The sequence below is a fragment of the Porphyromonas uenonis 60-3 genome, assembly GCF_000174775.1.
Classification (GTDB): Bacteria; Bacteroidota; Bacteroidia; order Bacteroidales; family Porphyromonadaceae; genus Porphyromonas; species Porphyromonas uenonis_A.
The window spans coordinates 1-57513 of the sequence record NZ_ACLR01000034.1; the positions used below are offsets into that span (position 1 = coordinate 1).

At 55.4% G+C, this 57513-nt stretch carries 49 protein-coding genes and 1 pseudogene; 34 read left to right on the forward strand and 16 right to left on the reverse strand.

The genetic code is table 11. The annotated features are described in order from the left end of the window. A partial coding sequence (locus tag PORUE0001_RS09755; RefSeq protein ID WP_007364622.1) for an integrase core domain-containing protein occupies positions 1-399 on the forward strand: 399 nt, incomplete at its 5' end. Between the two features lie 330 nt (positions 400-729). Here the strand turns inward: PORUE0001_RS09755 and rodA are convergent. The 6 genes from rodA to purH are packed head-to-tail and all read right to left on the reverse strand — an operon-like array spanning position 730 to position 8069. Next, on the reverse strand, positions 730-2187 hold the full coding sequence (gene rodA / locus PORUE0001_RS00995; RefSeq protein ID WP_007364638.1) for a rod shape-determining protein RodA: 1458 nt from the start codon (positions 2185-2187) through the stop codon (positions 730-732). A 16-nt stretch (positions 2188-2203) separates the two neighbouring features. After that, positions 2204-4060 carry a penicillin-binding transpeptidase domain-containing protein gene (locus tag PORUE0001_RS01000; RefSeq protein ID WP_007364599.1) on the reverse strand — a complete coding sequence of 619 codons (1857 nt, stop codon included), beginning with the start codon at positions 4058-4060 and terminating at the stop codon, positions 2204-2206. Between the two features lie 11 nt (positions 4061-4071). Continuing rightward, complete coding sequence (gene mreD, locus PORUE0001_RS01005; protein WP_100067356.1) at positions 4072-4590, reverse strand: rod shape-determining protein MreD; 519 nt, start codon at positions 4588-4590, stop codon at positions 4072-4074. Continuing rightward, a complete protein-coding gene (gene mreC / locus PORUE0001_RS01010; RefSeq protein ID WP_007364591.1) occupies positions 4587-5462 on the reverse strand; it encodes a rod shape-determining protein MreC in 876 nt (291 codons plus the stop codon). The genes mreD and mreC overlap by 4 nt, the downstream gene beginning before the upstream one ends. A 42-nt stretch (positions 5463-5504) precedes the next feature. Then, the gene (locus PORUE0001_RS01015) at positions 5505-6527 is read right to left on the reverse strand and encodes a rod shape-determining protein (RefSeq protein ID WP_007364613.1); all 1023 of its coding nucleotides are present in this window, start codon (positions 6525-6527) and stop codon (positions 5505-5507) included. 24 nt (positions 6528-6551) lie between these two features. Then, a complete protein-coding gene (gene purH, locus PORUE0001_RS01020) occupies positions 6552-8069 on the reverse strand; it encodes a bifunctional phosphoribosylaminoimidazolecarboxamide formyltransferase/IMP cyclohydrolase (RefSeq protein ID WP_007364643.1) in 1518 nt (505 codons plus the stop codon). A 790-nt stretch (positions 8070-8859) separates the two neighbouring features. Between purH and PORUE0001_RS01025 the strand changes: the two genes are divergently transcribed. Next, positions 8860-9132, forward strand: coding sequence for an HU family DNA-binding protein (locus tag PORUE0001_RS01025; RefSeq protein WP_007364625.1), 273 nt, complete (start codon positions 8860-8862; stop codon positions 9130-9132). 127 nt (positions 9133-9259) lie between these two features. On the opposite strand, the gene PORUE0001_RS01030 is transcribed toward PORUE0001_RS01025, so the two are convergent. The 4 genes from PORUE0001_RS01030 to PORUE0001_RS01045 all read right to left on the reverse strand — a co-directional run bounded on the left by PORUE0001_RS01030 (position 9260) and on the right by PORUE0001_RS01045 (position 14812). Beyond that, positions 9260-10618: an MATE family efflux transporter gene (locus tag PORUE0001_RS01030; protein ID WP_007364602.1), complete on the reverse strand. Its 1359-nt coding sequence runs from the start codon at positions 10616-10618 to the stop codon at positions 9260-9262. A gap of 22 nt (positions 10619-10640) precedes the next feature. Beyond that, complete coding sequence (gene ligA / locus PORUE0001_RS01035) at positions 10641-12680, reverse strand: NAD-dependent DNA ligase LigA (protein ID WP_007364639.1); 2040 nt, start codon at positions 12678-12680, stop codon at positions 10641-10643. Between the two features lie 7 nt (positions 12681-12687). Beyond that, positions 12688-13305, reverse strand: coding sequence for a recombination mediator RecR (gene recR / locus PORUE0001_RS01040; protein WP_007364610.1), 618 nt, complete (start codon positions 13303-13305; stop codon positions 12688-12690). Between the two features lie 127 nt (positions 13306-13432). Further along, a complete protein-coding gene (locus PORUE0001_RS01045; RefSeq protein WP_007364617.1) occupies positions 13433-14812 on the reverse strand; it encodes a tryptophanase in 1380 nt (459 codons plus the stop codon). Positions 14813-15490: 678 nt separating this feature from the next. Here PORUE0001_RS01045 and PORUE0001_RS01055 point away from each other — a divergent pair. The 8 genes from PORUE0001_RS01055 (at position 15491) to PORUE0001_RS01090 (ending at position 23393) form a co-directional block, all read left to right on the forward strand. After that, on the forward strand, positions 15491-16120 hold the full coding sequence (locus tag PORUE0001_RS01055) for a 50S ribosomal protein L25/general stress protein Ctc (protein WP_039865196.1): 630 nt from the start codon (positions 15491-15493) through the stop codon (positions 16118-16120). 221 nt (positions 16121-16341) lie between these two features. Continuing rightward, positions 16342-17175 carry an orotidine-5'-phosphate decarboxylase gene (gene pyrF / locus PORUE0001_RS01060; protein ID WP_007364619.1) on the forward strand — a complete coding sequence of 278 codons (834 nt, stop codon included), beginning with the start codon at positions 16342-16344 and terminating at the stop codon, positions 17173-17175. Between the two features lie 16 nt (positions 17176-17191). Further along, a complete protein-coding gene (gene lpxD, locus PORUE0001_RS01065; RefSeq protein ID WP_007364611.1) occupies positions 17192-18220 on the forward strand; it encodes a UDP-3-O-(3-hydroxymyristoyl)glucosamine N-acyltransferase in 1029 nt (342 codons plus the stop codon). A gap of 31 nt (positions 18221-18251) precedes the next feature. Beyond that, on the forward strand, positions 18252-19634 hold the full coding sequence (locus tag PORUE0001_RS01070; protein WP_007364640.1) for a bifunctional UDP-3-O-[3-hydroxymyristoyl] N-acetylglucosamine deacetylase/3-hydroxyacyl-ACP dehydratase: 1383 nt from the start codon (positions 18252-18254) through the stop codon (positions 19632-19634). Positions 19635-19651: 17 nt separating this feature from the next. Continuing rightward, positions 19652-20443, forward strand: a complete 792-nt coding sequence (gene lpxA / locus PORUE0001_RS01075; RefSeq protein WP_007364609.1) for an acyl-ACP--UDP-N-acetylglucosamine O-acyltransferase — start codon at positions 19652-19654, stop codon at positions 20441-20443. Between the two features lie 48 nt (positions 20444-20491). After that, a complete protein-coding gene (locus tag PORUE0001_RS01080) occupies positions 20492-22024 on the forward strand; it encodes an NAD(P)H-hydrate dehydratase (protein WP_007364629.1) in 1533 nt (510 codons plus the stop codon). Positions 22025-22058: 34 nt separating this feature from the next. Continuing rightward, the gene (locus PORUE0001_RS01085) at positions 22059-22754 is read left to right on the forward strand and encodes a DUF4230 domain-containing protein (protein ID WP_050771546.1); all 696 of its coding nucleotides are present in this window, start codon (positions 22059-22061) and stop codon (positions 22752-22754) included. A 12-nt stretch (positions 22755-22766) separates the two neighbouring features. Continuing rightward, on the forward strand, positions 22767-23393 hold the full coding sequence (locus PORUE0001_RS01090; protein ID WP_007364645.1) for a DUF4230 domain-containing protein: 627 nt from the start codon (positions 22767-22769) through the stop codon (positions 23391-23393). 313 nt (positions 23394-23706) lie between these two features. Here the strand turns inward: PORUE0001_RS01090 and ribD are convergent, their stop codons facing one another. Next, positions 23707-24723 carry a bifunctional diaminohydroxyphosphoribosylaminopyrimidine deaminase/5-amino-6-(5-phosphoribosylamino)uracil reductase RibD gene (gene ribD, locus PORUE0001_RS01095; RefSeq protein WP_007364628.1) on the reverse strand — a complete coding sequence of 339 codons (1017 nt, stop codon included), beginning with the start codon at positions 24721-24723 and terminating at the stop codon, positions 23707-23709. Between the two features lie 20 nt (positions 24724-24743). Between ribD and PORUE0001_RS01100 the strand changes: the two genes are divergently transcribed. From PORUE0001_RS01100 to PORUE0001_RS01150, 11 genes are all read left to right on the forward strand, one after another. Then, positions 24744-25652: a N5-glutamine methyltransferase family protein gene (locus PORUE0001_RS01100; RefSeq protein WP_007364642.1), complete on the forward strand. Its 909-nt coding sequence runs from the start codon at positions 24744-24746 to the stop codon at positions 25650-25652. A 13-nt stretch (positions 25653-25665) separates the two neighbouring features. Continuing rightward, positions 25666-26163, forward strand: coding sequence for a regulatory protein RecX (locus PORUE0001_RS01105; protein WP_007364586.1), 498 nt, complete (start codon positions 25666-25668; stop codon positions 26161-26163). Between the two features lie 23 nt (positions 26164-26186). Continuing rightward, positions 26187-26939, forward strand: a complete 753-nt coding sequence (locus tag PORUE0001_RS01110) for a ComF family protein (protein ID WP_007364588.1) — start codon at positions 26187-26189, stop codon at positions 26937-26939. A gap of 110 nt (positions 26940-27049) precedes the next feature. Beyond that, a complete protein-coding gene (locus tag PORUE0001_RS01115; protein ID WP_100067357.1) occupies positions 27050-28027 on the forward strand; it encodes a transglycosylase SLT domain-containing protein in 978 nt (325 codons plus the stop codon). Beyond that, positions 28011-29912, forward strand: a complete 1902-nt coding sequence (abc-f, locus tag PORUE0001_RS01120) for a ribosomal protection-like ABC-F family protein (RefSeq protein WP_007364608.1) — start codon at positions 28011-28013, stop codon at positions 29910-29912. Before PORUE0001_RS01115 ends, abc-f begins: the two co-directional genes overlap by 17 nt. Continuing rightward, positions 29909-31156, forward strand: coding sequence for an ABC transporter permease (locus PORUE0001_RS01125; protein ID WP_007364583.1), 1248 nt, complete (start codon positions 29909-29911; stop codon positions 31154-31156). The genes abc-f and PORUE0001_RS01125 overlap by 4 nt, the downstream gene beginning before the upstream one ends. Before the next feature lie 9 nt (positions 31157-31165). Next, positions 31166-32080 carry an urea transporter gene (locus tag PORUE0001_RS01130; protein WP_007364626.1) on the forward strand — a complete coding sequence of 305 codons (915 nt, stop codon included), beginning with the start codon at positions 31166-31168 and terminating at the stop codon, positions 32078-32080. 452 nt (positions 32081-32532) lie between these two features. Further along, a complete protein-coding gene (gap, locus tag PORUE0001_RS01135; RefSeq protein WP_007364614.1) occupies positions 32533-33537 on the forward strand; it encodes a type I glyceraldehyde-3-phosphate dehydrogenase in 1005 nt (334 codons plus the stop codon). A gap of 194 nt (positions 33538-33731) precedes the next feature. Then, a complete protein-coding gene (locus PORUE0001_RS01140; protein ID WP_007364593.1) occupies positions 33732-35042 on the forward strand; it encodes a DEAD/DEAH box helicase in 1311 nt (436 codons plus the stop codon). Positions 35043-35049: 7 nt separating this feature from the next. Continuing rightward, entirely contained in the window at positions 35050-35559 is a 510-nt protein-coding gene (locus PORUE0001_RS01145; protein ID WP_007364641.1) for a metallophosphoesterase family protein, read from the forward strand. A gap of 201 nt (positions 35560-35760) precedes the next feature. Continuing rightward, positions 35761-37941 carry a heavy metal translocating P-type ATPase gene (locus tag PORUE0001_RS01150; RefSeq protein WP_007364592.1) on the forward strand — a complete coding sequence of 727 codons (2181 nt, stop codon included), beginning with the start codon at positions 35761-35763 and terminating at the stop codon, positions 37939-37941. A 411-nt stretch (positions 37942-38352) separates the two neighbouring features. Here PORUE0001_RS01150 and PORUE0001_RS01155 read toward each other — a convergent pair whose 3' ends face one another. From PORUE0001_RS01155 to PORUE0001_RS01175, 5 genes are all read right to left on the reverse strand, one after another. Then, positions 38353-40116, reverse strand: coding sequence for a T9SS type A sorting domain-containing protein (locus PORUE0001_RS01155; RefSeq protein ID WP_007364615.1), 1764 nt, complete (start codon positions 40114-40116; stop codon positions 38353-38355). A gap of 32 nt (positions 40117-40148) precedes the next feature. Then, positions 40149-40997, reverse strand: coding sequence for an Omp28 family outer membrane lipoprotein (locus PORUE0001_RS01160; RefSeq protein ID WP_007364606.1), 849 nt, complete (start codon positions 40995-40997; stop codon positions 40149-40151). A 41-nt stretch (positions 40998-41038) separates the two neighbouring features. Next, entirely contained in the window at positions 41039-42760 is a 1722-nt protein-coding gene (locus PORUE0001_RS01165; RefSeq protein ID WP_007364637.1) for a DUF6029 family protein, read from the reverse strand. A gap of 66 nt (positions 42761-42826) precedes the next feature. Beyond that, the gene (locus tag PORUE0001_RS01170) at positions 42827-43318 is read right to left on the reverse strand and encodes a TlpA family protein disulfide reductase (protein ID WP_007364612.1); all 492 of its coding nucleotides are present in this window, start codon (positions 43316-43318) and stop codon (positions 42827-42829) included. 28 nt (positions 43319-43346) lie between these two features. Beyond that, positions 43347-44120 carry an Ig-like domain-containing protein gene (locus PORUE0001_RS01175; RefSeq protein WP_007364623.1) on the reverse strand — a complete coding sequence of 258 codons (774 nt, stop codon included), beginning with the start codon at positions 44118-44120 and terminating at the stop codon, positions 43347-43349. A gap of 818 nt (positions 44121-44938) precedes the next feature. On the opposite strand from PORUE0001_RS01175, the pseudogene PORUE0001_RS10790 reads away from it, so the two are divergent. The 13 genes and pseudogenes from PORUE0001_RS10790 to PORUE0001_RS01235 form a co-directional block, all read left to right on the forward strand. After that, positions 44939-45424: pseudogene (locus PORUE0001_RS10790) on the forward strand (histidine phosphatase family protein); the annotation flags it as partial. A 60-nt stretch (positions 45425-45484) separates the two neighbouring features. After that, on the forward strand, positions 45485-46024 hold the full coding sequence (locus PORUE0001_RS10795) for a bifunctional adenosylcobinamide kinase/adenosylcobinamide-phosphate guanylyltransferase (protein ID WP_232501381.1): 540 nt from the start codon (positions 45485-45487) through the stop codon (positions 46022-46024). Beyond that, complete coding sequence (gene cobT / locus PORUE0001_RS01185; RefSeq protein ID WP_007364584.1) at positions 46021-47025, forward strand: nicotinate-nucleotide--dimethylbenzimidazole phosphoribosyltransferase; 1005 nt, start codon at positions 46021-46023, stop codon at positions 47023-47025. The genes PORUE0001_RS10795 and cobT overlap by 4 nt, the downstream gene beginning before the upstream one ends. Positions 47026-47047: 22 nt before the next feature. Next, positions 47048-47833: an adenosylcobinamide-GDP ribazoletransferase gene (cobS, locus tag PORUE0001_RS01190; protein ID WP_007364604.1), complete on the forward strand. Its 786-nt coding sequence runs from the start codon at positions 47048-47050 to the stop codon at positions 47831-47833. Positions 47834-47840: 7 nt separating this feature from the next. After that, positions 47841-48371 carry a histidine phosphatase family protein gene (locus PORUE0001_RS01195; protein ID WP_007364587.1) on the forward strand — a complete coding sequence of 177 codons (531 nt, stop codon included), beginning with the start codon at positions 47841-47843 and terminating at the stop codon, positions 48369-48371. Next, positions 48364-49845: a cobyric acid synthase gene (locus tag PORUE0001_RS01200; protein ID WP_039865206.1), complete on the forward strand. Its 1482-nt coding sequence runs from the start codon at positions 48364-48366 to the stop codon at positions 49843-49845. The genes PORUE0001_RS01195 and PORUE0001_RS01200 overlap by 8 nt, the downstream gene beginning before the upstream one ends. Then, complete coding sequence (locus PORUE0001_RS01205; RefSeq protein WP_007364633.1) at positions 49842-50861, forward strand: pyridoxal phosphate-dependent aminotransferase; 1020 nt, start codon at positions 49842-49844, stop codon at positions 50859-50861. Before PORUE0001_RS01200 ends, PORUE0001_RS01205 begins: the two co-directional genes overlap by 4 nt. Position 50862: 1 nt before the next feature. Continuing rightward, positions 50863-51789 carry an adenosylcobinamide-phosphate synthase CbiB gene (cbiB, locus tag PORUE0001_RS01210; RefSeq protein WP_007364595.1) on the forward strand — a complete coding sequence of 309 codons (927 nt, stop codon included), beginning with the start codon at positions 50863-50865 and terminating at the stop codon, positions 51787-51789. A gap of 368 nt (positions 51790-52157) precedes the next feature. After that, positions 52158-53240 (forward strand): DHH family phosphoesterase, encoded by a 1083-nt coding sequence (locus PORUE0001_RS01215; RefSeq protein WP_007364636.1) that lies wholly within the window; start codon positions 52158-52160, stop codon positions 53238-53240. A 32-nt stretch (positions 53241-53272) separates the two neighbouring features. Continuing rightward, entirely contained in the window at positions 53273-53902 is a 630-nt protein-coding gene (locus PORUE0001_RS01220; protein WP_007364620.1) for a DUF4827 domain-containing protein, read from the forward strand. A 73-nt stretch (positions 53903-53975) separates the two neighbouring features. Then, positions 53976-55373: a phosphoglucosamine mutase gene (glmM, locus tag PORUE0001_RS01225; RefSeq protein WP_007364590.1), complete on the forward strand. Its 1398-nt coding sequence runs from the start codon at positions 53976-53978 to the stop codon at positions 55371-55373. 3 nt (positions 55374-55376) lie between these two features. Continuing rightward, complete coding sequence (rlmD, locus tag PORUE0001_RS01230; RefSeq protein ID WP_007364605.1) at positions 55377-56858, forward strand: 23S rRNA (uracil(1939)-C(5))-methyltransferase RlmD; 1482 nt, start codon at positions 55377-55379, stop codon at positions 56856-56858. Further along, positions 56848-57327 (forward strand): Csac_0668 family 2Fe-2S cluster-binding (seleno)protein, encoded by a 480-nt coding sequence (locus tag PORUE0001_RS01235; RefSeq protein WP_000700631.1) that lies wholly within the window; start codon positions 56848-56850, stop codon positions 57325-57327. Before rlmD ends, PORUE0001_RS01235 begins: the two co-directional genes overlap by 11 nt. Positions 57328-57513 lie beyond the last annotated feature (186 nt).

The following is a 57513-nucleotide window of genomic DNA, read 5'->3' on the forward strand; positions in this document are numbered from 1 at the left end:
GGCATCGTAACCAGCGTCACCCAGACAGGCAACCCTCTCCACAACGCTATGGCAGAGCGACTTAACGGGATCATCAAGAACGACTGGCTCTACAACTTTGAGGACAAACCCATAGAAGAAGTTCGAGAGATCCTCTCGCAAACGATTGCTCTCTATAACACAGCGCGTCCTCATCGAGCCCTCAACAAGAAGACTCCGATGCAGATGCTCATACCAGATTACCCCAACCCTCTAACCACACAACCATCTAAGAAACAGATTTCTAAGAACAATTCACCAAAAGCTCCGAGCCTCAAAGCTCCGAGCCCATGCCGCTTAACTCCCAACAAAGAGCTATCTTTGTGTACCTCCGCAGTAAAAACGACCACAAGTCGTGTACCCCAGCAGGAGCAAAACTAACAGATGAGTACACTCACAGGACTAACAAAAATAACCCGTGTACCATCTCAGTAACACCTTCCCAACTGTGTACTTTTTTCAGGAAGAGGACAGTTCCTCCGTTGGAACTGAAAAGTTCCTGCCTTGGAACCGAAAAGTTCCACCCTTGGAACTAAAAAGTTCCAAGAGGAGAACTGATTTTGGAACTCGTATCTATTAGGAGTTCAGGGTATTAGGAGGAGCGGTTACTGGCTGCCTTTGGGAAGATAGTGGAGCTTTGCGGTGCAAAAACGAGAAAGCTCAACCGCTTTTGGTCAGCGATTGAGCTTTCTCACGAAGCTTTCTAGTGGATTAGCGCTTGCCCGAGGCGTCGATCTTGAGGAAGAGGGCGAGCATCAGCGAGAAGCCCCAGAGCGAGGAGCCGCCATAGCTAAAGAAGGGGAGCGGGATGCCGATGACGGGCACTAGTCCTAGCACCATCCCCACATTGACCATCAGGTGAAAGATGAAGACGCACGCCAGACAGTAGCCGTAGACCCGACCGAAGGTGGAGGGGTGCTGCTCCGCTCGCCACATGATGCGTAGGATCATCGTGAGGAAGAGGAGGAGCAGACCGACGGACCCCGCAAAGCCTTGCTCCTCACCGATGGTGCAGAAGATGAAATCGGTGTCTTGCTCGGGAACATACTTGAGCTTCGTCTGGGTGCCCTGGAGGAACCCTTTGCCTAGGAGACCACCTGAGCCGATAGCTATCTTAGCTTGATCCACATTGTAGCCAGCGCCTCGTGGATCCTGCTCGATGCCGAGCGAGACGGCGATACGCATCTGCTGGTGCGGTGCGAGGATGTCGTTGTAGACGTACTCGACAGAGAGCGAGAAGGCGAGCAAGCCTAAGCTGGCTATGCCGACTAAGAGGTAGGAGCGTGAGTAGTGCAGCAAGGCGCGAATGAAGCAGAAGAGGATGATGCAGCTCATCAGTGCCAGTGCGACGTAGCTGTAGTCGATCAGCAACCAGCGCAGAGAGACATACATGCCGACGAAGTATGCGATGCTGACGATCCACAAGATGCGTCGCTCACGGGGCTTCCACCGTACGATGCTGCTGAGGTAGAGGATGGTGGCGACGGAGATGATGCTACAGATGAGCAGACGGCTAGCGTCGGTAGCACCCCAGCTAACGTCGGCTAGCATGAGCGCCACGACGAAGAGGGTGACCGCTAGCGAGGCGAGTAGGAGGAAAGCGCCAGAGAGTCCCTCACGATAGAGTGCTAGGAAGAAGGCGCAGAAGACGAGTGCTGACCCAGTCTCGCTTTGCAAGATGATGATTGCCATCGGTAGGAGTATGATGGCAAAGACCTCTAGATAGCCTCGCAGGGTGGTGAGCTTGAACTCGGGGCGGTTGAGCCAGTAGGCGAGCATGAGTGCGGTCCCGAGCTTGGCAAACTCGGCGGGCTGCACTCGGATGGGACCCATGACGAGCCAGGAGCGGGAGCCTTTGATATCGGGCGCTACGACGGCTGTCACGATAAGAAGCAGGATGAAGCCTATATAGAGGTAGGGCGCCCCCGACTCAAAGAGATCTTCGTCTATGAGGAGTACCACACCGCCTAGTACGAGCGCTAGGGAGATCCATATGAGCTGCTGCATGGGTCGCCCTCCCATCTCTAAGAGATGACTAGGTGTGAAGTCGTACGTAGCTCCGCATATGGCGAGCCAACCACCCGCTACCATCAGGAGGTAGAGGATGATGAGTGGCCAGTCGAGGCGCATCAGGAGGTTGCTACGTCGTTGCTTGCTAAGGTATGGCATGCTGCTCGTTGGGTCTTTATAGGTCGTGTGAGTAGAATATCTTCTGTCGGCTGATCTGCTCGGCAATGGCTTGGGAAGCTCCCGATAGCTGTCCATCACGCAGGTAGTACTCCATCATGACGCGTCCGATGGGTACGCCGAAGATAGCTCCGAAGCCACCGTTTTCGACATAGACGCTGATGGCCACTTTGGGCTCTTCAAGGGGTGCAAATCCGATGAAGGCGGAGTGGTCTTTGCCAAAGCGGTTTTCGGCGGTACCTGTCTTACCACATACGTTGATTTCGCCAGGTGCGAAGTTGGCCCGACGACAGGTGCCCGCTAGGACAGCGCCGTGCATCCCCTGGGCTATCTCCTCCCAGTAGTCTGGCGAGACCATCGTGTGGTGTGGTGTGGTGAAGAGGGTGTCTAGCGGGGTATGCTCGATCTTGCGGACGACGTGGGGCGTGTAGTAGTAACCTCTATTGGCGATGATGGAGGCGAGGTTTGCCATCTGTAGCGGCGTGAGTAGTACCTCGCCCTGACCGATGGAGAGGGAGATGATGGTGGAGGAGTTCCAGCGACTGTATACGCGGTCGTAGACGGAGCTATTGGGTATGAAGCCACGGTTTTCGCCAGCTAGGTCGATGCCGAGCTTGTATCCGAAGCCAAAGTTTACCATATAGTCGCGCCACTTATTGAGTGCGTCCTGCACGCTCGGGTAGCGGGAGCGGTCGTCGAGGAGGAAGTGCAAGCCCCAGCAGAAGTAAGCGTTGCAGGAGGTGGTCAAGGCACTGCGCAGATTGAGTGGAGAGGCGTGACCGTGGCAGGCGGGTCGTCCACGCATACGAGGATAACCACGAGCGCAGGAGAGGAGTGTGGAGGTGGTGACGAGATGCTCCTGAAGCATCACGGCTCCCATGGCGGGCTTGAAGGTAGAGCCTGGGGGATAGGTACCCATGATGGCACGGTTGAAGAGTGGCTTGCCCTCCTGTAGGATGAGTTGCTGATGCGCCTTGCCTAAGCTCTTGCCTTGTAGCATGCGTACGTCGTAAGTGGGCGAGGAGACGAGGCAGAGTACTTCGCCACTCTTGGGTTCGATCATGACGATGGCGCCTCTTTTGCCCTGCATGAGCTTTTCGCCTAGGCTCTGCAGTCCTATATCGATGCTGAGGGTTAGGTCTTCGCCTGGGATCGCCTCAATGTCGTCGGCGCCTTCGTTGTAGCTGCCTTGTATCCTACCACGGGCATCACGGAGCAGAAGATTGACTCCGTTGCGCCCTCGCAAGAGTTTGTCGTAGGTGCGCTCTACGCCACTCTTGCCGACGTACTGTCCGAGTGCGAGGGTGCTGTCGGCTTTGAGTTCCTCAGGACTGGACTCGCCAAGGTAGCCGAGTAGGAGAGCGGCATTAGGCTGGTCGGAGCGACGCACAGCGCGTGGTCGGAGCGTGAAGCCTGGTAGCCGAAAGAGTTGCTCCTGTATGAATCCTGCCTCTTCGCTAGTGAGCTGTGACCAGAAGAGTTGTGGCGTAAAGGGCGAGTAACCAGGATTGATGGAGCGGTCTCTTAGGGCAGTCATGCGCTCGTCGAGCTCCTGCTCGGAGGTGTGGAGGAGGCTCGCCAGTAGGGGCGTGTCGAGGGTGTCGGCGAGCTCTTTTGTAGTGACGAGGAGGTCGTAAGCTGGCTCGTTGTAGACGAGGAGGGTCCCTTTGCGGTCATAGATGACACCACGGTCGGGGAAGATAACTTCCTCGTAAAGGGCATTGTGCATGGCGCGCTCCTTGTACTCTGTGCTGACGAGCTGCAGGTAGCCGAGCCGTGTGATGTATAGTGCGACGATGCCTATAGCGATCAACGGGAGTACGGCGATGCGTAGTCGACGGTGTGGGCGCTCCATAAGCTGATCCGCTAGCTCTGATGCCGTGGTAGGTGCTCTAGGAAGAGCATCTGCAGGATCATCACGATGAGATAGGTCAGGAGCATACTACTACCCAGCCGTAGGGCGTAGTACTCCCAGTCGAAGCCACCTAGCGAGTCGAGCGTGAAGAGGATAAACTGGTGGATCGCTACCATCTCTAGGATGACTAGCCAGATGCCCCAGCCATGTATCCGCATGGAGGGCGCACGTCGTAGGTTGCTCTCGATATCGACGGCGGGAGCTAGGAGGTAGTTGCGCAGGAAGCCGACGAGTGTCAGGGCTGCCATGTGCAATCCGGGCGTGCCACTGAGCAGGTCGACGGAGAGTCCGACGAGTGCTCCGACGAGAGTGAGCCACTCTTTCGGAGTATCTACGCTAAAGAGTAGCAGCGCAAAGAGATAGACCGAAGGGGTCGCATAGCGAAAGAGCTGTATGTAGTTAAAGACCTCTACCTGCAGCAGTACCAGCAGTACGATGCCTAGGGTCGTCCATATCATCTGTAGTCTCATAGCTCCTCTCTGCTCGCTTGCTCTTCTAGATTGATCGTATTGCCCCCCGTTATCACGTAGACGTGGTGTAGCTGTCCGAAGTCTGTCGCCAGGAGGACAGGGAGTTCCTTACGATAAGTGATACGAGTGCCCTGGGCGCCGTTGCCTTCTAGCCGACCGATCATCATACCTGGGGGGAAGATGGCGGAGTAGCCACTCGTTACGAGCGTATCCCCGACAGCTAGGTGCGCATGCTTCGGCAAGCCCCGCACGATGCCCTCCTCAGGCGAGAGCTTTTGTCGCCAAGAGAGGTCTCCCACATGCCCCTCGCGGAGGGTCATACAGCTGAGGGTTAGGCTCTCGTTGATGAGCGGTACGACCGTTGCGTAGCGAGGTCCCACCTGAGCTACGATGCCTACGACACCGCTCTGGGAGACTACGCCCATATTGGGCTTGATGCCGTCACGTGCGCCACGGTCTATGGTCATCATATTGTTTGCCTTAAGGTAGGTCAAGCTTACTACCCGTGCTGTCACAAAGGTAAAGTTGGGTTCCTCCCGTACGATGGTGTCTAAGGAGTCTAAAGGTGTCAGCACCTGCGGTACAACGGTGTCTGCGAGGAGATACTCGAACTGTCTCTGCAAAGCCAGGTAGCGCCCCTCGAGCGAGGCTAGCTGAGCCGTGAGCTGCTGGTTCTCTTGCTGTAGCGAGAGGTAAGAGCGCCAGCGTGCGCCCTCGCTGTGAATCCTCCCCACGACAGACGAACTGGCAGCCGCTCCCACGAATGAGTGGTAGAGACTGCCATGAAAGAGTAGGAGCAAGGCAATCGCCTCACACACCACTAGGAGCACCCAGTGCAGGTTCGCACGAAGGAGTTCGAGGAGACGACGCATTGCTATCTTTTGTTGCTACTATAGCGCCACGTGACGACCCTTTTAGTGAATGAGAAAGTTGTAACTATCTACATTCTTGAGCGCCTTGTCGGTGCCCATAGCCACAGCGCGCAGTGGATCCTCGGGGACGTTGAACTGTATAGCGAAGCGACGTGTCAGTCTCTCGGCTAGACCACGTAGGAGTGCGCCACCGCCTGTCAGGGAGATACCGTTTTGCGTCACATCGGTGTAGAGCTCGGGAGGCGTACTCTCGAGCGTCCTGAGGATAGCGCTCTCGATCTTGACAATAGACTTGTCGAGACACTGAGCTATCTCTTGATAGGAGACGCTGATCTGTCGTGGCAGAGAGTCCATCAGGTCGGCACTGGTGACGACGAAGTCCTCGGGAGCGTTGTCTAGCTCAGCTAGAGCGCTACCCACCTCGATCTTGATCTGCTCTGCGGTGCGCTCACCGACACGTACATTGTGCTTCTGGCGCATGTACTCCATAATGTCGTGGGTAAACTCATCACCAGCCACACGTATCGACTGCTTCGAGGAGATACCTCCGAGCGAGATGACAGCTATCTCAGTCGTTCCACCGCCTATGTCCACGACCATGTTGCCCTCAGGTGCGAGGACGTCAATGCCGATACCGATCGCAGCAGCCATTGACTCGTAGAGCATGTAGACATCACGACCGCCAGCGTGCTCGCTTGAGTCCTTCACCGCACGTATCTCCACCTCCGTACTGCCCGAAGGCACGCTGACGACCATACGTAGCGAAGGGGAGAAGAGCGAGTGCGACTTCTTGTTGATCTGCTTGACCATGCCTCGGATCATCTTCTCAGCTGCGTCAAAGTCCGCTATGACACCATCTCTGAGGGGACGCACCGAGCGAATGTACTCGTGACCCTTTTCATAGATCTCCCGAGCCTTCGTGCCCACGGCGATCACCTCGTCATTGCGACGGTCGAAGGCGATGACACTAGGCTCGTCGAAGACGATCTTGCCATCCTTCATTATGATTGTATTAGCTGTGCCGAGGTCTATAGCTAGTTCTTGTCTTAGTTTGAATAGTCCCATATATCGTTTGGTTGTGACTAATGATTAATGTCTAAAGTGGCGTACCCCTGTCGTCACCATGGCGACGCCCTGCTCGTTGCACGCATCGATGCTCTCCTGGTCGCGTATCGATCCGCCAGGCTGTACGATAGCCGTGATGCCCGCTGCAGCAGCTAGGTCTACACAGTCACGGAAGGGAAAGAATGCATCGCTCGCTAGGACAGCTCCCTTGAGATCAAAGCCAAAGTTGTGCGCCTTCTGGATCGCTTGTCTGAGTGCAGAGACACGAGAGGTCTGACCGATGCCTGTTGCGAGGAGCTGGCTGTCTCGGACGATAGCCAGTGCATTGCTCTTGCAGTACTTGACGATGCTCTCGGCCATGCGTATGTCGGCCATCTCATCTTCAGTGGGTGTAGTCTCCGTGACAGAGGTGTAGACGACAGGCTCGGAGAGTACGTCAGGCGTCTGTACTAGGTAGCCTCCCACTGCTGAGCGGACGCTGTCTTGGTCGGGCAGAGGTGCCTTCTGCAGGAGGAGGATACGCTTTGACTTTTGACCTAATATCTGCAAAGCTTCGGTGTCAAAGTCGGGTGCGATGAGTACCTCAAAGAAGATGTGTGAGATCTGCTCTGCCGTCTGCTGGTCTATCGGTCTATTTGCTACCAGGATACCGCCAAAGGGTGATTCCGTATCAGCCTCATAAGCCGCCTGCCAAGCCTCCGAGATGGTCTCACGAGACGCTACTCCGCACGGGTTGGTGTGCTTGAGGATCGCAAAGGTGGGAGCCTCAAACTCCTGAATGAGATGCACGGCTGCGTCGAGGTCCTGCAGATTGTTGTAGGAGAGCTCCTTGCCCTGTAGCTTGTCAAAGTAGTGATCCAAGTCTCCATAGAAGAAGCCCATCTGGTGAGGATTCTCGCCATAGCGTAGGACGCGCGGGTTGCGACCAGAGAGATGTAGTGCGGTGTGAGCACCAGCGTCAAAGTAGTTGAAGATGTCACTGTCGTAAGTCGCTGTCACCTCAAAGGCACGTAGCGCATAGCTCCTCCGCTCGGGGAGAGTCGTGGTGCATCCGTCACGCTCCAGCAGATCGATTAGCCCATCGTACTGGTCACGGTGCGAGCAGATGAGCACGTCGTGGTAGTTCTTTGCAGCAGCACGTATGAGGGAGATACCGCCTATGTCTATCTTCTCAATGATCTCCTCCTCGCTGGCGCCACTAGCGACGGTCTCTGCAAAGGGGTATAGATCCACGATCACAAGGTCTATCAGGGGAAGCGCATACTGCGCTACCTGCTCCTCGTCATGCGCATTGTCTCGCCGAGCGAGGATACCGCCGAAGATCATCGGGTGGAGCGTCTTGACGCGTCCTCCTAGGATAGAGGGCAGAGCGGTCAGCGACTCAACGGCTGTGCAGGGTATACCGAGCGACTCGATATACTCTTGGGTACCTCCAGTGGAGACGATCTCTACCTCGGCAGCGTGTAGTATCTGTGCGATACGATCGATGCCCTCCTTGTGATAGACTGATATGAGGGCTCGTCGGATAGGTCTTGTGGTCATAAGCCTTGTGGCGTGTGGTATAGGGTGAATAGTAGCTCTCCTAGGCAACCCCTAAGCAGAGCAATATGTGGGTCATAGCTACAGTAGCTACAAAGGTAGTAAAAAGAGCCGATAAAAGAGCCTTTTTCCCGACACTTTGTAGAGCAGAAGAGGAGGTAGAGGTTAGAGATTAGATATTAGAGGTTAGAAGTTAGATATTAGAGGCTAGAAGTTCGACTTTTCCGATGGCTCTGATGGCTCCGATAGCTCCGATGTCTCTCGCTAATCGCCCGCTAGCAGTTGACAGCCGATCACCGCCACTCAGCCCACACCTCCGAGGAAATCGAAAATCTCCAGCGAGCAAACAAAAATCCTCCACGGAGCAATAAAAAAATTCTTCCGAACTTTGATTTGCTTCTTCCGAAGTTTCATTTCATTCTTCCGAACTTTTATTTCCCGGCTCCGTGGAGAATTTTTGTTTGCTCGCTGGAGACTTCCTATTTCCTCAGGAGAAATTGAAATCGGGGCATCTCCCGCATGGCGATTTTGTGGGGCTTCCCGACTTGCGGAGTCTAAGGGGTAAGGCGCTTTTATCACTTCGAGAGCGCTCTTTTTGCCTCAAAACAGCGCTCAGAGCGAGATTAGTGGACGATTTTCACTCAAAATAGTTGCAGGTAATGAAAAAAACACTATCTTTGGAGCGTGAATAGGACTAAACGGCTCTAGAGCACTACACTACAAGCCGTCAAAACCATTTGCAAGGACCCTCAAACACAAAGAATTTTATCACTAATCATAAACAAGTTTATCTATGAATAAAACAGATTTCATCAAGACTGTTGCTGACAAGGCGCAGCTAACTCAGAAGGACACGAAGGCTGTCTATGAGGCTATCGTAGAGACGATCCATGAGGAGATGAAGAAGGGTGAGCGCCTCACACTCGTAGGCTTTGGCTCATTCTACGTTTCTCAGCGTGCTGCTCGCAAGGGCATCAACCCACGCTCTGGCAAGACGATCGATATCAAGGCTAGCAAGTCTATCAAGTTTAAGCCAAGCACGGCTCTAGACATCAACAAGAAGTAAGCACAAGCTACTCACATAGATGCCCCTAGGAAGGCTATCGCCTCCCGAGGTGCATGGATACACAAAGAGAGGAGCAGACCCCGATGGAGTCTACTCCTCTCTTTAATATTACTGCCCTCGATGTCAGTTACCTGGTCGCACGGCGAAACGAGTACCGCAGGATGAGCCCCAAGAGCGTCAGGCTAACGGGGAAGGCAAACCATACACCCATCAGTTGTGGTCCATTGCCCTCCAGTCCGACACCAAAGCCAAAGAGCCACGCCATCGTGGGCGCTACAATCAGGTGGCACAGCGCAGCTGCTGGCGCTAGCATCGCCACACGGCTGATCCCCCTCAGGGTATTGGCATAGACGATCTGTAGCGCATCGCCTATCTGGTAGAGACAAAGCGGGATGAGCGCTAGATAAGTAGCCTCAGCGACCGAAAGATCTGCATTGAAGAGGCGCACCACGGGCTCACGGCACAGGACCAAGAGGGGCATCATCACCGCCGCCACAAAGAGACAGAGGTAGACACCCGCACTGGCTACGTATCGTGTCTCTCGTCGCTCCCCCTGCGCTAAGAGCGTGCTACTACGGATTGCGGTGGCAGCCCCGATGCCGTAGTAAACCATGAAGCCTAGCGTGCTAATTGTCGCAATGATCTGATGCGCCGCCAAGGCTGCTGTGCTAATGCGAGCAACTAAGATGACTGCCACGGAGAAGGATGCCGCCTCCATACCCATTTGTAGTGCTACGGGCGTACCAAGTCGCAACAGTGGTACCAGCCCCTCACGCCACGACCAGTGCAGACTTTTGACCCGATCTAAGATCTTACGATAGCGTGGCAACAAGACGGTCACAGCTACGATCGCTATGAGCATCACCACACGACTTACTAGCGTTGAGAGACCAGCTCCGTACAAGCCCCACTCGGGGAAGCCCCCTTTGCCATAGATCAGGAGGTAGTTGAGCCCGATGTTTAGTACATTGCCCGCCAGCGTTATATACATGGGAATCTGCGTGTCACCCATTCCCTCGGTGTACTGCTTGAAGGTGTTGAAGAGCATCACCACCATAAAGCCCAAGATCTGGATACGGTAGTAGGGCAGGGCGATAGGGCGTAGCTCCTCCGATAGGTTAAAGGCGCCGAGGCTTCCCTCGAGGAGGAAAAGCCCTCCGCCGATCAGCAGGGCGATCAGCAGGTTGAGCAGGAAGCTATGTCCCAAGTAGTGCGCCACCTGATCCGAGCGTCCCCACTCCTTATTGGTCGCCACCAGCGGGGTCAGCCCGTAGGAGAAGCCCATGCCGAAGATGATGACCAAGTTGAGGAAGTTATTGACGAAGGAAGCAGCCGCCAGCTCCGACAGACTATGATGGCTCACCATCACATTGTCGGCAAAGCCCACGAGGATCAAACCCACCTGCCCGATGATTACGGGCAGACCCAGACGCAACAGCGGACGAAAGTGCTCCTGACAGCTCCGATAGTACGTACTCCAACTCATATCACTCGAATCGCACCGAAGATTAAGAGTTGAGACGTGCGAGAAACTCCTCCTCCGTGACGAGCGGGATGCCGAGTTGCTCCGCTTTGGCACGCTTGGAGGGTCCCATGTCGCTACCCATCAGGACGAAGGTCGTACGGCTCGAGATGCTTCCCACGTTGGTCCCGCCGTGCTGCTCGATGAGCTGCTTGTATTCGTCACGGCTGTGCTGGGTGAAGCTGCCTGAGATAACGATCCGCTCGCCCTCTAGACGGTTGGACTGGGGCATGTCGGTCGCCTCCTCGGCGCACTCTTCGAGTCGGACGCCACAGCGCTGTAGCTCTGCGATCAACTGCTGGTTGCGTTCTAGAGAGAAGAAGTAAACGACCTGCTCGGCTATCTTCGGACCCACGTCGGGGAGTGCCTGTAGCTCGTAGGCGGTTGCCTGGGCTAGTCGGTCAATGCTCTGGAAGTGTCGTGCCAGTGTCTTCGCCGTGCCTTCGCCGACGAAGCGGATGCCGATGCCGTAGAGCAGACGAGCAAAGGGGCGACCCTTCGACTGTTCAATGCTGGCGAGGAGGTTATTGATTGACTTCTCCTTAAAGTTTGGCAGTTGCGCTAGATCGCTAGCGGTGAGCTTGTAGAGGTCGTCGATGTTTTCGATAAGATGTCTGTCAAAGAGTGCGTCGATCGTCTCAGGTCCCACGTTGATATCGGCAGCTCTGCGTGTGCAGTAGTGCTCGATCCGCCCCATGATCTGTGGCGGGCAGGCGTAGCTATTGACGCAGTAGTAGCCCACCGAGCCATCGATCTGCTGGAGTGGCGCACCACAAGCGGGACAGCGCTCAGGTAGTCGTACAGGCTCCGCCTCGGGTCGTCTGAGGCTTGGCTCCACGGCGGTAATCTTGGGGATGATCTCCCCGCCCTTCTCGATATATACGTAGTCGTGGTAGTGCAGGTCGAGACTCTTGATGAACTCCTCATTGTGTAGCGTAGCGCGACGCACCACCGTCCCCGAGATAAGGACTGGCTCCACATTGGCCACTGGCGTGACAATGCCCGAGCGACCCACCTGATAGTCCACCGAGAGAAGCTCTGCGCGCGCATTCTCTGGCTGATACTTGTAGGCAAAAGCCCAGCGTGGCGACTTCGCCGTATTGCCGAGCACGCGTTGCTGTGTGAGACTATCCACCTTGAGGACGATACCGTCCGTGGCGTAGGGCAGGTCGCCCCGCTGCACGTCCCACTCATCTATATAATGGTATAGCGCCGACAGGTCACTACTCTTAAATGGCGCAACGCCCGTGTCAAAGCCCATCTCCTCGAGTAGCTTCATCCGCTCATAGTAACTGTCTGGCAGACGAGTCTCATCGTCCAGCGCATAGAGGTAGTAGCAGATGCAGAGCAGACGGCGCTGCGCCACGATGCGACTATTCAGTGTCTTGAGCGTACCAGCCGCCGCATTGCGAGGATTGGCAAAAGGCGCTTCGCTCTCAGCCGTGCGCTCCCCATTGAGTCGCTCGAACTCCTTGAAGGGAAGTAGCACTTCGCCCCGCACCTCGATGCGCCCCCTCGTATAGTCGGGATGCCCCGCAATAGAGTGCAGACGGAGTGGCACCGACTGGATCGTCCGTACATTGACCGTCACATCATCGCCGAGCGTTCCGTCACCTCGCGTCACGGCACGCGCCAGCACGCCCTCCTCGTAGATGAGCGATATGGAGGAGCCGTCGTACTTCATCTCCGCCACCCACGGCACATCGTCCGTAGCTAGGAGCGTGTCGGTACGCTTGCAGATCTCAGCGATCTCATCGTAGTTGTACGTATTTGAGAGCGAAAGCATCGGCTGCTCATGCGCCACCTGGACGAAAGCATCGTTGCGATCTCGCCCCACACGGAGCGATGGCGAAGTGGGGTCTGCAAACTCTGGGTGCTCTGCCTCCAACGTCAGGAGTCGCTGCATCAGCGCATCGTAGTCCGCATCGCTAATGGTCGGAGCGTTGTCTAGGTAGTAAGCGCGGTTGTGCTGTTCGATGGTTTTGCGCAGTTGCTCAATCTCTAGCTCTGTACTATTAGGTGTCATAAGGGGTTTACTTCACTTGGTCAAAGGGGGTACGATTCGCAATGGCACTCCCGAGCGTCACCTCGTCGGCATACTCGATCTCGTCGCCGATAGAGATACCCCGTGCGATGAGCGAGACCAGCACACCCGTAGACTCTAGGCGCTTATAGATATAGTAGTTGGTCGTGTCGCCCTCTAGGGTCGAGCGTATGGCGAGGATCACCTCACGTACCGGCTCCTCCTGGACACGCTCGTAGAGTGACTCGATCTCTAGGTCGTTTGGCGTGATGCCATCTATGGGAGAGATGATTCCGCCCAATACATGGTAAAGGCCTTTGTAGCGGTGCGTCTGCTCTATGGTTAGTACGTCCTTCACCTGCTCGACCACGCAGACGGTGCTCTGGTCACGCTGTGGATCAGAGCAAATGTCGCAGAGCGGGCTGTCGCTGATGCAGTGGCACCGCTCGCAGTAGCAGATCTTCTGGCGAAGGTCTATGATCGCTTCCCCCAGATGCTGTGCATAGGAGGGAGGCTGACGAAGCAGGTGCAGTGCCATACGCATCGCCGTCTTGCGTCCTATGCCAGGAAGCAAGGAGAGCTGGTCTACGGCGCGCTCGAGCCATTGGGAGGGGTACTGATCTTTCATAGTTTAGTAGGTCGGCACAAAGATACGAAAATGGAGACAGCTCTTTCACTAGAAAAAGCAATCCTCTAGAGACGAAAGACTCTTTCGTCCCTAGAGGATGTTCTATTACTATTGTCTTGTAGTGCGCTTACTTAGCAGGCTCTAGCTCTACCGTGAAGTGACGTAGTACGGGTAGCTCACGGGTGATGACGTAACCACGTGTGATCGACTCACGACGGTCGTAGACATTCTTGCAGGCTGCTGCGATGACGTCCATATGATTGTTCGTGTAGGTACGACGTGGTATAGCCAGGCGGAGTAGCTCCAGCTTGGGGTAGCGGTTCTCGCCCGTCTTGGGGTCACGGTCTGCTAGGATAGAGCCGATCTCGACACCACGGATGCCAGCCTCTAGGTAAAGTTCGATGCCGAGTGTCTGAGCGATAAACTCCTCCTTGGGAACGTGCGTCAGGATCTTCTTCGCATCGAGGAAGATAGCGTGTCCACCAGCAGGACGCTGATAGGGTACGCCGTACTCGTCTAGCTTGCTACCGAGGTAAGCCACCTGACGGATGCGGGTATCGAGCATGTCAAACTCCGTGTTCTCATCCAGACCGATAGCGAGCGCATTCATATCACGACCGTTCATACCGCCGTAGGTGAGGAAGCCCTCGTTCATCACGGCATACATAGAGCACTTGTGATAGAGCTCCTCGTCACGCATAGCGAGGAAGCCACCCATGTTGACCACAGCGTCCTTCTTGCTAGACATGGTCATGATGTCAGCGTAGCTAAGCATCTCACGGACGATCTCCTTGATTGACTTGTCAGCGTAGCCCTCCTCACGAGTCTTAATGAAGTAAGCATTCTCAGCAAAGCGAGCGCCGTCGATCTGTAGGGGGATGCCGTACTTGTGGCACAGCTCGCTCGTCTCACGTACATTCTTCATAGAGACGGGCTGACCGCCAGCCGTATTGTTCGTCACCGTCAGGACGCACATAGGGATCTGCTCCTTAGGGTACTTCTTGAAGCAATCCTCCAGCTTGTTCAGATCCATCTCCCCCTTGAAGGGTAGCTCCAGCTCCGTATTGCTAGCCGCATCGATCGTGCAGTCTACGGCTACAGCCTTGCGAAACTCAATGTGTCCCTTCGTCGTGTCAAAGTGTGAGTTGCCCGGTACGATATCGCCCTCCTTGAGCGTAGCCGAGTAAAGCACATTCTCAGCAGCACGGCCCTGGTGTGTAGGGATTACGAGCGGGAAGGTGCAGATCTTCTCGACAGCGTCCTTGAGGTTTTGGAAAGAGGAAGCACCCGCATAGCTCTCATCGCCAACCATGATGCCAGCCCACTGACGGTCACTCATAGCGCCCGTACCCGAGTCGGTGAGGACATCGATAAAGACCTGTGACGACTTGAGGCTGAAGAGGTTGTAGTGTGCCTGGCGAATCCACTGCTCGCGCTGCTCACGCGTACTCTTATGTATTGGCTCTACCATCTTAATGCGGTATGCCTCGGAAAAAGGTATCTCCATATCAGTTCTATTTAGTTATTGTTTCGTAGCTCCAAAGATACGGAAAAATCCAAACTCATCACCTTCTGGGTGCACGAACGACAGGGTCCGACGCATGATACTCGAAGACTTTATCTCGCCCTCATCGCTCGTTTGGGGCTTTGCTCCTCCAGTCGATGGCTACGATGCACTCCGACACCCTTCGAAGCCCCCGACGCCACACCTCCGAGGAAATCGAAAATGCCTCGGTAGAAAATGAAAATCCTCCACGGAGGAATCGAAAAATTCATCGGAACTTTGATTTGCTTCTTCCGAAGTTTCATTTCATTCTTCCGAACTTTTATTTCCCGGCTCCGTGGAGAATTTTCGTTTGCTCGCTGGAGATTTCCGATTTCCTCGGTGGATATCGGATTTGATTGAGGAGGCATGGATTGCTGAGGTCGTGTAGCTTGCTGGAGGTATGGCGATTAGGAGGTCGTAAGTGGCATTTGCTAAAAAAGTTGTACCTTTGCCGACGGTTTTCCTATGAATCCAATTGTACACCCCGCTCTTGTGTGAGGGGGCTCTTTGGTCTCTAGTGGAGCTGGTGCGTGTCTGGCGCTGTCGTCTTGATGCGCTAGGTATGGGCTCTGGCAGAGTGCCACAGTGTAATGGGAGATTAGCAAGACTAATTTTGAGTAACACTAACTATTTGTACTAATGAAGCATTTTAATCTTAGCGCTACTGTGCGCCAGGCCGACCAGCTCGGCAAGAAAGCTACCAAGGCTCTCCGTCGTGAGGAGCTCGTACCTGTAGTCCTCTATGGGGGTAGCGAGACAAAGCATCTCGTCGTCAAGGCTGACGACCTAAACAAGCTGATCTACACTCCTGAGATCTATCTCATCGAGCTAGACGTAGAGGGTAAGCAACACAAGGCTGTACTGAAGGATGTACAGTTTCACCCAGTAAGTGACAAGACGCTCCACGCAGACCTCTACGAGGTGAGCGAGGAGAAGCCTATCGTCATGCGCGTACCAGTCATCCTCGAGGGTCACGCTATCGGTGTGCGAGCTGGTGGTAAGCTGGTTCGTGAGAAGCGCACACTGCGTGTACGCGCTATCTACGACAAGATCCCTGAGAATCTGGTGATCGATGTGAACAACCTCAAGCTGGGCAAGACGATCCAGGTACACGAGCTCTCCTTCGAGGGTCTTGAGCTAGTAGACGCTCCACAGGCTGTCGTTTGCGGTGTCAAGCTGACACGTGCCGCTCGTGGTAAGGGTGTCGCAGACGCTGCTGGAGATGAGAGCGAGGAGCACGGTGACTCTGAGGAGCAGAGCAACGAGTAGTCGCTGTCTAGCGATACGCGACTTAGCGTATATCGTCTAGAATCATACGAGGAGAGCCTACAGTCCCTCATGCGGGATTGTAGGCTCTCCTTTATACTAGGGGTACTCGTGGGGTTTGCAACACCGATGTTTGTCGGGTGTATGGTACCTATATGATACTTTTTCACTACCTTAGTAGACCGTATACGACTACTCACTTCAAATAAATAGTAGATTATCTCATGAATCGCGAGCAAATCATAGCACAAATACGGGCCAAGCGGAGCTATCTCTGCGTAGGTCTTGATCCAGATATACAGAAGTTGCCTCCGCACCTGCTGAAGGGGGATAATCCTATCCTGGACTTTAACAAGGCGATCGTTGATGCCACGGCACAGTATGCTATAGCCTTCAAGCTCAACTTGGCTTTCTACGAGACGCTGGGGGCTTTTGGTATGCAGGTCTTCGGCGATACGGTGGACTACATACGTCAGCGCTATCCTGAGCAACTGATCATCGCCGATGCTAAGCGGGGGGATATAGGCAACACGAGCAAGATGTATGCACGGGCCTTCTACGAAAACTTTAAGGTGGATGCCCTCACCGTGGCACCCTACATGGGGAGCGACAGTGTGCTACCTTTCCTTGAGTATAGCGACAAGTGGGTGATCCTACTCGCCTTGACGAGCAATCAGGGTGCGCAGGACTTTCAGATGCTCCATACGGGCGAGGAGACTTGTCTCTTCGAGCAGGTGCTCCAGACGGCGCTGAGCTGGGAGGGTGCTGACCATATCATGTTCGTCGTGGGCGCTACGCAGAGCAATCTGATGGAGCGTGTGCGTGCGGTGGCTCCCAATGCCTTCCTCCTCGTGCCAGGTGTAGGCGCTCAGGGTGGTAGTCTGGAGGCGGTCGCTGAGCATGCGATGACGAGCGACTGCGGTCTGATCGTCAATAGTTCGCGTGGTATCATCTATGCGGGCAATGACGAGCGCTTTGCCTCGGCTGCTGCGCAAGCTGCCTCTGATCTAGCCCGTCAGATGGAGCGGACGCTGATCGACAAGGGTATCATAGACTAACTATATAATAAGGTAGATGTACACAGTTGCAGACATTGCTAAGCTAATCGGTGGTACCCTAGAGGGCGACGGCACGGCTCAGCTACAAGGCTTCGCAGGTATTGAGCAGGCGAAGGCGGGTGACTTGAGCTTTCTCGCCAATATGAAGTACGAGCCCTTCCTCTACACGACACACGCCTCGGCGGTACTCGTTGACGAGAAGTTTACTCCGACACAGCCTTGCCCTACGACGCTGATCCGTGTGGCAAACCCTTACGAGACGCTCTCGCAGCTGATGCGTCTCTACGTCTCTCAGCAGGAACCACGCTGGACGGGTGTCCATCCGACGGCTATCGTGGACCCTTCGGTGACAATCCCCAAGGAGTGCATCATTGGCCCGTACGCTTGCATCGAAGCAGATGTCAAGCTGGGCGAGCAGGTCGTCATATCGGCACACTGCGTCATCGGGACTAACTGCTCTATCGGTGACCACACGACGCTACATCCACGGGTTACGCTTTACTCGGACAGCGTCATCGGGCATCATTGTCGCATTCATGCGGGCACGGTGATCGGTGCCGACGGCTTTGGCTTTGCCCCTACGGAGCATGGCTATGACAAGATCCCGCAGATAGGACACGTGGAGATAGGAGACAATGTGGAGATAGGAGCGAATAGTTGCATAGATCGCGCTACGATGGGCGTGACGCGCATAGCGTCGGGTGTCAAGATCGACAACCTTGTACAGATCGCGCACAACTGTACGGTCGACGAGCACACGGTTATCGCAGCTCAGGCGGGACTAGCAGGCTCGGCACACATCAAGGAGTGGTGCCAGCTGGGCGGTCAGGTGGGCATCGCGGGTCACCTCACGGTGGGCGACCACTCGCAGCTCGGCGGCCAGACTGGCGTGCTGGGCAATCTCCAACCGCACAGCGTTGTGATGGGAGCTCCCGCTATGCCTGTGGGCAAAGCTTTGCGCGCCTTTGCCATGCTTCCCAAGCTTCCTGAGCTGATGCGTCGTGTAGACAAGCTCGAAGAGCAATCTTCTTCGGAAACGAAATAGACTCATTTGTAAAAGCAGACATACTCACGTTATGAATCAGTACACACTCGCTACGACACTCACCTTTCAGGGGGTAGGACTTCACACGGGAGCCAACCGCACCTTGACCCTTTCACCAGCGGAGCCTCATAGTGGTTATCAGATCTGTCGCTCCGACCTTGAGACCCACCCCGTCATCCCAGCTTATGCGGACTATGTATCGACGACGCAGCGTGCTACTCGGATAGAGCGTGGAGCTGTGCAGGTCTCTACACTGGAGCATTGCCTGGGTGCGCTCTACGCTCTCGGGGTGGACAACTGTCTTATCACGGTCGATGGCGACGAGGCGCCTATACTAGATGGCTCGGCACTGCCTTACGTGCAGGCGATCCAAGAGGCTGGGCTCAAGGAGCAAGACGCAGCTCGTGAGGTCTTTGTCGTGCGCAAACCTATTGAGGTGAAAGATGAGGAGACGGGAGCATCTATCCTCCTCCTGCCATCAGACCAGCTCGGCGTAGAGGCGCACTTGAGCTTTGCCTCACCGCTACTGAGCAATCAATACGCTTCGCTGCGCGACCTGAGTCGCTTCGGCGAGGAGGTAGCCGAGGCGCGCTCCTTCGTTTTCGTACGAGAGATACTGCCTCTCCTCAGTCAGGGCTTGATCAAGGGCGGAGACCTTGCCAATGCGATGGTGATCAACGATGAACCTCTCTCCGAGAGTGATGCCAAGGCGCTCGCCGAGGCGCTGCACCGCTCCGTGACTGAGGTGACTCAGCTGGGCGTGATCAATCCGAAGGAGGGCATCCCCAACGAGCCCGCACGCCACAAGATCATTGACATCCTAGGCGATTTGGCTCTAGCTGGGATCTTCGTGCAGGGGCATATCATAGCGACCAAGCCAGGACACAAGATTAACAACAAGCTCGCACGGGCGATCCGTAAGGAGATCAAAGGAATGGAGACACAGCCACCCGTCTACGATCCCAATGCGACGCCAGTACTGGACCTTAACCAGATCAAAGGACTCCTACCGCACCGCTATCCCTTCCTTCTAGTGGATAAAGTGATCCACCTAGACAAGAACCATATCGTAGGGGTCAAGAACGTGAGCTTCAACGAGACCTTCTTCCTCGGTCACTTCCCCACGGAGCCCGTTATGCCAGGCGTGCTCATCGTCGAGGCGATGGCGCAGACCGCTGGACTGCTCGTCCTGAGTGGCATCGAGGACCCCGAGCGCTACTCGACCTACTTCCTGACGATCAACAATGTGAAGTTCAGAAACAAGGTCGTCCCCGGAGATACGCTCCTCTTCAAGGTGATGCTCACCAGTGAGGTGCGTCGTGGCTTGGCGAGCGTCAGAGGACTCACCTTCGTCGGCAACCAGCTCGTCTGCGAGGCTGACTTCATGGCGCAGATAGTAAAGAATAAGGAGTAAACAATCATATCTACTATATGGCTCAAACGCACATCTCTCCTCTCGCTCAGGTGCATCCTGACGCTCAGCTAGGTGCTGAGGTAACGGTCGGCCCCTTTGTCACCATTGAGGCGAATACCGTCATCGGCGACCGCACCGTCCTAGACCAAGGATGCATCATCCGCAGCGGAGCGCGCATCGGTAGTGACTGTCACATACATCCCTATGCCGTGATCGCTGGGATACCGCAAGACCTCAAGTTCCGAGGCGAGGAGACCACCGCCGTCATCGGTGACCATACGACTATCCGCGAGTTCGCTACCGTCAATCGTGGCACCGCCTCACGTGGCACCACCATCGTCGGGAGCAACTGCCTCATCATGGCTTACTCGCACGTGGCACACGACTGCGTCCTCAAGGATCACATCATCCTAGGCAATGCCACGCAGCTCGCTGGCGAAGTGGAGATAGACGACTACGCCATCCTCAGCGGTGCTGTGCTAGTGCATCAGTTCGTACGCATCTCTCAGCACGTGATGATACAGGGCGGCTCCAAGGTGACCAAAGACATCCCGCCTTACTGTCTCGTGGGACGCGACCCGATCGTTTACTGTGGTATCAACATCGTGGGACTACGTCGCAGAGGCTTCACCAATGAGCAGATCTTCCTCATCAACGACGTCTACCGCACCCTTTATCAGGGCGGGCTCAACAATAGCGAGGCGCTCGTCGAGATCCAGAACCGCTATCCGCAGAGCTACGAGCGAGACCTCATCTACGACTTCATCAGCGACAGCAAGCGGGGCATCGTCCGTGGATCAATGGACTAGCCCGTAGCCAAGTCGCAACCAAACAACTAAACCATACCAGCCGAAACAATGAAAAAGATACTCGTCGGACGCCAATGGGGCACCACGGATAGCTATATCCTCGAGCGTGATCATCTCTCCATCCACGACCTCGTGGAGCGTGTCGCTCAGCGCTTTGTAGCAGAGCTTAGGAGTATCTCAGACCTGCCACAGGGCATCACCTATGTCTTCGCAGGCCCTGGCAATAACGGTGCTGACGGTCTCGCCATCGCACGACGCCTCCTGCAGGACGGTCACCGGGTACACTGCTACCTCTTCTGCAAGCAAGAGGAGGAGCTCTCGGAGGCATGCGCTTGGCAGGAGACGAAGCTACAGGAGTTTCACCAAGACGCCCTGACCATCGTCGCAGATGAGTTTCAGCCCCCGCTCTTGACCGCTCAGACGCTCGTCATCGACGCACTCTTTGGCACAGGCCTTTCACGACCCCTTGAGGGTGGCTTCGCCGTGCTGGTAGATCAATTGATCAACGCTTCGCCAGCCACCGTCATCGCCGTGGACATCCCCTCGGGACTCTATGACAAGGACAATAGCGAGAACAATCTCCAGGCGATCATCAAAGCGGACTACACCCTCACCTGCGAAAGCCCCAAGATAGCCCTCCTCCTTTCGGACAATGAGTGCTACACTGGCGCACTGCGCATCCTCTCTCTCTGCCTCAACATGGACGACGACCCCGCCATCCAGGCCGACTACTATCTCTACACTCCGCAGGATGCCCATAGAGCCTTGAAGCCGCTCTCGCACTTTGCGCACAAAGGGACACAAGGTCACGCCCTCCTCATCGCTGGATCCGAAGCTATGGCTGGCGCTCCCATGCTGGCGGGAATGGGCGCCATGCGTTCGGGACTAGGCAAGCTCACCATGCACCTGCCTAGCGCACTGGCTCGGCTAGCGAACACGCTCCTCCCCGAGGCGCTCGTCGAGAAGGACAAAGAGGAGACCATCGTCAGTAGCCTTCCCAAGGATCTGCTCAACTACCAGGCCATCGCCATGGGACCTGGCATCGGTACAGCGCCACTCACGCTGCATCTACTAGAGCATCTACTGCAAAACATACAGCCCGCCACCCCGCTACTCCTCGATGCCGATGCGCTAAACCTTCTAGCGCTTCACCCCGAGCTACTGAGTGTCCTGCCCAAGGATACGATCCTCACGCCACATCCAGGCGAACTAGACCGCATCACAGGAAACGCACTCGATGACCACCACCGACTGACCAAAGCGCAGGAGCTAGCCATGGAGCAGGAGATCATCATCGTTCTCAAGGGTGCCAACACCGCCACCTGTCTCCCCACTGGCGAAGTCATCTTCAACAGTTCAGGCACGCCAGCCCTTGCCACCGCAGGCAGCGGAGACGTGCTCACCGGCATCATCCTCTCACTCCTAGCGCAGGGCTACACACCCGCCGAGGCAGCTCCGCTAGGCGTTTACATCCACGGGCTGACCGCCAATCATTACGGCGAGCGTCACTCGCCACGTGGTATGATAGCCCGCGATATAGCCGATATGCTTCCCGCCGTCCTCAAGATGGTCGAGCAGTAACGCCACACCTATTATTATATAGTACTGCAAAGTTATGAAGCATCTTCGGCACCAATGCCTCTTAATGCTCACAGCGCTCCTCTGCTTGCTCGTGAGTCTGCTTAGTTGCTCCAAGCGAAAGACAGCCGAAGAGCTACTGCAGGAAGCGATCGTGCAGCAGTACCAGAGCGTTGGCAAGCTACTACTCACGGAGACCACCCTGCAGAAGGCGGTCACCCTACAGGATCCGAAGATATCCTTCTACGACATCAGTAGCTTCAAGGACTTTACCAAGTGGCTGAGCAATCAAACCAAGATAGGCAACCGTGTAGGCATCTACTCCTTTGATGCGACACTCGTGAGCTATACCGATCTGACCGACTTCTCCGCCGATGACGTGACCTACGACAAGGATCAGCAGCGCCTCACCCTCTACATCTCTCCCATACAGGTAGAGCTACGAGGGCGAGACTTCACGCTACGGACCGAGTACGAGTATGTAGCACCGCTCCGCAATGCGATCACCCCGCAGGATCGAGCTCGTGTCAAGGAGAGAGCCTACCAAGTGCTCCAACAGGAGATCACCGCCAATGACCAGCTCATCGCTCAGATACGGCAACGCTCCATCGAGAAGCTACGCCGATGGCTCACGCAGCTCCTCCTCTCTTACGATCTCCCGCCTACGGTCACCATCGTCGAGCGTGGCTCCGCACTCGTACCTCCTAACACACAGACCTCCTCACCACTGTAGCTCCTCAATACTATGGGCAAATGGTTCAAGCGCATCCTCTACATCATCATTGCGATACTCCTCGTCATCGGTATCGTGAGCCTATGGCGTAGCTGCTCCAAGAGCAAGACCGAAGACTACAGCGACGTAGTCACACACGCCATGACCGTCCGCTCCATCGAGGAAATACTCAAGCTCTCCACAGGCGAGTGCTACCAAGAGGTTCCCATGGTAGACACCATCGACGGTATGGTGCTAGCCTACGTTATACAGGCACGTACCTACATAGACTTTGATCTAGACAAGCTCCCCACGCAGGTCGTCGGCGACACACTTTACGTGCAGCTACCCCCCGAGGAAGTCACCCCGCACGAGATAGGCTACAACGTGATTGACGTTCACCCACTGCGCAAAGGCTTCACCATGCCAACCCTCACCGCAGAGCAAGAGAATAGAGCCAAGAGACGCGTCCCGCAGCGCCTCATCAACGAGGTCTACCGCTCTGGTTATATCCGTAATGCCCGCCAGCAAGCACGCGAAGAGCTCGCACGCTTTCTCTCCGTCGCCTACCCGACAGTCATCGTCGTGGACCGTTACCCCGACGGCGTCCGGGACACCTTCTTTGCCGACACCGTCTACATAGATCACCGCCAAATGTAAAACGATCTCTCTTCCTGGCTTTTACGCAATAATCGGCAACTCCTTCAAGGTCTCCACCGAGGAAATCCCCACTTCCTCCGTGGAGACTTTTCAGTTGCCACGGAGGAATAAAAAAATTCTTCGGAACTTCGAAATCTTTCTTCCGAAGTTTCATTTCATTCTTCCGAACTTTTATTTCCCGGCTCCGTGAAGAAATATCGTTTCCTCGTGAGCGATTTGATATTTCCTCCGTAGAGACTTCAAAAAGCTATTTATACGACTCAAAACTTTCAAGACGATTTTACAGCTAAGTCACGGTGTCTTGACAGACGGATTAGACGTTGGGGGCGGGGACGCCATCGTGGAGCTCGACGGGGGCATGCTCGACGTTGAGTTCGTCGTAGAGGCCTGAGTCAAGGAAGCGCTGCAAGACCTGTGCGCCACCCTCGACGAGGAGCGACTCTATGCCCTGACTACGCAGGAGCGTGAGCAGGTCGCGCACCTCGCCAGTTGTAGCGAGGCAGGAGACGTGAGGCGGGTATTGACCGTCGGGTACCTGCGCCATGAGTGTAGGTGGCAGGAGTATGATCGTTCGTGCCGTGGCGTCTTGTAGCATACGTAGCTCCGGACGAGGCAGACGACTGTGACACCAGAGGAGACGGATCGGCTGACCACCGCAACCCGAGCGATTGGTCAGGAGCGGGTCATCCAGCTCGGCCGTGTGGTGACCCACCAAGATCGCGTCGTGGAGCCCACGCAGACGATGCACTGAGCGCTGTCGGAGTGGCGAACTGAAGATGTAAGGCGCCTCGCTCGCATCGTGACGCAAGCGATCTATGTAGTGATCGGCACTCTCGGCCCACTTGAGCGTGACGTAGGGCCGTCCTAAGGTTTGCGCCACGAGGAAGTGTCGGTTGAGCGCGATTGCCGCTTGCTCCAAGCAACCGATCGAGACCTCGATGCCCGCTTCGCGAAGGCGAGCCACGCCTCGTCCGTCTACTTTGGCAAAAGGATCCAGCATAGCGACGACCACTCGAGCGGGTCGCAGCCCCGCAATGAGCTCCGCACAGGGCGGTGTCTTGCCGTAGTGAGCGCAAGGCTCCAGGCTCACGTACCAAGTCGCCTCGCCGACAAGGCCCCGTAGCTCCTCGGGGACGCTACGCCACGCCATCACTTCGGCATGCGGTGCCCCCGCATAATGGTGGTAACCTTCGCCAATAATCTTATCTTTGTAGACGATTACCGAGCCGACCATCGGATTGGGACTGGTGCGCCCCTGCGCTAAGGCTGCGAGTTGCAGACAGCGCTGCATATAGATTTCGTCTGGTGTGGTAGGTGCTGTACGTTTCATCAGGATAAAGGTCGCTACAAATGAGTGAGGCTATGATAGTTGCTGGTATGACGCTGTGTGATGCGGCTCTTGCGATAGCGGAGGCGCTGCCCGCTTACTATGTCGAGACGCGGGAGCGTCAGGCTATGAGCGAAATGCTCCTACAGCATATCACCAAGCTTAGCCAGACAAACTATCTGCTTGACCGCAAAGTTAGACAATTGTCCGACACGGAAGCCACTTGGCTCTGCCAAGCCCTCGAGCGACTGACGCACGACGAGCCGATCCAGTACATCGTGGGGGTGGCGCCCTTCGGCTCTTTCGACCTAACTGTCGGCAGGGGAGTGCTCATACCACGTCCCGAGACGGCCGAGCTGTGCGAACTGATCCTCGCTCGTCACCCCGCCACAGAGGCTCCCCAGCGGCTCCTTGACGTGGGGTGTGGCTCTGCCTGCATACCTATTTATATAGGTAGCGAGCGCCCTCAGTGGAGCCTCTATGCGATGGATCAGTCGGAGCAGGCGCTAGGCTATGCGGAGCAAAACGTTCGTCAGACAGGTGTCGCCGTCCAGCTCTTTCGTGGCGATCTCTTCGCCTGGTGCCAGGGAAAAGGGATCCCTGCCAAGCTTCCCCCGATAAACCTTTTGGTGAGCAACCCACCCTATATCCCCGAATGTGACCAAGCGACGATGCGCCCCAATGTTCTCGTGGGCGAGCCTCGTGAGGCGCTCTTCGTACCAGACGCCGATCCGCTCCGCTACTACCGTGCGCTCGTGGCGCTCGTGCCACAGATCCGCTCGCCCCAGGCACCACTCACGCTCTACTGCGAGACGCATCACCAGCTGGCGCACGAGGTGGCTGCGCTATGCGAGCAGGCGGGAGCCATTTCGTCAGAAGTGCTCAAAGACTTGACAGGCCGAGAGCGATTTGTTCAAGCCACCTTTCAGTAAAAAACGAAACCCTATGGACACCGATATACTCAACAAAGCCAAGTACTACTGCGCACGTGCCGAGCGCTCGCCCCGCAATCTGCGCCTTTTCCTAATGCGTCGGGAGGTGCCTTCGGACGAGATCGACGAGTACCTCGCCCTGCTCCAGGAGGGTCGCTACTATGACCCGCAGCGCTACGCCGAGAGCTACGCCCGCACACGCTATCGAGACATGAGCCAGGGACCCCACAAGATACGTCAGGCGCTACGTATGCAGGAGGTGCCGACGGAGATCATCGAGGCGGTGCTGCCAGAGATCCTCGAGGAGGAAGAGCCGAACTACTCCCTCGCTGAGCTTCTCGAGAGCAAGCTACGTCGCACCTCGGCACGAACGCCTCGCGCGCTCTTTGACAAGATGATGCGCTACGGCGTGGGGCGTGGTTACCACCAGAGCGAAGTGTACGAAGCGCTGCAAGAGGTGCTCCAGAGAATGCGGGAGGAGGAAGAGGATAACGAGTTGGAGGAAGAGTAAAGCGTAAAAGCTGCCGAACCCTGATGAGCCACAAACCGACGAAAAGCCCTTCCGCAGGACGCATCGCTCCGCCACCGCCACAAGGTTGGTGGACAACGGCTCGTGAGTCGCTCCTACAGCTCCTCTACCCGCGCTGGTGTCCCGTCTGTCACACGCTACTCCCGCCGAATGCTCCGCCACTCTGCCTCACCTGTCAAGGCGCGCTGGGACGCTATCACGAGCATACGGTCGGTGCGCTGGATCGCTTGCGTGGAGCCCAGCCGATGCCTCGTAGGATACTGGCTCCCTATCTCTACGCTCGTGACGATGCGATGGCACAGATCGTTCACGATATCAAGTATCACGGCAATAAGCCACTAGCAAGGTATATGGGCCGTCTCATGGGGACCCTCCTGCCACTCAAGCAGGAGCAGATAGACTACGTCATCCCCGTGCCACTGACGCTGGCCCGTGAACTAGAGCGAGGATACAATCAGGCGACGCTCCTGGCCGAGGGTATATCTTCGGTCACAGGCATCCCCTATCTGGCTCACGCTTTGCGACGCACACGCTTTCAGGGTAGTCAGACACACCGTGACCGCACGCACCGTCTAGAGGCTATGCTCGGGAGCTTCACGCTAGGTAGCGAAGTGATCCCCCCAGATAGCCACATCCTACTCCTGGACGATGTGCTCACGACTGGCGCAACCCTCACGGCTGCGCTCAATGCTCTGGCGGACATCCCCCTAGCGCAGGTCTCTGTCGGTGTCCTAGCGGTCGGCACGCCCACGGCTTAGGGGGCTTTGGCTGTTGGCTAGAAGCCTTAGTGCTTCTAGTGCCTCTAGAGGAGGACTCCCTCTAACCTCTAATCTCTAGCCTCTAACCTCTAATTTCGTACCTTAGCGACATGAATAGCTCTCAAATGGATGAGATACGTCGTGATCCGACTCGCTGGAGGAGGCTACTACGCTACATTACGTGGTCGCTGTGGGGCGCAGTCCTCGTGGGCATCGTCTACTACTTTGTCGTAGTCTATCGAGCTCCACAGGCTGAGCCAGATCATGCACACGTCACCCCTCAGACGGAGTGGCGTGATGTGCCTATCGCTGAGGTGGGTGCGGGTGAGGAGTATCAGATCTTGGAGCAGTATGCCGATCTCTACCTTCTAGAGTATGTGCTCCTGTATGATCCGCTCTGCTCTTGGGCTGACTTAGATGACGAGGACGACGATGAGGACGATGAGGAGGAGCTCGTTCAGACGAGACAGAGAGGCTCCTCGAGCGTATCTCACGGTGAGTCACAGGAGCACTATGACCAGTCTGAGCGACTACCGGGCATTGTCTCGGACTGGGATCATCTCTTTCAGAGGTATGGCAGTAAGTATGGCTGGGATTGGTTTGTCCTAGCAGCGATAGCTTATCAGGAGTCTAAGTTCCGTACGGAGGTTGTCAGCCAGGGTGGCGCTACGGGACTGATGGGCATCATGCCAGCTACGGGGCGACGCTACGGCTACAGTCGTGCGAAGCTTAAACATGCCGAGAGTTCTATCCGTGTGGCCTGCATGGCGCTACAAGACTTCGGTCGCTCCTTCGCTCATATCACCGATTCGGAGCAACGCATGAAGTTTACCCTTGCCTCTTATAACTCGGGCAGTGCGCATGTCCTTGATGCGCGTCGGCTGGCTGAGAATGCGGGCTTGGATCCTGATCGCTGGGATGACTCTGTGGAGATCTTTATGGCTCGTCTGAGCGAACCGAAGTATTACAACGATCCACTCGTCCAGCATGGTCGTGCGAACGGGGATCACACGGTGCGCTACGTGACGGAGGTCTTCAGCCGGGCGCAATCCTATAAATCGAAAGTGCAATATGCTACAACTAAATAATGTCTCTCTAAGCTTTGGCAATAGGGTCCTCTTTACGGACATTTCGCTCTCGCTCCTAGAGGGTGACAAGGTGGGACTCGTTGGGGTCAATGGGACGGGCAAGTCCTCGCTACTGCGTATCATCATGGGCGAGCTAGAGCCAGACAGTGGGACGATCACTCGGCGCAATGGGCTGCGCATCGGTTATCTATCTCAGCAGCACCGCTTTGCAGAGGGTGTGCGGGTGATCGATGCGGTCTTTTCGCCACATGATCCTACGGCACACCTCGTGGGTGCCTGGCAGAGTGCTGTGGAGCGTGGCGATGCGGAGGCGCAGGAGCGACTTTTACCCGACATGGATCGTCTCTCGGCGTGGCAATATGAGCAGGAGGCGACGGCTATACTGCATGCGCTCCGTATCACCGATGTGGAGCGTCCTATGGAGCTCCTCTCAGGTGGGGAGGTCAAGCGGGTAGCACTCGCTGGGGTCTTGCTCCAGCAACCAGATCTTCTGATCCTCGATGAGCCGACGAACCACCTGGACCTGGAGGTGATCGAGTGGCTCGAGGGTTACCTCTCACGCTCACGGCTAACGCTCTTATTGGTGACCCACGACCGCTACTTCCTCGATCATATCTGTACCCGTATCGTGGAGATGGATCAACAGCAGCTCTACAGCTATGAAGGCAACTATGAGACCTTCCTCACCAAGCGTCAGGAGCGTCTAGAGCAGATGGCGCAAACGAGTGACCGACTGGCCAATATCTATCGACAGGAATTGGTCTGGATGCGCGCTACGCCACAAGCACGAGGAGGCAAGCAACGAGCTCGCAAGGAGCACTTTGCGGAGCTCTCGTCTGAGCTGTCCAAGGCGCGGCAGATACTGCGTGAGCAGACGACTATCGAGCCACTTCACTCGTCCGTTCGCCTAGGCAAGCAGGTGATCGAGCTGGAGGGTGTCTCCAAGAGCTTTGAGGAGTCAAAGCCTCTGGTCCGATACTTTGACTATATCTTCTCACGCAGAGATCGTGTCGGCATCGTCGGCCCCAACGGTTGTGGCAAGACGACCCTGCTGAAGATGATCATTGGCGAGCTAGAGCCAGACAGCGGGTCGGTACTTATCGGCGAGACGGTGCAGTTTGGCTACTTTGGGCAGAAGTTGCCGAGCTACGCCCCCGACAAGCGAGTGATCGACATAATCTCCGACATAGCCAGTCACATTACGGATCCCGTGACAGGGCAGTCGGTCTCGGCGACACAACTACTGCAAAGGTTCCTCTTCACCAGTGATCGCATCTACACGCCTGTGTCACTACTCAGTGGCGGTGAGCTCAGACGTCTCTATCTCTGCACCGTGCTGATGGCTAGCCCGAACCTGCTCATACTCGATGAGCCGACGAATGATCTGGACATTACGACGCTGGGCGTGCTGGAGAGCTACCTTAGCTCTTTCGAGGGAGTCCTTATTATTGTCACGCACGATCGCTACTTCCTGGACAAGCTCGTGGAGCACCTTTTCGTTTTCGAGAAGGGAGGGCACATTCGAGACTTCCCTGGCAACTTTACCCAATATCGTCTGCAGCAGGAAGCGGAGGTGCAACAAGCGACTGAACAGGCTGCGACACGGGAGTCCAAAAGCGCTGCGCCCGTAGCCAGTCAGGCGACTCGTCAAGGTAACCGCAAGAAGCGACGCAGCTATCGTGAGGAGCAAGAGTTTCAGCAGCTGGAGCAACAGATCCCGCAGCTCGAGGGACGCATTGCGGAGCTAGAGCGGCGGATGTCTTCGGGGAGCCTTTCCAATGAAGAGTTGATCAAGGCAGGAGAGGAGATTGCTGAGGCGCAGCAAGAGATGGAGCAAGCGTCTGAGCGTTGGTTTGAACTAGCTGCTATCGAAGAGGAAGCATGAGACTAAGACTACCCATCTGGCTGGCTCGCCAGCTTTACAGCCGAGAGAACCGTCGTCACAGCAAGGTCTACGCCTTGGTGCGCTTTGCGATCCCCGCCATTGCTCTGAGCCTAGCGGTCATGCTCCTCGGCATTGCGATCATGGACGGCTTTCAGTACAGCGTCCGCGACACGGTGCGTCTCGTGACAGGCGACGTGATCCTCTGCGAGTATGGCAAGCAACCGATAGACCTAGACAATGTGATCACCCTGACACCTCAGATGACGCAGCGTATGAATGAGATGCCAGAGATAGTCTCCGTGCGTCCCGTCCGCACAGCCGTCGGCATGATCAAGACCGACAGCACCTATCAGGGAGTGGCCGTCACGGGAGTAGACGACTTCACATTCCTCGAGCCACTCTGCGCCTCGGGGAACTTGTCCGACACGACACTGGCGGAAGGGGCTAATCCGATCGTCCTGCCTAAAGCCTCTGCGCAAAAGCTGGGACTAACGATCGGGGACAAGGTAGTCCTTTACTTTCTAGGAGATAAGGTGTCGGTGCGCTCCTTTACATTGATAGCGATACTGGAGCTGACCAATACGGCACAGCCTCTCGCTTATGTGACCAATGACCTGCTAGGACGTGTGGGGGGCTGGCAGCCAAATCAGTACACACGCATTGAGATCCTTGCGAAGAACACGGACCGCTCGCTCCTAGATATGGAGACCTCGCTTTCAGATAAGCTAATTCAGTCGCTCTCGGAGCCAGGTGTCACGCATGAGACCTTAGGAATCTACACTGGCACTCAGATCAATGGTGGGGTCTATCAGTGGATTGACTCGCTACGACCGAATGTACAGATATTACTGGTGCTGATGGCACTTGTAGCGGCCTTTACGATGATCAATGCGCTCCTGATCATTATTCTAGACTTGACGCAGACCATCGGCTTGCTCAAGGCGCTCGGCATGACCTACCGCTCGCTCACGACGATGAGTCTGGCGATCGCTCTGCGCATCATCGTCTGGGGGATGCTCTGGGGCAATCTACTGGCGGGCATCATCATCTGGAGCCAGCATCAGTGGCAGTGGCTCACGCTCGACCCGAACATCTACTATATCTCGCACGTCGCCATGCGCATCCGCCCTATGGCGTGGATCGTGGTCAATGTGGCGACGCTTCTACTCTGCCTCATCCTCCTACTCCTTCCAGCACGTATCATCCAGCGCATCTCGCCGACGACGGCTCTTCGCTTCGAATAAATATTAGCTATGCCCCAAGGATCTACCGCACCTCAAAGAGGAAGCTACATACAGACATTCTATCAAGAGATAAAAACTCTCTTGCTGGGCTTCAGTCAAGTGTTCCTTTTGCAAAGCCCTTTGTCGGGAGTATTGATCCTTGCGGGGCTTTTCTGCAACTCTTGGCAGCTAGCGCTCTTAGCGCTCTTGGGCTGTCTGGTCTCTAGGGCGGCAGCCTCGCTCTGGAGAGATACGAAGTCGGAGATAGCTGATGGACTCTACGGCTTCAACGGCACCTTGGTCGGTATAGCCATCGGAGTTTACTGGGAGATCAGTTGGCTATCGCTACTCCTTCTAGTGATCGGAGCTGCGCTCTCCACCTGGTTGGCGCGAGCCTTCCGCCGGCATGCTCAGTTGCCAGGGCTGACAGCCCCCTTTATCATTGCGGTGTGGGTGTTGCTACTCGTGAGCCTGCTAGCTCCGCAAGGGGTGGGTCTGATCGACTCGGTGACGAAGCTGGAGGAAGGACAGCCACTGTGGAGAACGCTTGGGGTGGCGCTCGGGGATAGTGTCGGGCAGGTAATGTTTCAGGCGAATGTCTTGACCGGACTCCTCTTCTTCCTGGCGATCGCGTGGGAGTCACGTCGCAAAGCGCTCTACGCCTTGCTGGGAGCGCTCGTTCCGATGCTGGTGATCCCCTTTGTCCCTGAGGCAGTGTGGCGCGAAGGCTTGCTAGGCTACAACGCAGTGCTCTGTGCCATCTACTGGGCAGGGAGTGGCGAGCGTCGCTTGCTCTACGCGCTGCTGTCCGTGGTGCTCTCGGTGCTCCTTGAGTTACTCGCTCTGTACACTGGTCTGATCCCGCTGACGGCACCTTTCGTCCTATCCGTATGGGGGGTGGTGCAAGCTCAGCGATGGGGTAAAGGCAGGGCTGACGCATTATAATTGCTCCGTTAGGAGCTACACATTAGCGACAAGCGAGATTTGGATGAATTCGTTATATAGTATTGCTGTCCGACTACTCGACTTCGACCAATCTACAGTTTTCTTCGTAGGAAACTCTAGTTTCATACCTAGGAAACTTTAGTTTCATACCTAGGAAACTTTAGTTTCATACCTAGGAAACTTTAGTTTCATGCCTAGGAAACTTTTGTTTCACCCAAGTGGTACTGATAGTTAGCTCATTTCTGAAGAACGATCTACCCGATGCCCCCTCAAAAAGCTTTCACTGGACAGCAATAACTATATACATAATGCGTCACCCCTGGGGGTAAAGGTTGCACCGCAAACATTTAATGCTTAACTTTGTACGAGTAATAGGAGTGCTTCCTCTCGGGGGAGCTTATCCGCTTTTGTGCAAACGCTTGCATACACATTAAAAATACAATATAACTCTCATGACAAAAGTAGGTATCAATGGTTTTGGTCGTATCGGTCGACTAGTCTTCCGCGCTTCGATGAAGCGTGACGATCTCGAGGTAGTAGCAATCAACGACCTCATCGATGTCGAGTATATGGCATATATGCTCAAGTATGACTCTGTACACGGACGCTTCGACGGGACGGTCGACGTACAGGATGGCATGCTCGTAGTCAATGGACGCAAGATCCGTGTGACGGCTGAGAAGGAGCCGCGACTGATCAACTGGGGCGCTGCTGGCGTAGAGTATGTCGTGGAGAGTACAGGTCGCTTCCTCACCAAGGAGCTTTCGCAGGGACACATCGAGGCTGGCGCTAAGTATGTCGTCATGTCTGCGCCCTCTAAGGATGACACTCCTATGTTCGTTACGGGTGTCAACCTTGAGAAGTATGTCCGCGGTACACAGTTTGTCTCTAACGCATCCTGCACGACGAACTGTCTCGCTCCGCTGGTCAAGGTGCTCAACGACAACTTCGGCGTAGAGCAGGGTCTCATGACTACAGTGCACGCTGCTACGGCTACGCAGAAGACGGTGGACGGTCCCTCTCTCAAGGACTGGCGTGGCGGTCGCTCCGCTATCGGCAACATCATCCCCTCCTCGACGGGCGCTGCTAAGGCTGTCGGCAAGGTGATCCCCGAGCTCAATGGTAAGCTCACGGGTATGTCCTTCCGCGTGCCTACGATGGACGTATCTGTCGTGGACCTGACGGTACAGCTCAAGCGTGGCGCTAGCTACGACGAGATCTGCGCTGCTATGAAGAAGGCTTCGGAGACCAACCTCAAGGGAATCATGGAGTACTGCGACGAGCTACTCGTGAGCCAGGACTTCGTGAGCGATCCACACACCTCTATCTTCGACGCTAAGGCTGGTATCGCTCTGACGGACACCTTCGTCAAGGTAGTCGCTTGGTATGACAATGAGTGGGGCTACTCTAACAAGGTGCTCTGCCTCATCGCTCATATGGCTGAGGTCAATAAGTAGTCACGCTAAGACCAACGAAGAGTTTTCACTCTAAAACAATCAGACGCAAGACGCAGACGGTAGGAGGAGCATGAAGTCCTTTCCTACCTCTGTGACTTGCGTCTCGCTTTTTCCTTTGGGGCGTATCACGAGCCGTGGCTGAGCAGCTTTTGCGGCAGTGATACCTTCCGTTACTCATATAAGATGATAAGCTGATGGACTTTTACGAACTAGATCTAGAGGATGAGGTCCTCGACGGACTGGATGCGATGAACTTTGTAGAGACCTCTCCCATCCAGTCGGAGACGATTCCCCCGCTCCTGGAGGGGCGAGACGTCATCGGCTGCGCACAGACTGGCTCGGGCAAGACGGCAGCTTATCTGCTTCCCTTCCTCAACAAGGTAGCACGCCAAGAGCTACCCAAGGAGCATCTCGGGGCCGTCGTCATGGCGCCCACACGAGAGCTCGCCAAGCAGATCGATCAGGAGGTCGAGGGCTTCGGCTATTACGTCTCGGTCTCTACGCTAGCCATCTACGGTGGCACTGACGGCATCGCCTGGGAGCAGCAAAGACGAGGCATGGCGCTTGGCGCAGACATCGTCATCGCTACCCCTGGCCGACTCCTCTCTATGCTACGCCTCGGAGCGTGTGACCTATCGCATGTGCAGTACTTCGTGCTAGACGAGGCGGATCGCATGCTCGACATGGGCTTTTACGAAGATATCATGGAGATCTACAAGGCGCTGCCCGAGGATTGCCAGCATGTGATGTTTTCCGCCACGATGCCCAAGGAGATTCTGAAGCTCTCGGAGAGCATCCTCGTTGATCCTGTCCTCGTCGAGCTGGCTGTGGCAAAGCCCCCTAAGTCGATCATGCAGACTGCGTACATCTGCTATGACGCACAGAAGCTACCGATCATCCGATCCCTCTTTGCAAATCCCGAGTCCGAGGTGTCACGCACCATCATCTTTGCGGGAACTAAGGCGACCGTCCACGCACTTGCTCAGACACTTACCAGAGACGGCTTGCCAGTCGCTGAGATGCACTCAGACCTGTCGCAAGAGCGCCGTGAGGAGGTCCTAAGAGACTTCCGCATGGGACGCATCAAAGTGCTCGTAGCCACCGACATCGTGGCGCGCGGTATCGACATTGACGACATTGCCGTCGTGATCAATTATGAGGTGCCACACGACTTTGAGGACTACGTTCACCGCATCGGTCGTACCGCACGTGGCGCCGATGGCAAGGGCTTGGCGATCACGCTCGTTTCGCCCAGTGATCAGCAAGACTTCGCACGCTTGGAGCAGTTCCTCGAGCAGGAGATCTACCGCATCCCGCTAGACCCCTCTCTAGGTGAGGCTCCTACCTACGCTCCCAACGAACGCACTCATAGTCGTGGCTCCTCTAGAGGCAAAGGTAACGGCCGTGGCAGGTCACAAGGTAAAGGGCGTGGCAAGTCTCAAGGCAAAGGTCGCTCTTCACAGCGCAAAGGTCGCTCCAGCGGTCGCAAGGGTAGCAAGCAATAATCGCTCTATGAAAGCGCAGCAGCGTATTGGCATCCTAAGCGATACGCACGGATACATCGATGATCAGATCTGCAAGGCGCTTGCCGAGTGTGATCTGATCTTTCATGCGGGAGATATCGGGTCGCCTCAGGTATTAGAGCGGTTGCAAGCCATTGCCCCCACGCTTGCTGTCTATGGCAACATTGACGATGCGGCGCTACATGCACAGCTCCCAGAGGTGGTTCACACAGAGGTGGCAGGCGTGGAGCTGGTCATGACACATATTGGTGGTTACCCAGGGCACTACGAGCGTATCTTCGCCCCTTATCTTACGCCGTGGCACGAGCATCCGATGATTACCATCTCGGGGCATAGTCATATCCTCAAGGTAATGCCCGACAAGTCCCGTCCAGGCTTGCTACATATCAACCCAGGGGCTGCAGGGCGTAGTGGGTGGCACCAGAGCCGTACGCTCATACGTTTGCAAATCACCGCAGGGCGACCGCACAACCTAGAGGTCGTTGAGTGGCCCCGCTAGACGGGTCGCCAGACCTTTCGTCCGTAGTATAGCTGGCTACGCATCTCAGTGAGCTAAACGACTTGTGAAGTGTAGAACGATTAGCTTTGAGAAGTTGCATTCATGGGTGGAATATACGTTTTGCAACCCAGTGACGATTAAGTTGTCGTACCTTTGTCTCAGAGAGAGAAATGACTCTCTCCGCTTTTATCTAAACTCATTATGAAACAAACAACCGAATATATCCCTATCGTCGGCATGCACTGCGCTGGCTGCGCGGCTGCCGTGACAAACAAACTGCAAGGTGTCACGGGCGTCCTAGAGGCGACGGCACAGATCGACACCCACTCCTTATATATAGTGTACGATGCGGAGCAGATCACCCGTGAGCAGATCGCTGAGCAGGTCGCTTCGCTCGGCTTCTCGCTCATTCTGACGACCGACGAGACCGAAGCGGTGAGCCAAGCGCTGGAACAAGAGCGTCGTTCGGCACGTCAACTCGCTTGGCGCACAGCCATCGGCGCAGCTCTGACCATCGGCGTCATGATCTGGATGTATCTGCTGGGAGCCATTGGCGAGCGTTGGGTCGCTCCGCTGGTGGCACTCGTAGCATACCTCTACGTGGCGGGACCTTTTCACTGGAGAGCCGTGAAGCAACTCAGGCGAGGTGTCATGGGAATGGACACATTGGTCTCCCTCAGCACCACCTGCTCCGTCATCGGCCTGCTCCTAGCCTACGGCGCGGAGGGACATCAGCTACACCTTTACCTCGATGCGCTGGTGATGATCCCCGCCTTCGTCCTGATCGGCAAGTGGTTAGAGCAGCGCGCCACCGCCTCGACCGCTAGAGCCTTGCGGGCGCTCCTCGACTTGACCCCTCGTGAGGCATCGCTCGTCGTGGGCGAGGAGACACGCCGTGTGCCACTGCAGTTGGTTCAGCCAGGTATGACCGTGCGGGTACGCCCTGGCGAAGCCATCCCTGTCGATGGTGTCATCACTTCGCAAAGCGTAACCCACATCAACGAACAGACCATCACAGGTGAGTCGGAAGCTGTGTCACGTGGCGAGGGAGACAAAGTCTTCGCTGGTACCATCTGCCTCTCCACCGCCATAGAGGTGCGTGCCGAAAGCGTCGGCGCCGACACCGCTCTGGGACACATCGTCTCGACCGTGCGCAAGACCTTAGCGGACAAGCCCCCGCTACGTCTCTTGGCTGATCGTATCGCACAATACTTCGTTCCCGCCATACTCTTCCTCGGGTTGCTCACCTTTGCCCTCTGGTACTGGGTCGTAGAGCCAGGCGCGCTAGACCTAGCCGCACGCTACGCTATCTCCGTCCTCGTGATCGCCTGCCCCTGCGCCTTGGGCTTAGCGACTCCGACCGCCTTGACCGTGGCCGTGGGCGAGTCCGCACGGCGAAACATCCTTTTTGCGGAAGCTACCGCACTGGAGACGCTACCCCGCGTCAATGCTTTCCTCATGGACAAAACGGGGACGCTCACCCTTGGTCGCCCCTCAGTCACCGAATTGCAATGGTTCGTCCCTGAAGAGGAGCGCATGGCGAAGCTTTCGCTCATCGTCTCTGCCGAGCAGCACAGCCTGCACCCACTGGCGCAAGCTATCGTGGCGTATGGCGAGGCGCAGGGAGCTACGATCAGCGAACTAACCGTCACCGAGCAACCTGGACAAGGCTTGCTCGTTACGACACCCGAGGGAGAGCTACGCATCGGACGCGCCTCTTGGATTGCCGAGGGTGGCGTTGCGTCAATACCACCTTGCGACCTCACTGGCTCGCTCGTCTATGTAGCGCAGGGAGCGCAGCTCATCGCCATCATAGCCCTCTCCGACACGCTCACACCGCACGCTGCCGAGACCATCGCACAGCTCAAGGCTCAAGGCAAAAAGCTCCTCATGCTCACAGGCGACCGAGAGCCAGAGGCGCAGCGCATCGCTCAGCAAATAGGTATTGACACGGTGCATGCCGAGCTCATGCCCCAAGACAAAGAGACGATCCTCGCCTCCCTACAGGAACAGGGACACATCGTAGCGATGGTTGGCGACGGGGTCAACGATGGTCAGGCGCTAGCACGAGCCGACGTGAGCATAGCGCTCGCTGGGGGGAGCGATCTAGCCACCTCTATGGCGCAGTTGGTCATCTCCAAGCCCGACCTGTCACTCCTCGTCGAGGCAACCGAGATAGCTCGGCAGACGGTACGCACGATCCGCTTCAACTTCCTCTGGGCGCTCCTCTACAACGTGATCGCCATCCCGATCGCAGCTGGGCTCTTCACACGGTGGGGCTTAGCCATCACGCCCGCCATCGCCGCAGCCGCCATGGCGCTCAGCTCCATCTGCGTCGTCGTCAATAGTCTCCTCCTCCAGCGCCGCATCGCTTCAAAATAGCAGCGCTCCGACCGACCTAACGAAAGTAGCCCGTTGTAGGATCTCTACAGCGGGCTACTTGTTTTAATTGCTCCGTTCGTTTCGAGTGCGAGTCGTTTCCTCCGATCTATTTCTGATTTTCCAGTGAGGAAACGAACTTTCTCCACGGAGGGCCGAAATAAAAGTTCGGAAGAATGAAATGAAACTTCGGAAGAAAGATTTCGAAGTTCCGAAGAATTTTTTTGTTCCTCCGTGGATGTTAGAAAATATCCATTGAGCAATTCCAAAACTCCTCTGGGGGTCAGTATAGGTAGGCGCAGAATAAAGGCAGACCACCGAGACACACTGGGGCGTCTCGATGGTCTGCCTTTGTTAGTTGCTTGCGTTACGATGGCATCGCTGGGGTGCCTATCGTAAGTTTGTCAGGGAGCCTTACTTGATGATAAGTGGGCGGAAGACTACCTCACCCTCTAGCGAGGTGATGCGTGCTATATAGCGTCCTGCGGGTAGCTGTGCGAGCGCTATCGTGGTGCGCTCACCCGTAGCCTGCGTCGTGGAGAGCATCGTGCCATCAGCAGCAAAGAGCTCGATGGTACTGCCGACACGTGTGCGGACGGTGACGTAATCACTAGCGGGGTTCGGGTAGAGAGTCGTCTCTAGGCTTAGCGTAGGAGCCTCTACATCGGTCTTGCCATCCATGGTGACACGTAGCTGGTCTACGAGGATAGCGCTAGAGCCATTGACCACAGGAACGAGAGAGAGCTGGATGGTCTTGCCCTTGTAAGCAGAGAGGTCTGCAGAAATGAGCGTCCAGTCTTCTGAGTTTGCATTTTGTGGAGCTATTAGCTCTACTGGGGTGCCATTAAGCTCAGAGACCATCACTTTGAGCTGATCTGCCTTCGTGGCATTGAAGAAGCTCGAGATGTAGCAAGAGAAGGTTGGCTTTGCAACGTCGGCTGGGATGACGAGTGGTGCAGAGAGAAGCACATTGTCTGGTTTAATCGTCAGACCTTCAAAGCCTGTAAGCTGTCCTTTGGAGTTGGTTTTTACCTTATTGGGATAGAAGGTTCCAAAGGAGATAAGGCAGTCATCGCTATTCTCTGCGCCAATCTTCTTCTTGAACGTGAGGCCGAGACGCTCTAGGAAGCCCTGACCAGAGAAAGACTCAAAGCCTAGTCCATCGCCATCGTTGTCAATGGAGCGCCATCCCTTGTCAAGCTTATCCTTGGTGTCCATCCGAGCCTCAAAGGGGAAGGTGTCAATAGGCTTAGAGACGGTGATGGTTGTCTTGCCAGTGGCACTACCATTCTTGTTCGTTACCGTAGCTTTGAGCTCGTAAGTGCCGACCTTATTGACGGATACGGTGTACTCCTCGTCGTTGACCTTCTTAAGGGTGACACCCTCGGGAGCCTCCCACTTAACCTCGGTGGTTGGGGCGACAGATCTATAGAAAAGGCGCATCGTGAGGGATTCACCTTGGTAGAATTCTTTCGGTCCCTGGAAGCTTACCGTCTTGGGTGCAGAATTCTCGTCTACAAAGAGATCCATGAGATCTACGAAGTCTGGGAACTCAGGGTCTTTCGTAATTAACTCACTCCAGCACTGAATCCACTTATTCTTTCCAACGAGGGCTAGTGTGGGGAATCCAATTACGTCAATGCCAAGCGTAGCATGTAGCTTTGAGTCGGAGATGATGGGATAGGGAACAGGCTTGCCATCGGGATCCTTGGTCCAGTCGCCTTGCGTCTTGTTACGGTTGAACTTTGTCTTGTCACCCTTGATAGCCTCGATGGGCTCTCCACTAGCCTCGACCCAAAGGACTACGATCTGGTCAGTCCCCTTGGGACCGAACTTCTCATAGAGCTTGTCTAAGATACCTGCAGAGTGTACTGCCCAGCAGGGACCACACCAACTAGCAGAGAAGTCAAAGAGGATGAGCTTGCCAGAGTTGAGGATGGCATCGATGTCGTACTCCTTGCCATTGATGTCTTTGGCTTTGTACTGAGAGGTCTTGAGGTCGACCATAAGGTTCGCCTTGTCATTGACAAGTGGCTTGACAGCTCTCAGTCCAGATGGCTGGATGAGCTGGAGCTCTTGCATAGAGACCTCCTGCTGTGCCGTAGCTTGGGTCGCTGGTAGGAGCATGCCTCCAACGAGTGTGATGCTTAGTGCTAAGCGTGTAATTAGTTTGTTCATAAGTTATTCTGTTTGGCTTGTTGTTAAGCTTTCTAGTGAGTGGCGTGACCCTTGAGAGGGGCCTTGGCGACCTCGTAGACCTCGCCAGTCTTGTGGTCGTAGAGGATAGCGACGACGGAGCAGTGGTCGGGCACGATGACCTCGCGCTCGATGGTGCTGGTCTTGTCGTAGCTCTGACCGAGCTGGTAAGCCTCTCCGTCGAGGCCGTTGAGCGTCTGACGGAAGATGTGGTTGTGCTGGTAGTTAGCGTCAGCTTCGGTCCTTCCCATGAGGTGCTGAGGAGCTACGATACCGTCCTCAATGAGCCAAAGCTGTAGGTAGAGCTCGGTAGCTGCCCCTTGATTAGCGGGGGTTAGTGCCGTAGCGGTGCAGCGGGTCGTCACCTTGCGGTCGCTCTCGGAGACCTGCAGATCAATCTTGTAGAGCTGTGGTAGCTTTAGGCAGGACTGCATCTCGGCGGGCCACTGGGGATAGCTGTCGCTAAAGGGCTTGTCGCCGTTGCTGGTGAGCGGACGACGGTTGAAAGTCGCGATAGGAAGCGAACCGCCCGCCTGAAGTCGCTCAAGATAGGTCGCTGCCTCGGGGCTATATAGTCCCTTAGGGTCTTCCTCGGGCTGGGTGCCGATATCAGTCCTACTCCCGTGTAGTGCGACGATGACGACTTTGTCACCATGCGCCTTGGCAGCCTTGGTGATACGGCTGGCCGCGGTCGGGCAGTTGATACAGGCCACACCGCTGTAGTCTTCGACGAGTACGGTGCGTCCGTTGGTTGTCTCGATCTCATTGGGGATGAGTCGCTCGCTCTCTGGCATAGGCTTGCAAGAGACCATGAGGAGCAGGGCTAAAGCGGACAGGATGGTATAGCGTGTAGATAGTTTCATCTCAATGTTATAGTCAAATGGGTGAATGAGGTGGTGGAGCGCTAGAAGGATCCGTTGTAGCTTAGGTATATACCCTTCGTCTCGGGCATATAGCGACAGACACCACCTGAGCAATTGATCCCTGCGCGTGTACGTCCGTAGCCGAGCTGTAGGCGGTGATTGCCCTTGGCATAGGTAAGTGAGCCCATGTAGTAGTGCTCCTTGGTGACATCTATGTTGTACTGATCAGAGAGGGTAAACATCCAGTGCGGTGCTACGGATAGCTCGGCTAGCCCAAAGAGCCAGCTACCCTCAGCCTGACGACTATTTAGATATTGTAGCTCGGTGCGTAGCGTGTAGCGCGGAGATAGTCTGAACTTGCCGTCGAGGACGAAGATGTTGCTATAGACGAGCGGATTATTGATCGCGTGCCCCTCGACCACTTGCTGGTTGTAGATCTGATGATAGTACTCGAAGGTCAGAGAGACCGAGCGAGAGAACTTCTTGCTCAGCTCGAAGTTGAAGTCGGAGTAGTACAGCTCTCCCATCCCAAAGAAGGGATGCTTGTAGCCGTCTGTGCCGTAGAGCTTGCTCTCCTCGGCACCTAGTGGGAGCTGATCGGTAGCAACGCTCTTGAGACCTCGGATATGTGCATAGTTGACCCGCAGACTCGTGCCGTACTTACCCCCTAGTAGGGTACCTCTTGGGATGGTGTAGCGCACATCTCCCTGGAGTGCCCACTCACCCTCGGGCTGTGTCGCGTAGGGGTAGAGCGCAGCGAGCGTATAGGTGTGATTAGCGGTAAAAGCTGGCAGGTGATTGATATGAAGTGGCGTACCGACGGAAGAGCGTGCGGAGAGATAGTTATAGTTCTCGCTACGCTTCGCCTGTAGTAGGAGACTCAGTCCACGCTGTGAGTAGGAGGTCGAGAGCATTGCTACCGAGCCAGGTGCGTAGATGTAGTGGTTGCTCGCTGTGGGGTCGCTACTCTTGTAGGCATACTCTCCATTGAGCACCCAGCCTCCGAGTGTAAACTTAGCGCGTCCTCCGAAGGCATGCACCTGACGGGGCAGGTTGAGCCGCATCGCTCCTGTCATACCAGCGGGTGTCTCTACGGGGATTACCTCATCACCCTCCACCTTGTTGACGTAAGAGCCACCCAGTGTGAGGGTCATCTGATTGTCTCGCAGTGCTGGCGCCCACTGATGGATCGCTAGCTCACCGTCGCCTCCTGATATGAAGCCACGCTCCTTGTGAAAGAGACGGAAGGTGCGGTCGAAGTAGTTGCGTTGCTGACCCGTGAAGCCCTTGAGTCGTACCCCATCGTAGGGTGTGAGGGCTACGTGGACACCTCGCACAGCGTTGTCGATGCCGAGCGTGCGCTCCTCATAGCTACGGAAGAGGATGCCGGAGCCAAACTGATCGTAGAAGTCTCCCAGCGTCACCTCGCCATACTGACCGATGAATCCCTTAAGGTGCAGGTGTGGTATGCCTCGTCCCTGCTCAGGCTCGTGACCTGGCATCGGACGGAGCAAATCTTCGTAGCGTAGTCCCAGTTCAAGGTAGTTGTTACGTAAGGTTCCCGTGATGTAGCTATTGCTCATCCAGGACTTGTATCCGCTAGTTTTATTGTCTAGGGAGAAGAGCATATCGCTCTGCACGCTAAAGGAAGGCTTGAACTTGTCCCACGCTTTCCACTCGCTCTTGCTCTGAGCGGAGAGGGCGGTGAGACCAGCTATAGAGAGCCATGAGAGGAGGCAGAGACGCTGTACGAGGTGTCGCATAGGTTCAGTGGTAATGTCTAAAGAGAGGATGTATGTATAGATGCAGTGTGTCGGAGCGTCCTACGACTACTCCTCAGTGGTTAGTAGCTCACGTACCTTAGCGATGAGCTCCTGCTCACCACCCTCGGTGTAGCCACTATGAGAGAATGCGACGCGCCCCTTGCCATCGATGACGAAGACGTGAGGGATCATGTTGACATTCATAGCTCGCTTGAAGTCTCCGTTAGGATCTAGGAGCACCTCGTACTCAAAGCCTAGAGCATCGACTAGTGGCTTGACGCGGTCAGCGTTTTGCCCCTCATCGATAGAGACAGCGATGAGCTTGACGCCCGTTTCCTCTTGCCAGTCTGCATAATCCTCGTGAATAGCCTTGAGCTCACGCAGACAAGGCTTGCACCAGGTGGCGAAGAATGAGATGATAAAGGGCTTGCCCTCGTTGCTTAGCTCGCTCGTGTTGACTACATTGTTTTGTAGATCCTTGAGCTCGACTTGTGGTAGCTGTGCTTGTGCTACGGTGACTACTATGAGAGATAGTAGGATAGTTAGAACGTGCTTCATATTTGTGTCTGTTAATTATGAGTATGTCTTACTTGACGGTGATGGCCAGGTTGATCGTCCACTTGAGTGTCTCGCCCTCTCCCATCAAGGGAGCGAACTCGATGGTCATACGGTTCTTGTAGGTCTCACCCGCTTTTGTGTTTAGCTTGATGTGCGTGTTTAGCGGAGTCATCTCCCCCTTCTTCTTGCCGTACTCGTCAGGATCAACACCCTCATCGTCTGATATCAGCGTAATTTTAGCGGTAAAGAGGGGTAGGTTCTTAGCTGGCTTGCACTGATCCCCTAGACAGACTCCTCCATCAATAGGAGTGTCAAAGGTCATGCTTCCACTATATTGCTCAGTCTTGAGGACACTAAAGAAGAGCTCAGGGTCATAGCTTCGTGCTTTTTCCTCAGATATGGTAGCAACATAGTCAATGGTGCTCCCAGAGGGGTACTTTTGTCCGTCTAGCTTATTAAAGATGGTTACATTCTTAGCCTCAGCGACTGTAATAACGCAGGTAGCCTTCTTGTCGCCAGCCTGAGCCGTGATGGTAGCGGTGCCGAGTGCGACAGCCTTGACTAGTCCCGTCTCTGAGACAGTGGCTACGGCGGTGTTGTCAGACGTAAAGGTTACCTTAGCACCTGAGGGAGTGACTGTAGCGATGAGCTGTAGCGTCGCGCCAGGCTGCAAGGTAGCAGTGGTTGCTTTGAATGATAAGTCGGTTACCTCAACCTTTGGCTTCAGAGCATCGGGTCCACAAGAGGTCAGGAATGCTAGTGTGAGTAGTGCTAGCGTGAGAGATAGATAAGTTGATTTCATTTGGAATATTTAGGTTAGATGGATAAACTATGTCGCCCCAAAGGTAATAAAACTATCGGATATAGTAGGTTCTTGTTTTGAAATGGTAGATACTGTACATCTCTGCACGTTGATTAGTCCGCTGTAGGGTGGTGGCTCCTGCTGTGAGCACAAGGAACAAGAAAAGGCTCAACTGCTGATTAGGTGCAGTTGAGCCTTTGTTTGATTTGCTGTAGCTGCCCCAAGTCGGGTAGTTAGTCAAGGCAAAGCCCTAGAGATACTTGCTTTCGTGATTTAGTCTTGCTTTGTGTGTTGATATGGATTATTTCTGCTTAGAGAGGAGTGGAGACTCCTTTGTCCTCTTGAGCTAAGCAAAGGTAATGTTTTTTTAATATATAGCTTCATAAATCTTTCGCTGGATATAGGCTGAGGTGCGTTACGTGGGATTGGTCGTCCAGGGAGGAATTTCTAGATAGCTCATGAGGAAACGAAAATTCTCCACGGAGCCGGGAAATAAAAGTTCGGAAGAATGAAATGAAACTTCGGAAGAAGCAAATCAAAGTTCGGAAGAATTTTTTTATACCTCCGTGGAGGATTTTCATTTTCTACCGAGGCATTTTCAATTTCCTCGGAGGTGTGGTGTCTAGGGCTTTGAAGGGTTTCGGAGAGCATCGGAGCTATCGGAGCCATCAGAGCCATCGGAATGGTCTAACTTCTAACCTCTAATTTCTACTTTCTAACTTCTAATTTCTATTTTCTAACTTCTAATCTCTAACCTCTAAATTCGCTACCTTTGCAAGAGGCTTCTGGAGGAGCCTTTTTAATCTAGAGACTGATCTATGCGATTGCTTATAGCACGTCACGGAGAGACTGAGGAGAACTTGCTCTCTATTTGTCAGGGACAGACTGCTGGCACGCTAACCCGACGAGGGGTGGCGCAATGCCTCCAGCTGGGTGACCGTCTGAAGGGGTGTCCCATCACACATATATATAGTAGTGATCAGCTGCGAGCGCAGCGCTCGGCTGAGCTGATGATCTCTGCGAGTGGCTGTAAGGCGCCTCTGACGCTGGACAGACGGTTGCGCGAGCGTGCTTTCGGTCGGTGGGAGGGGCGTCCTTTTGTTGAGCTCCCGCCACTAGACGAGGAGCCGCACGAGATCGAGTCGGTGGAGGCGATTGCGACGCGTCTGCAGAGCTTCCTAGAGGAGCTACAAGAGCGACACGGTAGGGATGATCTGGTGCTACTCATGGGTCACGGCTTTACGATGAGGGTGCTAGAGGCTTTGCTACAGGGCGGTCCCTTGGACAAGGTGGAGGAGATCACCTTTCTCCCGAATGGGGACTATCGTCTATATGAGGATGGCAAGCTCTGCCAGCGCCCTCGAGTGATCTACATATCGGGTGGCCAGCGCAGTGGCAAGAGTGGCTACGCACAGCGACTGGCGCGCTCGCTGTCGGATCGACCTATCTACCTGGCTACGGCACGTCACTGGGATGAGGAGTTCGAGCGTCGCATAGCGCGTCACCAAGCGGACCGGGGACCAGAGTGGACTACCATCGAGGAGCCTCGCTATCTGAGCCAAACGCAGATTGCTGGGCGTGTCGTGCTGATCGACTGTGTGACGCTATGGCTTACGAATATATACAGCGACCTGGAGTTTGACGCTGAGGCTTCGCTCAGTGAGGCGCGTCGTGAGTGGCAGGAGCTACTACATCACTGCAAGGCGGAGGTGCTGATCGTGGTGAGCAACGAGATCGGCATGAGCCTGCATGCGCCTGATGCGGGGTCTCGGGCTTTTGTAGATCTACAAGGGTGGGTCAACCAATATATCTCTGCCACGGCCGATGAGGCTTACCTGATGGTCTCTGGGAGAGCTTTGTGCACGGAGCTTATTTCGGACTTATATAAAGAGGAGAGCAGATGACTTTTGAGGAAACACTACAAGAGCGGATCGACAGTCGCACGAAGCCAAAGGGGGCGCTGGGGCAACTGGAGCGCATCGCCTACAAGGTGGGCATGATACAGCACAGTGTGACGCCTCAGCTGATTGACCCAGTGCTGCTGGTGATGGCTGCGGATCACGGGATCGTCGAGGAGGGCGTGAGCCCCTGTCCTAAGGAGATTACTTGGCAGCAATGTATCAACTTCGTCTCGGGCGGAGGAGCTTGTAGTGTCTTGGCACGGCAAAATGGCTTTCGCCTGCGGGTCATTGATGTGGGCGTCGACTACGACTTCCCTGAGGCTTGTCGCATTGAGTCGGCTAAGGTGATGCACGGCACTCGCAATATGCTTCACGAGCCAGCTATGACGACTGAGGAATGCGCTGAGGCGATGATGATTGGCGCTCAATGTGTGGCGCAAGAGGCGGAGCGTGGAAGTAATGTGATAGCTTTCGGCGAAATGGGTATCGGCAATACTTCGCCAGCAACGCTGATCCTGCACAAGATCACGGGACGCTCTATTGCCTCGATCATTGGTCCTGGCTCGGGACTGCGTGGCTCGGGGCTAGAACATAAGACGAAGGTGCTCGAGGCGGTGGCTGCACGCTACAATCCGCAGAGCCCTATGGAGCTACTGTCGCAGATGGGCGGACTAGAGATAGCGGCTATCTGTGGAGGCGTCCTAGAGGCTTACAAGAGAGGTATGCTAATCCTTGCGGATGGGGTGATTGCTACCTCAGCTTTTATGGTGGCACACGAGATGGAGCCACGTATTGTGGATAATGTGCTCTTCGCTCATACCTCCGAGGAGCCAGGACATCAAGCGATGATTGACTACTTTGGCGGAGAGGCAATCCTGTCGCTGGAGATGCGCCTCGGCGAGGGGACGGGGGCTCTCGTTGCCTATCCGATCATTCAGTCGGCCGTTGCCTTTATGAATAATATGCGTGGCTTTGACGATGCGGCGGTTTGCCGTGTAGACTAATAAGAAAAGAGACTCTAGACCTATGGCTTTACACTTGCTACGCACGATACGCTCTGAGTGGGACCTACTTCGTCTCTCGCTGCTCTTCTACACCCGCATACCAGTGGGGCATGTGGCGTATAGTGAGGAGCGGATGGGGGAGTCCTTTCGCTACTTTCCTCTGCTGGGTGCGATCGTCGGAGTGCTGATGGCGGGGATCTACGCATTGGCTGGCTACTACCTGCCGAATGCCGTGGCTGCGGTGATGAGTGTGATCGTTGGTTTAGTCGTCACAGGCGGGATGCACGAGGATGGCTTGTCGGACTATTGCGATGCCTTCGGAGGGTATCACGATAGGGAGACGACGCTACGCATTATGAAGGACAGCTCGACGGGCGTGTACGGTATACTGGGTCTAGTGATGCTCCTGATGAGTCGTGTCGTCCTGCTGAGCTACATACCTTACGAGACCGCCATTGGAACGATTATTGCGATGGCTGTAGTGTCGCGCTGGGTGCCTATCCTCGTGATACGTCTCTCGACCTACGCTCGTAAGAGTGGCGAGGCGAGCAAGGCGACGCATTTGCGACAATCTGTCACGACGAAGACGCTACTCATTGCGGCTGTCTGGGCGATCTTGGCACTCCTCCTCTTGCCTTGGCAGGCTGCTGTCGTGGCTCCTGTGTTGATGACGGGGGAGGCGCTCCTGATCATGCGCATTAGCAACAAACGTATCGGCGGATACACGGGCGATGTGATGGGAGCTATCGTCTGCTTTGCCGAGCTGACGCTACTCTTGGTCACGCTTGTGGTAACTATCTACGCTTGATCGGTATATGAGTCTTTACCTCGTGCGTCACACCCCCGTTGCCCTACCGCAGGGCATCTGCTACGGCTGGCTCGAAGTGCCACTCTCGGAGGAGTACCCTCGCTATGTGGCTCAGATCATCGCAGAGCTGAGGGAAGTCCAGCTAGACAAGGTCTACAGTAGTCCGTCGCTCCGCTGTGTTGTCCTCGCAGAGGCGATAGCCCTGACAAAGGGACTGACCGTTCGTCAGGACGAGCGACTGCGTGAGCTGAACTTTGGGGCGTGGGAAGGGCTCCCCTGGGAGGAAGTCTACGAGCAAGAGGCGGGACGTGCGTGGTTTGCCGACTATTGGCACGCTAAGACGGCAGGAGGCGAGAGCCACGACGACTTATTGGCGCGGGTAGCCGACTTCGAGGCGGAGCGAGACAAGGGCAGTCAGACGCTCCTTGTGACGCACGCTGGGGTCATTCGCGCTTATCGTATCTTGCTGGGCAAGCTTTCGCCTAGCGAAGCGATGGCGCTGGAGGTTAACTTTGGAGAGATATATCAATATGAGTAAGCTAAAGCCGATTATGCTCGTCGGAACTGGCTCCGACGTGGGGAAGTCCATCGTAGCGACAGGCATCTGTCGTATCTTGCTGCAGGAGGGGTACAAGCCCGCTCCCTTTAAAGCGCAAAACATGTCGCTTAATAGCTATCCTACTCCCGAAGAAGGCGAGATAGGTCGTGCGCAAGCGGTGCAAGCTGAGGCGTGCGGGATACCTTGTCACACCGATATGAACCCAATCCTCCTTAAGCCGACGGCCGATCAGACGACGCAGGTGATCCTCCACGGCAAGGCGGTGGGCAATCAGTCGGCACGCTCTTACTTCAACGTCGAGCAGCGCAAGCCTCTCTTTGTAGAGGCGATGAAAGCGTTCGACAGATTAGCGAGCCAGTACAACCCGATCGTGATAGAAGGCGCAGGCAGTATCTCGGAGGTCAACCTCTGGCCCATGGACATCGTCAATATGCGGGTGGCTCTGCGGACGGGCGCTGACGTTTACCTCGTGGCAGACATCGAGCGCGGAGGGATCTTCGGCAGTCTCTACGGGACGATCGAGCTCTTGCCCCCAGCAGAGCGTGCTGCGATCAAGGGGATCATCATCAATAAGTTCCGAGGTGACAGCTCGCTCTTTGACTCTGGGCGAAAGATCCTTCAGGACTTAACCAAAGTCCCCGTCGTAGGTCTGCTCCCTTACCTACCGAATATGCAGATAGATGCGGAGGATGGCGTCTCCATCGACAGCTACGCCGCACAGCCTCGCCCCGATACGCTCAATGTGGCGGTGGTACGACTGCCACACATCTCCAACTTCACCGACTTTGACTCGCTACGCTTCATCTCTGGCGTCACGCTCTACTTCACTTCCGACGCTGAGGCGCTTCGCCAGGCGGACATCATCATGCTCCCCGGCAGTAAGAACACGATCGACGACCTCCTCTGGCTACAAGCCGAGGGACTTGAGGCAGTCATCCAGGCTCATCACAAGGCGGGTCGGCCGCTCTACGGCATTTGTGGCGGTTATCAGATGATGGGTCTGCGCATCACCGACAGCGATGGCGTCGAGGGCGAGCCACGCACCGTCCGTGGTCTGGGACTTCTGCCCACTGAGACCACGCTGCAGAGCAATAAAGCGGTGCGTACCTCCACTTTTACCTACCTTCCCACGGGTACCCCCGACTGTCAAGGCTACGAGATCCACTGCGGGGTCACGCAGCCCATCGATGCGCCCGAGTCGCCGGTAGTTATGAGGGCTGGCGAAACGCCCGACGGCTACTGGGTCTCCCCTCGCTTGTGGGGAAGCTACATGCACGGCATCTGGGACAATGAAGCGATCCTGCAGCAGATCCTGCACGAGGTAGCGCCTGAGCGCACCTTTCACCTAGAGCGAACCTTCGCTACCCGCGAAGCTGCCTACGATCGCCTTGCTGAGCACATGCGTCAGCATCTTGATATAGAGTACATGCTCAAAAGTCTGCGCAACGTATGATAGTAGGACACGGGGACGACCGATACAGCTACGGAGCGCTCGTGCGCTACGACTTCTCTAGCAATGTGCCTTATCGCAACCATGCGGGCGAAATCATCAGCCACCTCTCAGGGCGACTAGAGAGCCTAAGCCACTATCCAGACCCTCAAGCGAAAGAATTGCGGGAGCTCTTGGCTGAGCACTGGCGCCTTGACCCCGACTGGCTACTGGTAACGAGTGGATCGACGGAAGCTTTCTATCTCTTAGCCCATCTCTTTGCGGGTGGCGAGACGCTCATCACCGTCCCCTCCTTTGCCGAGTATGAGGACGCTTGCCAGCTCTATCGCCACCACCTCAACTATATCCCGACGAGTGCCATAGCCAGCCAAAGCACTCCTGCCGATCTCCTCTGGAGTGCTCTGCCAAACAATCCTGATGGTGACATCTCTCATCGTGTGGCGCTCCTCAATTACTGCACGGCTCATCCAGATAGTTACGTAATCGTGGACGAAGCCTACGCCGAACTCTGTGCCGAGCCCGTGACGCTCCTAGACGAAGTGGTGCATCACCCCAATCTGATCCTTGTTCGTTCGCTGACGAAGAGCTTTGCGCTCCCAGGCATACGTCTCGGCTACATCGTCGCTCACCCCTCGCTGCTGGCTCGCTTAGAGCCCCTCCGCTCGCCCTGGAGTGTCAATGCCCTTGCCCTAGAGGCTGGCGCTTACATTTGCCAGCATTACGACCGGTTACTGCCTGATGCCACGGGCTTAGTGCGGGAGGCGCAGCATCTTGCGCATGAGGTGGCGCAGATCGCAGGCATCTCGCTGATACCCAGCCCTACACCTTACTTCCTCGCTTGTCTAGATGAGGGACGTGGCACCGCAGCCCAGCTCAAGGAGTACCTCGTCAAGCAGCATGGCGTTTTGATCCGTGATGCGGCCAATTTCCGCTCCCTCTCGCCGCGCCACTTCCGCCTCTCGGTGCAGTCTCCCGAAGCTGGTCAGGCGCTACTCCGAGGTTTGTCAAGCTACTTATAGTATGTACCCGCTACTCTTCGGACTCCTCCTCGACCTGCTCCTCGGCGATCCACGCTGGGCGCTCCATCCGATACGACTCTTCGGCCAGCTCATCGCATGGGGCGAGCGCTGGCTCAACCATCCGCCCCATCAGAAGGCAAAAGGCACGCTCCTCGCCCTCACACTCGTGCTGGGCGTATGGGGCTTTTTCTTTGCTATCGAATGGTTCCTAGCGGACTATCGCTACGCACTATTGGCTTGGCAAACGGTTTTCTTCTTCTTTGCTATCTGTCCGCGAAGCTTGATCGGCGAAGCCTTGGCGGTAGAGCGCTACGTGGTGGCTGGCGACCTCGAGGGAGCTCGCAAGCGTCTCTCCTGGATCGTGGGTCGTGACACCTCGCAGCTCACCTTTGCGCAGATCCGTACCGCCGTCCTAGAAACGCTTGCGGAGAATCTCTCCGATGGGGTCATCGCTCCGCTCTTTTTCTACGCTCTGGGTGGCGTACCGCTCATGATGGCTTATAAAATGATCAACACGCTCGACTCCATGATCGGCTACAAAGATCCACGCTACAAGGATTTTGGCTACTTTGCTGCACGTATCCTCGATGACGCTGCGAACTATATCCCGTCTCGTCTCACGGCACTCCTGATGCTCCTCGTGGCTCCGAGTCGACGAGCCGTGCGCACCGTCTGGCGGGATGCACGCAAGCATGCCAGCCCCAACTCGGGCTATCCTGAGTCCGCTCTGGCGGGGATCCTCGGCGTACAGTTTGGCGGCCCCAACATCTACCACGGCATGCTCGTCGAGAAGCCCTATATCGGTGCCCCGCTCCACGCAGTCACCGCACAGACGCTACGACGCACCATCATCATCGTCATCGCCGTCACGCTCCTCGCCAGCCTCCTCGTCCTCCTCACCGACCTTCTCATCCGAGGGCTGATCTAATAGCTCCCACATCTCCGCTGATTTCAATTTCTCCCGAGGAATTTGGGAATCTCCAGTGAGGAAACGAAATTTCCCCACGGAGGGCCGAAATAAAAGTTCGGAAGAATGAAATGAAACTTCGGAAGAAGCAAATCAAAGTTCGGAAGAATTTTTTTATACCTCCGTGAAGGATTTCCGTTTTCTACGGAGGCATTTTTGATTTCCTCGGAGGTGTGGGCTGAGTGGCGGTGATCGGCTGTCAACTGCTGGCAGGCAATTAGCGAGAGCAATCGGACCTCTAACCTCTAACCTCTAACCTCTAATCTCTAACTTCTAATCTCTAACCTCTAATTTCGTACCTTTGCGGGTGTATACCTTCACAGATCACTATGTCGCAACTGAGCAATAGACCTTTGTCAGATACGTTGGAGCTTACTTCTCTAGGAGATGTGGGCGAGCGTCGTGTCGTCATCGTGGGGCACAAGTCGCCTGACGGGGACTGCATAGGCAGTGCCTTGGGACTGCGTAGCTACCTGTTGGCACGGGGCGCTGACGAGGTCTCCATCCTAGTGGTGGGGCGCATGCCAGACAACCTGCGCTGGCTCCCCGGGGCTGAGACGGTACATCAGCTCTCGGCGCAGAGTGACTTAGAGCCGATACGTCAGATATTGGCTCAGGCTAGGCTACTGCTTCTAGTGGACTTCAACCATCTGGGGCGTATCGGCAATCCGCTCGAGGGCTTGGTCGCTGAGATCGTGGGCAAGCCCGAGGTGCGCTCCGTGATGATAGACCATCATCCAGAGCCTGATATGGGGCTGGTCAATGAGATGTATAGCGACACGTCGGCCTGTGCTACGGGCTTTCTCATAGCGGAGCTACTCGGTGGCGGTGCCTCGAGAGAGCTAGAGCTCCATGGCGGTGCCGATATGGCGACCTGCCTGCTGGCTGCAACCTACACGGATACGGGTCTCCTGCGACATGGGCAGATTACGCCGACGCTCTTTAGGACGATCGCTCACCTCCTAGAGGTCGGAGCGAGACACGAGGAGATTGTGCTACGGATCTTCAAGAGCGACAAGCTGAGTCGACAGCGACTCCTCGGCTACATCATCAATGAGCGTACGACCTACGACCTAGACTTAGGGGTGGCGGTCTTTACGCTCAGGCAGGAGGACTTTGACCGCTTTGGCATAGAGCCAGGAGATACAGAGGGCCTAGTCAATGTACCCCTTGACGTGGCGGGTATACGAGCTGTCGCCTTCCTTCGAGAGCAGCGTGATCCCGACGAGCCCGTCAAGATATCGCTTCGCTCGCAGGGCAACTTGCCGGTCAATGAGGTGGCGAGCGCGATCTTTGGCGGGGGCGGACATCTAAACGCTGCGGGCGCTGAGTACCAGGGCACGCTATCGGATGCGCTAGCACTCGTGTGGGAGGGATTGCGTGAACTAGTACACCGCTACCCAGACTGTTAGAGATTAGAAATTAGAGACTAGACAATAGAAATATGAAAGCAACAAACCATACCTTCACCGCTCTTGTGACGCTTGTTCTGATGCTTCTCCTAGGGCAGGGCGTCCTGACTAGCTGTCGAGATAAGCAGCACATCAAGTCGCTCTCGGAGATGCTACGTGACGAGCAGAAGATAATTGACAACTTCATTCAGGAGCAAGGGATGAATGTGCAGGAGGGCGTCGAGGAGCAGCGCGAGTTTGACCCAGGCGTGTGGTACAAGTTCCCCAACGGGGTCTACATGCAGGTCCTCGACAAAGGAGCTGAGCTGGCGACGCCTGAGCGGACGCGTGTCATGCTGCGGATGAAAGGTCGCTTCATCGCACCAGAGTACAACCCCTCTTTCGACAATCTCTCTAAGGGCTACCAGCAGTCCACGGAGTTTATCTACATTAACTCACGCGACCGCAACGGCTCTATCCACTACAAGCTGATCCAAGAGCAGTTTGGTCACTCGATCGACGCACTGATGTGTGAGGGTATCGCCTATCCGCTCACGATGGTGGGCAATGGCGCTAAGATACGTCTCCTCATCCCCTTCCTCCTCGGGCCAAACATAGCGTACAATGCGGGTGCCCCAATGTATTGCGAGGAGGTCTGGTACCAGTTTGTCGAGGAGTCTTAGCCTTATCCAGTATCTTTGGCGCTAGTATGCACAAGCTACTCGTTTTTTCCCAACAACACACTTAATCAAAACTATGACGGTCATCAAATCAATCTCAGGAATACGCGGTACTGTCGGGGGCTCTCTGACGGACGGCTTCAACCCACTGACGATAGCGCACTTTGTCGTGGGATATGCACAGCACATCAAGCTATACGAGTCTATCAGTAGACCAACTATTGTGGTGGGGCGCGATGCTCGCCTATCGGGCGAGATGGTTCAGCAGGTGGTCATCGGCACGCTCCTCGGTATGGGTTGCGATGTAATCAACATTGGTCTGGCTACGACTCCGACCACTGAGATGGCTGTCCTAGGGCATCGTGCTGACGGTGGCATCATCATCACCGCTTCGCACAACCCAATACAGTGGAATGCGCTGAAGTTCCTCGGGAGCGATGGCACTTTCCTCAATGTGGATCGTGGCAACGAGGTGCTGCGTCTCTCGGAGGATCACACGGTTCCCTTTGCTTCGGTAGAAGACTTGGGACAAGTCATCTCGACCGACTCCTATCTGCAGAAGCATATTGACGCAATCCTCGCACTGCCCGAAGTGGATGTGGAGGCTATCCGCAAAGCTGAGCTGACGGTCGCCTACGATCCGATCAATTCGGTCGGCGCTATCGCTCTGCCTCCGCTCTTTGAGGCGCTTGGCGTCAAGGAGTGGAGAGGAATCAACGACACGCCCGACGGAAAGTTTGCCCACAATCCCGAGCCACTGCCTAGTCACCTCGTGGATCTTTGCGAATTGGTGCGCATAGCACGTGCCGATGTGGGCTTTTCGGTAGATCCAGACGTGGATCGCTTAGCGATCATTGACGAGACGGGCCACCCCTTTGGCGAGGAGTACACACTGGTCTCTGTCGCTGACTACCTCCTCGGCTATCATGAGGGAGGGAACACGGTCTCTAACATGAGTTCGACACGTGCTCTGCGAGACATTACCGAGCAGCATGGCGGAAGCTACACGCCCGCAGCTGTTGGCGAGGTCAACGTGGTCAAGCGTATGCGAGAGACCGACGCACTCATCGGTGGCGAAGGCAACGGTGGCGTCATCTATCCTCGTCTGCATGCTGGACGCGATGCGCTCGTTGGCATTGCGCTCTTCCTAACTCACTTGGCGAAGAGTGGCGAGACGGTGAGCCAGCTACGTAAGCGCTACCCCGACTACGCCATGTGTAAGCGTCGTGTGGAGCTACCTGCGGGCACTGACGTGACGGCTCTCTTCGCCACTCTGGAGCGTGAGGTCGCTTCGCTGAAGCCCCTGACGGAGGATGGACTGAAGATTGACTTTGACAACTCGTGGGTGCAGGTACGTCCCAGCAATACGGAGCCGATCGTCCGTGTCTACACGGAGGCTCCTACGGAAGAGGCTGCCTCTGCGCTGGCTGATGAGTACGTCTCGCTCGTGGAGCAGCAACTCGCTCGCAAGTAGCCTATGGCAAGAAAACGCAAAGAGCCGAGATATCTGGACGATGTACTCATCGAGCGGATGGGTGCCGAGGGACAATGCGTAGCACATGTCGAGGACAAGGTGCTCTTCGTCCCTTATGCAGCGCCAGGCGACCGTTGTCGCATACGTGTCGGTCGCTCCAAGCGAAGCTATATGTTGGGCACCATCGAGGAGCTCCTGGAGCCTTCGCCACTACGTGTGGAGCCTCGTTGCGAAGTCTTCGGAGCGTGTGGCGGGTGCAAGTGGCAACAGCTACCTTACGACGAGCAGCTCCGTGGTAAGTCGCAACAAGCCGCAGACGCCATGACGCGCATCGGACATATAGCCATTGAGCACACCGAGCCGATCGTAGGATGCGAGGATCCGTGGCACTACCGCAACAAGGTCGAGTTTACCTTTAGCAAAAAGCGTTGGCTCACCGAGGAGGAGCTCAAAAGCCTTCCCGAGGAAGCGAGCGAACAAGAGCTTTGTGGGGTAGGCTTTCACAAGGCGGGAATGTTTGACAAGGTACTAGACCTGCATGGCGTGACCTGTCAGATAGCCGACCCGATAGCTTCGGAGATTCGAGACTATCTCAACGACTACTGCCTGGCGCGCTGGGAGGAGTACCCTTACTATGACCAGAGAGCGCACGAAGGCGTGATGCGAACGCTCCTAATCCGCACCACAACGCTGGGCGGGCTGATGGTTTTGATCGCCTTTGCCGAGGGAACGGAGGAGCTACGCGTGCAACTGCTAGAAGCGCTGCGTGAGCGCTTTCCCCAGATCACGTCGCTCTACTATATGGTCAATACGAAGTTTAACGACAGCCTCGCCGATCTCCCGGCGCAGCTCTACAGCGGTGCGCCATACATCGAGGAGAATATGCACGGTCTGCGCTATCGTATCGGCCCTAAGTCCTTCTACCAGACGAATAGTCGTCAGGCGGAGCGACTCTACGAGAAGGTGCGCGAATACGCTCAGCTCAAGGGCGATGAAGTGGTCTACGATCTCTACACAGGCGCTGGGACGATTGCCAACTACTTGGCACAAAGCTGTCGCTCTGTCATCGGGATCGAGTATGTGCCAGAGGCTGTCGAGGATGCTTTTGTCAATAGAGATCAGAACGGGATCACGAACGCTACCTTCTACGCAGGCGATATGAAGGCGATCCTGACCGATGACTTCGTCGCAGCGCATGGTCGTCCTGATGTTCTGGTGACCGACCCGCCACGTGCAGGTATGGATGCGCCCGTCGTGGAGGTGATCCTGCGGGCGGCTCCTCAGCGCATCGTCTACGTCAGCTGCAATCCAGCGACACAAGCCCGAGACTTAGCGCTCCTCATGGCTGAGGGGCAGTACAGAGCCGTGAAGGCTTGCGCTGTTGACATGTTCCCCCATACGCATCACGTGGAGACGGTAGCTCTGTTGTCCAAACTAAATACAGAACATCATTTAGATATAGAAATAGGGGAAGATGAAGATTAATAATGAATGTTGTTGTGGATGCAAAACAGAAAAGCCGGATCAAATTAAAGACAATTGTCCTGTATGTAATAATGAAGGGATTTCCGTTAGTAAAGTAACTGTTGAACATCTAGTGGTAGATGATTATCGTAATGCTGTTAACGGAGATCAATATAAGATTTGCATGAACGAGGACTGCGACGTTGTTTACTATAACTTAGATAATGAAATAAAATTCTTGAAAGACCAAGTTAGAGTTCCTATCTGGTTTAAGAAAGATGCAGATCCTAAGTATGCTTGTTATTGTAGCGAAGTCACAGAAAATCAGGTGATTGAAGCAGTTGTAAAGCATGGCGCGAAATCCGTAAAAGAAGTAAATGCCATCACTGGGGCAATGAAAAATTCTAATTGTAAAGAAAACAATCCGTTGGGAGTTTGTTGTCATAAGATTATTCAGGAAGCTATCGATAAAGGCTTGAAAATGAAATAATTACAGTCGATATGTTCCTACAAACGAGAGCCAATCTTTGATATGTTTCCATCTACGAGCGTGGATATGTTCCCCATAACCATAGGGGTTGAGCATGTGGTGCTACTGGAGCGTACTGAGTAGCAGGAGAAGAGCGCATAGGATCGAATAGTAAGAATTGCTTAACTTCGCACAAGAAACGGCAGA

What these genes read in the sequence shown, in the direction of transcription:
- rodA (WP_007364638.1), bottom strand. Translation starts at nt 2,187, where the DNA reads ATGCCATACCTTAGCAAGCAACGACGTAGCAACCTCCTGATGCGCCTC.
- PORUE0001_RS01000 (WP_007364599.1), bottom strand. Translation starts at nt 4,060, where the DNA reads ATGGAGCGCCCACACCGTCGACTACGCATCGCCGTACTCCCGTTGATC.
- mreD (WP_100067356.1), bottom strand. Translation starts at nt 4,590, where the DNA reads ATGAGACTACAGATGATATGGACGACCCTAGGCATCGTACTGCTGGTA.
- mreC (WP_007364591.1), bottom strand. Translation starts at nt 5,462, where the DNA reads ATGCGTCGTCTCCTCGAACTCCTTCGTGCGAACCTGCACTGGGTGCTC.
- PORUE0001_RS01015 (WP_007364613.1), bottom strand. Translation starts at nt 6,527, where the DNA reads ATGGGACTATTCAAACTAAGACAAGAACTAGCTATAGACCTCGGCACA.
- purH (WP_007364643.1), bottom strand. Translation starts at nt 8,069, where the DNA reads ATGACCACAAGACCTATCCGACGAGCCCTCATATCAGTCTATCACAAG.
- PORUE0001_RS01025 (WP_007364625.1), top strand. Translation starts at nt 8,860, where the DNA reads ATGAATAAAACAGATTTCATCAAGACTGTTGCTGACAAGGCGCAGCTA.
- PORUE0001_RS01030 (WP_007364602.1), bottom strand. Translation starts at nt 10,618, where the DNA reads ATGAGTTGGAGTACGTACTATCGGAGCTGTCAGGAGCACTTTCGTCCG.
- ligA (WP_007364639.1), bottom strand. Translation starts at nt 12,680, where the DNA reads ATGACACCTAATAGTACAGAGCTAGAGATTGAGCAACTGCGCAAAACC.
- recR (WP_007364610.1), bottom strand. Translation starts at nt 13,305, where the DNA reads ATGAAAGATCAGTACCCCTCCCAATGGCTCGAGCGCGCCGTAGACCAG.
- PORUE0001_RS01045 (WP_007364617.1), bottom strand. Translation starts at nt 14,812, where the DNA reads ATGGAGATACCTTTTTCCGAGGCATACCGCATTAAGATGGTAGAGCCA.
- PORUE0001_RS01055 (WP_039865196.1), top strand. Translation starts at nt 15,491, where the DNA reads ATGAAGCATTTTAATCTTAGCGCTACTGTGCGCCAGGCCGACCAGCTC.
- pyrF (WP_007364619.1), top strand. Translation starts at nt 16,342, where the DNA reads ATGAATCGCGAGCAAATCATAGCACAAATACGGGCCAAGCGGAGCTAT.
- lpxD (WP_007364611.1), top strand. Translation starts at nt 17,192, where the DNA reads ATGTACACAGTTGCAGACATTGCTAAGCTAATCGGTGGTACCCTAGAG.
- PORUE0001_RS01070 (WP_007364640.1), top strand. Translation starts at nt 18,252, where the DNA reads ATGAATCAGTACACACTCGCTACGACACTCACCTTTCAGGGGGTAGGA.
- lpxA (WP_007364609.1), top strand. Translation starts at nt 19,652, where the DNA reads ATGGCTCAAACGCACATCTCTCCTCTCGCTCAGGTGCATCCTGACGCT.
- PORUE0001_RS01080 (WP_007364629.1), top strand. Translation starts at nt 20,492, where the DNA reads ATGAAAAAGATACTCGTCGGACGCCAATGGGGCACCACGGATAGCTAT.
- PORUE0001_RS01085 (WP_050771546.1), top strand. Translation starts at nt 22,059, where the DNA reads ATGAAGCATCTTCGGCACCAATGCCTCTTAATGCTCACAGCGCTCCTC.
- PORUE0001_RS01090 (WP_007364645.1), top strand. Translation starts at nt 22,767, where the DNA reads ATGGGCAAATGGTTCAAGCGCATCCTCTACATCATCATTGCGATACTC.
- ribD (WP_007364628.1), bottom strand. Translation starts at nt 24,723, where the DNA reads ATGAAACGTACAGCACCTACCACACCAGACGAAATCTATATGCAGCGC.
- PORUE0001_RS01100 (WP_007364642.1), top strand. Translation starts at nt 24,744, where the DNA reads ATGAGTGAGGCTATGATAGTTGCTGGTATGACGCTGTGTGATGCGGCT.
- PORUE0001_RS01105 (WP_007364586.1), top strand. Translation starts at nt 25,666, where the DNA reads ATGGACACCGATATACTCAACAAAGCCAAGTACTACTGCGCACGTGCC.
- PORUE0001_RS01110 (WP_007364588.1), top strand. Translation starts at nt 26,187, where the DNA reads ATGAGCCACAAACCGACGAAAAGCCCTTCCGCAGGACGCATCGCTCCG.
- PORUE0001_RS01115 (WP_100067357.1), top strand. Translation starts at nt 27,050, where the DNA reads ATGAATAGCTCTCAAATGGATGAGATACGTCGTGATCCGACTCGCTGG.
- abc-f (WP_007364608.1), top strand. Translation starts at nt 28,011, where the DNA reads ATGCTACAACTAAATAATGTCTCTCTAAGCTTTGGCAATAGGGTCCTC.
- PORUE0001_RS01125 (WP_007364583.1), top strand. Translation starts at nt 29,909, where the DNA reads ATGAGACTAAGACTACCCATCTGGCTGGCTCGCCAGCTTTACAGCCGA.
- PORUE0001_RS01130 (WP_007364626.1), top strand. Translation starts at nt 31,166, where the DNA reads ATGCCCCAAGGATCTACCGCACCTCAAAGAGGAAGCTACATACAGACA.
- gap (WP_007364614.1), top strand. Translation starts at nt 32,533, where the DNA reads ATGACAAAAGTAGGTATCAATGGTTTTGGTCGTATCGGTCGACTAGTC.
- PORUE0001_RS01140 (WP_007364593.1), top strand. Translation starts at nt 33,732, where the DNA reads ATGGACTTTTACGAACTAGATCTAGAGGATGAGGTCCTCGACGGACTG.
- PORUE0001_RS01145 (WP_007364641.1), top strand. Translation starts at nt 35,050, where the DNA reads ATGAAAGCGCAGCAGCGTATTGGCATCCTAAGCGATACGCACGGATAC.
- PORUE0001_RS01150 (WP_007364592.1), top strand. Translation starts at nt 35,761, where the DNA reads ATGAAACAAACAACCGAATATATCCCTATCGTCGGCATGCACTGCGCT.
- PORUE0001_RS01155 (WP_007364615.1), bottom strand. Translation starts at nt 40,116, where the DNA reads ATGAACAAACTAATTACACGCTTAGCACTAAGCATCACACTCGTTGGA.
- PORUE0001_RS01160 (WP_007364606.1), bottom strand. Translation starts at nt 40,997, where the DNA reads ATGAAACTATCTACACGCTATACCATCCTGTCCGCTTTAGCCCTGCTC.
- PORUE0001_RS01165 (WP_007364637.1), bottom strand. Translation starts at nt 42,760, where the DNA reads ATGCGACACCTCGTACAGCGTCTCTGCCTCCTCTCATGGCTCTCTATA.
- PORUE0001_RS01170 (WP_007364612.1), bottom strand. Translation starts at nt 43,318, where the DNA reads ATGAAGCACGTTCTAACTATCCTACTATCTCTCATAGTAGTCACCGTA.
- PORUE0001_RS01175 (WP_007364623.1), bottom strand. Translation starts at nt 44,120, where the DNA reads ATGAAATCAACTTATCTATCTCTCACGCTAGCACTACTCACACTAGCA.
- cobT (WP_007364584.1), top strand. Translation starts at nt 46,021, where the DNA reads ATGACTTTTGAGGAAACACTACAAGAGCGGATCGACAGTCGCACGAAG.
- cobS (WP_007364604.1), top strand. Translation starts at nt 47,048, where the DNA reads ATGGCTTTACACTTGCTACGCACGATACGCTCTGAGTGGGACCTACTT.
- PORUE0001_RS01195 (WP_007364587.1), top strand. Translation starts at nt 47,841, where the DNA reads ATGAGTCTTTACCTCGTGCGTCACACCCCCGTTGCCCTACCGCAGGGC.
- PORUE0001_RS01200 (WP_039865206.1), top strand. Translation starts at nt 48,364, where the DNA reads ATGAGTAAGCTAAAGCCGATTATGCTCGTCGGAACTGGCTCCGACGTG.
- PORUE0001_RS01205 (WP_007364633.1), top strand. Translation starts at nt 49,842, where the DNA reads ATGATAGTAGGACACGGGGACGACCGATACAGCTACGGAGCGCTCGTG.
- cbiB (WP_007364595.1), top strand. Translation starts at nt 50,863, where the DNA reads ATGTACCCGCTACTCTTCGGACTCCTCCTCGACCTGCTCCTCGGCGAT.
- PORUE0001_RS01215 (WP_007364636.1), top strand. Translation starts at nt 52,158, where the DNA reads ATGTCGCAACTGAGCAATAGACCTTTGTCAGATACGTTGGAGCTTACT.
- PORUE0001_RS01220 (WP_007364620.1), top strand. Translation starts at nt 53,273, where the DNA reads ATGAAAGCAACAAACCATACCTTCACCGCTCTTGTGACGCTTGTTCTG.
- glmM (WP_007364590.1), top strand. Translation starts at nt 53,976, where the DNA reads ATGACGGTCATCAAATCAATCTCAGGAATACGCGGTACTGTCGGGGGC.
- rlmD (WP_007364605.1), top strand. Translation starts at nt 55,377, where the DNA reads ATGGCAAGAAAACGCAAAGAGCCGAGATATCTGGACGATGTACTCATC.
- PORUE0001_RS01235 (WP_000700631.1), top strand. Translation starts at nt 56,848, where the DNA reads ATGAAGATTAATAATGAATGTTGTTGTGGATGCAAAACAGAAAAGCCG.